We start from the raw sequence: 57,671 nt of genomic DNA on the forward strand, positions 1-57,671 counted from the left end.
GTATGCATAGGCAGATGCCGCATGAGCTGCGTGAACACAAACTGGCCTTCGTGCATGGCGACGCCCTCCCCGTGAGGTCGTCCAGGTTGAGGCCTGCATGGTTGAAATCGCTAACACCCCGGAGCTGTCATTTTTTATCGCATGATCAATCGTTTACTGAGATCGCCGAGCAATTTCCCCGGACAGTACTGGGATATCCCACAAAGCGCAGCGCTATGTCTTATCTCCCACAAATCACGGTGATAACAACCATCGTTCCGGCTTGTTCGCGGGGTTTGGCAGCCGCGTGCATTCACCCCAGCCGCAGCAACTTCCGCACAGCCGGCAGGTTGCGCCGGCTGATTTCGGGAGCGTGGTCGCTGCCGTCGAGGCGCGCCAGCACGCGACCGTCGGCGAGGGTCTTGAGGCCGAGCAGGCGGGTCGGCGGGACCAGGCAGTTGCGGTGCAGGCGGATCAGCTGGTCGGGGTAGGTTTCTTCCAGCTGGCGCAGCGAGTCCTCGATCAGCAGTTCGCCGCGGCGGTGCTGTACGACCACGTATTTCTCGTCGGCGAGCAGGCAGATCACCTCGTCCAGCGCGATGCGCACCTGCTCGCCGCGCAGGCGGCCGTACAGGTAGGCGGCCGGTTCGCGCGGGGCGTCGGCGAGGCGGCGCTGGGCGCGCTGCAGCGCTTCGCGCAGGCGGTCGAGGCGCACCGGCTTGAGCAGGTAGTCGACCGCGCCCAGCTCGAACGCTTTCAGCGCGTGCGCCTCGTAGGCGGTGCAGAAGATCACCTGCGGCTGCGCGCGGCCGGCCAGCCGCTGCGCCAGCGCCACGCCGTCGGTGCCGGGCATGTTGATGTCGAGCAGCAGCGCGTCCGGCTGCAGGTCGTCGAGCGCGGCCAGCGCGGCCTCGCCATCGCCGAGCTTGCCGACCACTTCCACGCCGGCGCATTCGCCGAGCAGCGCGGCCAGGCGCGCGCGCGCCAGCGGCTCGTCGTCGACCACCAGCACGCGCATCAAGCGGACCCTCCGGGCAGTTGCAGCCGCACCACGAAGCGCCCGTCCTGCGGACCGGCCTGCACTTTCGCCAAGGACCCGTAGCGGTAGGCCACGCGCTGGCGCACGCTGTCGAGGCCATGGCCGTTGCCGGCGGTGGGCGGGGTGGCGGGCAGCGGGTTGCCGATCTCGATATGGATGCCCTTGCCGTCGCGCCCGCCGCGCAGGATCACCTCGCCACCTTCGCGCAACGGCTGGATGCCGTGGCGCACCGCGTTCTCCACCAGCGGCTGCAGCAGCAGGCGCGGCAGTGGGAAATCGGCGGGCAGCTCATCCAGCTCCCGGCGCACGCGCAGGCGTTCGCCCAGGCGCAGCTGCTCGATCGCCAGGTAGCGCTCGACCAGCGCCAGCTCCTCGCCCAGCGTGCCGTCGGCGCTGTCGTGCTGGCCCAAGGCGGCGCGGAACAGTTCGGAGAGGTCTTCCACCGTGCGCTCGGCGGCCTCGGGGTCGACCCGGATCAGCGCCGCCACGGTGTTCATGCTGTTGAACAGGAAGTGCGGGCGGATGCGCGCCTGCAGTGCCTCGACCTGGGCGCGGGTGACCGCCGCCAGCCGCGCCTGCCACTGCGCCAGCACGTAGAAATAGCGCAGCATCGCGGCGCCGAGCAGGGCGGCGATCAGCACGTTGTCGCGCACGAACACGGGCAGGCTGCCGCGCACCAGATGCATCTGCAGCGCGCCGTCGAACCAGTGCGCCACGATGCTGGCGAGCAGCACCAGCAGCAGGATCAGCAGCCACACACCGACATACGGCAGGTGTCCTGGCAGGCGCTGCAGCCACGGCCGCAGCCCGCACAGCACCACCGCCGCCACCATCCCCAGCAGGGTCACGAACAGCATGCCGACGCTGTAGGCCGACCAGTCGCGCGGATCGTCGCGAGCCAGCCACATCACGGTCACCGTCAGCGCGCCCACCACCAGCAGCGCGAACAGCGCCGGCAGCTGGCAGAAATCCGGCAGCGGACTGTGTTCGGTGCGGCCGCGCGCGGCGCGGCGGGAGGTTGGTTCGCGCATGCGGCAAGTATGCCGCAGCGCGGTCGCGCTTACGCCAGCCGCTGGCCCAGCCAGCGGCGCAGGTCGTCGATCTCCTCGGCGCAGACCGCGTGGGCCATCGGGTAGGTGTGCCAGTCCACCGGATAGCCCAGCGCCTGCAGCGCATCGCGCGAGGCGGTGCCGCGCGGCAGCGCGACCACCGGGTCGGCGCTGCCGTGGCCCTGGAAGATCGGCGTGGCCGCGTTTGCGGCGCTGCGCTCGGCGGCGAGCGTGGCGGAGATGGGCAGGTAGGTCGACAGCGCGATGATGCCGGCCAGCTTTTCCGCATGGCGCAGCCCCGCGGACAGCGCGATCGCGCCGCCCTGCGAGAAGCCGGCGAGGAAGATCCGCTCGCTCGGCACGCCGCGCGCGTGCTCGCGTTCGATCAGCGTCCCGACGGCGGCGATCGAGGCGCGGATGCCGGCCTCGTCCTGTGGCGCGCGCGCGTCGAAGCCGATGATGTCGTACCACGCACGCATCGACATGCCGTTGTTGATCGTCACCGGCCGCACCGGCGCATGCGGAAACACGAAACGCAGCGCCGGCCACGCCGGGTCCACCAGCTCCGGCACGATCGGCGCGAAGTCGTGGCCGTCGGCACCGAGGCCGTGCAGCCAGATGATGCTGTAGCGGGGCGAGGTGCCGGTTTCGTGTTCGACGGTGGGGAGGGTCATGGTAGGAATCGACGGCGGAAGGCGGATGCCATCGTAGCAGTCTCGATCCCCTGCCTCGATGCGTAGGAGCCCGCTGGCGGGCGATGCTCTTTCCCCTGAGGCATCAGAGCAAAGGCATCGCCCGCCAGCGGGCTCCTACTGGGCGTAGAGGATTGGGAGGACAGGAGTCGATGCTGACACGCGATGTGTTTTGCTGATATCCACGGCAGTCTGCACGCATGCCTGCTTTTCCACCCATTGGTCGCCATGCCTTGCGCCAGGGCCGCGTGTCCATTCCTGGCCAGATGTATTTGCTGACGACGGTGACCCGCCATCGCGAGTGTCTCTTTGCGGATCTGGCCCGCGCACGGGTGGCCAGCCGGGTCATCCATGCGGCGTCGACCTGGGCGGATGCCCGCCTGCTCGCCTGGGTGCTGATGCCCGACCATTGGCATGGCTTGTTGCAGCTCGGCGATGAGCCGCTGGGCCGGGTCATGAATCGATTCAAGGGCTGCGCGTCGCGCGCGTTGCATGAGTCGTGCGGGCTGGATGGACCGCCGTGGGATCGCAGCTTTCATGATCACGCGTTGCGGGCCGATGAGGAAGTCAGGGCGGTTGCGCGATACATCGTCGCCAATCCGGTGCGTGCCAGCCTGGTCGACAGCGTGCTTGCCTATCCCTACTGGGATGCCGTCTGGCTCGACGGCGATGCATCGCCACTCTTGTAGGAGCCCGCTGGCGGGCGATGTTTTTGTTCTGATCTTAGCGACATCAGAGCTAAGGCATCGCCCGCCAGCGGGCTCCTACGACGGAGTGGGTGATTTATTTTTCAACGTCCAGCCCCAGCTCGTGCGCGAAGAACGTCAGTCCGATCGCGGTGTCGCCGACGCGCTGGCTGAACGGGGCGCCGATGCCGTGGCCGGCGTTCATGCGGGTCAGCAGCAGGATCGGCCGCGTCGACGCGCTGGCGTTCTGCAGCGTGGCGGCGAACTTGCGCGATTGCCACGGCGCCACCCGCGGGTCGTTTTCGCCGGTGGTGAGTAGCACCGCCGGGTAGGCGGTGTTGGCCTCGACGTGCTGCAGCGGCGAGTAGGCCAGGGTGGCCTTGAACTGCGCCGGGTCGGCGATGCTGCCGTACTCGGGGATGTTGTACGGGCCGTTGGCGAAGTGGGTCTCGTGGCGCAGCATGTCGTAGATGCCCACGCGCGCCACCACGGCGCGGTAGTCGGCCGGGTGCTGCACGATCTGCGTGCCCATCAGCAGGCCGCCGTTGCTGCCGCCGAGGATGCCAAGGTGCGCGCGGTCGGTCCAGCGCGCATGGATCAGCGCCAGCGCGGCGGCGTGGAAGTCGTCGAACACGTTCTGCTTGTCGAGCTGCTGCCCCTGCGCGTGCCAGCGCTGTCCGTTCTCGTTGCCGCCGCGGATGTTGGCGTAGGCGAGCACGCCGCCGCGCTCCAGCCAGGCCAGGTTCGGGCCGATGAAGCCGGGCTTGATCGGGATGTCGAAGCCGCCGTAGCTGTAGAGGATGGTGGGCCGCTTGCCGTTCGCCGTGGTGCCGCGCAGCGACAGCACGGTCACCGGGATCTTCGTGCCGTCCTTCGAGGTGCCGTCGATGCGCTGCGCGACCACCTTCGAATAGTCGGCGGCAGGCTTGACCTCGAACACGGTCTTCAGCGCGCCACTGCGGCCGTCGTACTCGGCCCAGCGCGTGGGCGTGCTCCAGCCGCCGTAGCTCACCAGTGCCTTGTTGCTGCCGGATTCGGAGGCGATCTCGCCGATGCCGATGCCATGTTCCGGCAGCGGCAGCCGGCGCACGAAGATCGCGCCGGCGTCGTACTGCTCGACCCACCAGTCGGGGCCCCGGCTGCGCACCACCAGGAAGCCGTCGCCGAGCGGGGCGATCTGCTGGATCGCGCCTTCGCGCTCGGCCAGCACCGGCGCTGCCTTGCCGTCGTCGCCGATGGCCACGACCTTGCCGCGCGGCGCATCGCGGAACGCGGCGACGTACAGACGTCCATTCACCCAGGCTGCGGTGCGCACGTTGGCGCCGCGATCGAGCACGCGGATGAAGCGATCGCCGTGCTGCAGGAACACTTCGGCCGGGCCGCCGTCGCCGTCGTAGGCGAGCACGGCGGCCTGCGCGCTGGCCGGCGCATTCACCAGCACGTACTCGGCGGTTTTCGAGTAGCCCTTGCCGAACACCACGGCGTCCGCCGTGGCGGCCTGGCCCAGCGTGTGATGCACCAGGGTGGCGTGGAACTGTTCCACTTCCTGCCCCGCCGCCGGCGGCGCGAAGCGCACGTAGCTGAAGCCGCGCTCGTCGGCATCCCAGGCCAGGCCTTGCGGCGTGGTGCCTCCGCCGGCCCAGGGCAGGGTGTCGGGCAGGGTCTTGCCGCTGGCCACCTCGAGCACGCGGATGGTGGTCAGCTCGCTGCCGCCCTCGGCGCTGCCGTAGGCGAGGTAGCGCCCGCGCGGCGAGGGCCAGTAGGCGGTGATCGCGGTGCCGGCGCCGCCGTGGTCGGCGTTCGGATCCACCAGCACCTTCGCCGTGCCGTCCGGCCACGCCTGCGCGATCAGCACCGGCTGCGGCTGCGGCGGGGTCTGCTGCAGATAGAACAAGGTGCCGCCGGCCAGCGTGGGGCCGGAGCGCGTGGTCGAGGTGATCGCCAGCTGCTGCACCCGCACGGTGAGCGCCTTGCCCTGCGGCATCGCCGCCAGGGTCGCCTCGGTGTACGCGTTCTGCGCGGCTATCCACCGCCGCACCGCCGGGTCGTCCGGGTTTTCCAGCCAGCGGTACGGATCGGCCACGCTGACGCCGTGGAAGGTGCCGGACGCGGCCTGCTGCGGCGTGGGCGGCGGCAGCGGCTGCGGCTCGCCGATCAGCGCCAGCTCGCGCGGCGGCTTCGTCGACGGATTCACGGGCGGCAGCTGGGCGGCGGCAGCGGCGCCGGCGGCGAGCAGCAGGGCGGCGGCGAAGGACGCAAGGCGCATGGCGAGGGTTCCATGGGAAGACGTGGCAGCAAGCAGGGTAGCAACGCGCCGCCGCCGCTGCAGCCGCCGGCCGCTGACTTTCGGCAGGGGTGGCCGCGGATCGCCGCTGCGCTCGGTTATGCTGGCTTTTTTGCCCGGGAAGAATCCATGCGCCGATTGCTGCTGGCCGCCCTTGTCGCCTTCACCGTCGCGCCGCTGGCCGCGCTCGCCACGCCGGCATCGACGCCGCTGGACCTGGACACCGTGATGGCCAACCCGGACTGGATCGGCCAGGCGGTGGAGTCGCCGTACTGGAGCGTGGACGGGCGCAGCGTGTACTACGCGCTGAAGCGCGATGGCAGCCCGCTGCGCGACCTGTACCGGGTCGACCCGGCTACCGGGCAAGGCGCGAAGCTGGACCCGGTCGCGCTGGCGCAGGCCGACGGCCCGGCGGTGTTCGATCGCGCGCACCGGCATGCCGCCTTCATCCTGCACGGCGACGTGTTCGTGGTGGACCTGGCCAGTGGCCGGCGCCAGCAGGTCACCCGCACGCCGCAGGACGAATCCGCGCCGCGCTTTTCCGCCGACGGCCGCGCGCTGCAGTTCCGCGACGGCAACGACTGGTACAGCCACGACCTGGCCAGCGGCGTCACCGCGCCCGCGGCAGTGCTGAAGTTCGCCGACGACCCGCAGGCGAAGCAGCCTGACGCGCTGGGCGAGCGGCAGCTGGAATTGTTCAAGACGCTGCGCCGGCTCAAGGCCGACAAGCAGGCGAAGCGCGACGAGGAGCAGGCGCTGGCCGCCGCCGACCCGGGCCGCGCGCCGCTGCCGTTCTTCCTCGGCGACAAGATCACCCCGGTCGACAGCGAACTGTCGCCGGACGGCCGCTGGCTGCTGCTGGTCACCGCGCCGAAAGGCTACGAAGCCGGCAAGGCGCCGACGCTCGCCCACTACGTCACCGACTCCGGCTACCTCGAACCGCAGGAGGCGCGCGTGTACGTGGGCCGCAACGACCCGGCGCCGCAGTCGCTGCTGCTGCTCGACCTGGCCAACCACCAGTCATACCCGCTGGCCACCGACCCGCTGCCCGGCATCCACGACGATCCGCTGAAGGACTTGCGCGCACGCGCCGTCGCCGCGCTGCAGAAAGCCGGCAAGGCCGAGCAGGCCAAGGCGCTGAAGGCGCCGGAACGGCGCGCCGTGCGCATCGTCGGCAGTGCCGACGACGGCGGTGGCGGCGGCATCGCATGGAGCGACGACGGCCGCCAGCTCGCCATCCAGCTGCGCGCGATCGACAACAAGGACCGCTGGATCGCCAGCGTGGATTTCGCCAGGCACGCGCTGGTGCCGCAGCAGCGGTTGACCGACCCGGCGTGGATCAACTGGAACTTCAACGATTTCGGCTGGCTGAAGGACGGCCGCACGCTGTGGTACCTGAGCGAGCAGACCGGCTGGTCGCAGCTCTACGTCAAGCCGCTCGACGGCAAGGCGAAAGCGCTCACCACCGGCCGGTTCGAGGTGAGCCACCCGCAGCTCAGCGCGGACGGCCAGTGGTTCTACCTGCGCACGAACCGGGTTGCGCCCTACAGCTACGACGTCTACCGCGTGCCGTCCGCCGGCGGCGAGCTGGCGCGCGTGACGCACTACCAGGGCATGGACGACTTCGCGCTGTCACCCGACGGCACGCAGCTCGCCGTGCTGCATTCCGCGCCCTACGTGCTGCCGCAATTGGCCGTCCAGCCGTCCGCCGGCGGCACGCCGCGCGAGCTGACCAGCACCATGAAGGCGGCGTTCAGCGCGCACGACTGGATCGCGCCGAAGATCGTCGAGGTGCCGTCCTCGCACGGCGCGGGCGGCATCTGGGCGAAGTACTACGGCCCGGCCGACGAGGGTGCGTCGCCGAAGCCGGCGGTGATCTTCGTGCACGGTGCCGGCTACCTGCAGAACGTCACGTTGTCGTGGTCGCACTATTTCCGCGAGCAGATGTTCCACAACCTGCTGGTGAGCCAAGGTTATGTGGTGCTGGACATGGACTACCGCGCCTCCGAAGGCTACGGCCGCGCCTGGCGCACCGCGATCTACCGCCAGATGGGCCACCCGGAACTGGAAGACCTGCTCGACGGCAAGGCGTGGCTGGTCAAGAACCATCACGTCGATCCGCGCCGCGTGGGCATCTACGGCGGCAGCTACGGCGGCTTCATGACCGAGATGGCGCTGCTGCGCGCGCCGGGCGAGTTCGCCGCCGGCGCCGCGCTGCGCCCGGTCAGCGACTGGACACTGTACAACCACGAGTACACCGCCAACATCCTCAACGATCCGCAGCTCGATCCCGACGCGTTCAAGGCCAGCTCGCCGATCGAATACGCCGACCAGTTGCAGGATCCGCTGCTGATCGAACACGGCCTGATCGACGACAACGTGCTGGCCGAGGACTCGATCCGCCTGTACCAGCGCTTCATCGAGCTGCACAAGAAGAACTTCTGGATCTCGCTGTACCCGCTGGAACGCCACGGCTTCGTGCACGCCGATTCGTGGTACGACGAGTACCGGCGCATCGACGAGCTGTTCGGGACGTACGTGAAGCCGGTGAAGTAGGCGGCAGCGCGTGGCGGGGCGCCACTCGGCATGGGGGCGCGCCCGCGGCGACACGCGTGGGGCTCTTGACCGGTTGAACCCTGCCAGCCGAAAGTACTTCGGCTGGCAGCACGTGGCCTGAGCGTTCGGCGGCATGCCGGGACGAGGTCTCTGCCGAGGGGGAAACATGCGCAAGTTGCTGTGGATACTCGTGGCGTGCGGCCTGCTGCTGGCCGCTTGCGCCAAGCCGTTGCCGCCGGAGAAGCTGGCGTATGCCGGGCAGTGGCGGTCGACGACGATGTCGCTGCTGATCACCACCGGCGGCAACGTGAACTACCGGCGGGTGGATGGCAACGCAAGCAAGTCCGTCAACGGCCCGTTGCAGGCGTTCGAGGGCGACAACTTCGTGGTGGGTATCGGCCCGGTCAGGACCACCTTCGTGGTCTCGATGCCGCCGCACCAAGACGGCAGCGCGTGGAAGATGACGGTGGACGGGGTGGAGTTGACCCGGGTGCCGCCGGGCGAGTAAGCCCGGAAAAACGGTCGCAACGGGATCGCGCGGATCCCGTTGCGACCGGGGGACCGGCAGCACTGCAAGATCGCGGTAGGACGGCCTTGCAAGCTCGGGGGAGCGAGTGCTGCTGCCGGGTTACTTGGCGACCAGGGTGCCGGTCATGCCGGGGTGGAACTTGCAGAAGAACGCGAACGAACCGGCCTTGGCCGTGGTGCGCACGGTGGCGCCCGGTTTCAGGTCGATGTCGAAGCTGCCGTCGCGCGCGGTGGCGCTATGTTCGAAGATGTCGTGATTGACCCATTCGATGACGTCACCGGCGCGCACGCCGGTGGGCATCGGGCCGAACATCATCTTGTCGAGCACGATCACGTGCACCGTCTTTGCCTGTGCCGTGGCCGGGGCGGCCGCGAACGCCGGCGCGGCGGCCACGCCCAGGCTCAGCAGGCCGAGGAACAGAAGCGTGCTGCGGAACATGACGTGCTCCTTACTTCAGGCTGGCAGCCAGGTGCTCGGCGTGCATCTCGTGCTCGTGGAACAGCTTCGAGCCGGTTTCCAGCAGCGACTTCAGCTCGGCGTTCTGCGTGGACGGGATCAGCGTGCCGTCGAGCGCGGCCAGCACGGCCTTGTGGAACGCCACTTCGTTCTCGGCATAGGCCTTGTCATAGGCCGCGCCGCTCAGCGCGGCCAGCTTGGTCTGCTCGGCGGCGGCGCCCTTGGCCAGTGACTGGCTGGTGCCGTTGTCGGCCGGCGTGACGCCGAGCTTCTTGGCCAGTGCCAGCGCCTGGTCGTTCACGGCGGCGTGGTCGCGCGCCATTTCCTCGGCGAACTGACGCACCGCCTGGTTGTGCGACTTGCTCAGCGCCTGCTTGGCGGCGGTGACGTCGATCGCGCCGGCGGTGTAGGCGATGTGGGCGATCTGCGCGTCGTTGATGGCCGGCGCCGGGGTGGCGGCGTGCACGCTGGCGAGCGAGCCGAGGCCGAGCGCGACGACGAGGGCGAACAGGGATTTGTTCATGAGCGGTGTCTCCTTGGGATGGATGAAGGGCGAGCGAAGCTTGCCGGTGCCCATGAGATGCAGCAGCGGCGCACAGGTTCCGGCGGGTGCGCGGAGTGCAGCGGGAACCTCGGCCGCGGCGCCTGCGTCGGATCGGCTGTCACCCCAGCGAAACCTCTCCCATGCTCGAACTCGATCAATCCATCGCTTCCACCGCCGCGCCGATGCCGGTCGCGGAAACCCCCCGCCCCACCCGTGCCGAGGCGGAAGCCGCCGTGCGCACGCTGATCCGCTGGGCCGGCGACGAGCCCGCGCGCGAGGGCCTGCTGGCCACCCCGGCGCGGGTGGTGCGCGCCTACGAGGAATGGTTCGCCGGCTACCGGCAAGATCCGGCCGGCCTGCTCAGCCGTACCTTCAGCGAGGTCGGCGGCTACGACGAACTGGTGCTGCTGCGCGACATCCCGCTGCAGTCCACCTGCGAGCACCACCTGGCGGCGATCCGCGGCGTGGTGCACATCGCCTACCTGCCGGATCGGCGCGTGGTCGGCATCTCCAAGCTGGCGCGGCTGGTCGAGGCGTTCGGCCGGCGCCTGCAGATCCAGGAGCGGCTGACCGTGGAGATCGCCGATACCCTGGCGCAGGTGCTGCATCCGCGCGGCGTGGCGGTGGTGGTCGAGGCCAGCCACGAATGCCTGTCTTCCCGCGGGGTCCGTTTGCACGGGGTGTCGATGCAGACCCGGCGCCTGGTCGGCGAATTCGCGCAGGAACCGCGGCGCGGCGAGATCCTGGCCACGCTGGCCGGCTGACCCGGGAACCTCGGGCCACCCCGCTGCATCGGATCAGGTGTAAAAGGAGAAAGCCATGTCAGCCCATGCCCATGTTGCATCCGTCGATTACGCCGCGCTGGACGACCACGCGCTGGTGGCGCAGGTTCGCGCCGGCCATCGCGAGGCGTTCCGCCACATCATGCAGCGCTGCAACCAGCGGTTGTTCCGCGTGGCGCGCGCCGTGCTTGGCGAGGATGCGGAAGCGGAAGACGTGCTGCAGGAATCGTATATGCGTGCCTACCACAAGCTGGATTCGTTCCGTGGCGACTCGACCCTGCTGACCTGGCTGACCAGCATCGTGCTGAACGAGGCGCGCGGCCGGTTGCGCAAGCGCCACACCATGGTCGGCCTGGAGCAGGTCGACGCGGCGGTGGAGGATACCCACCAGATCATCCAGTTCCCCTCGAAGTTCGGCAGCGAGGATCCGGCGGTGTCGGCTGCGCGCACGCAGATCCGCCACCTGCTCGAACACGCCATCGACAAGCTGCCGGAGGCGTTCCGCACCGTCTACATGATGCGCGAGGTGGAGGAATGCTCGGTGGAGGAAACCGCCAGCCTGCTGGCGATCAAGCCGGAGACGGTGAAGACCCGCCTGCACCGCGCGCGCCGGCTGCTGCGCACGTCGCTGCAGGGCACTTTGGCCGAGACCATGAGTGGGGCGTTCCCGTTCATGGGCCAGCGCTGCGCCCGCGTCACCGACGCGGTGATGGCGCGGCTGGAGACCGAACAATCGGCCTGACCCGTGCGGTTGGGCAGGGCGGGCAGCGCCCGCCCTGCGCCGCCGCCCATGGCGATGTGATCAGCGTGGTGCGGCGGCGGGCGGGGTGATCCGCTGCAGTCGCTCGGCCAGCGTGGCACGCGACAGTTCGCCGATGTGCATGTCGCGCAGGCGGCCGTCGGCGTCGAGGAACAAGGTGGTCGGGTAGCCGCGGGCGTTGTAGTGGTTCGACAGGTCCAGGTTGCCGTCGATCAGCACGCCGTCCAGCACGAGGCGCTGCACCCGCATGAACTGCTTCACCGCGGCCGCCGATTCGCCCTGGTCGGCGAACACGAAGCGCACCTGCGGCGTCGTCCGCTGCGCCTCGGCCAGCACCGGCATCTCGCGCCGGCACGGGCCGCACCAGGTGGCCCACAGGTTGATCACGCTGGGCTGGCCGCGCAGCGTTTGCAGTGATACCTCGCGGCCGTCCAGGTCGCGCAGCGCCAGGGCCGGCAAACCGGGATGGCTGGCCGCGGTCAGCTTGTACGCGAGCAGTCCGGCGAAGGCCCAGGCCGCGATGCCGACCGCCACGCCGGCGGCCAGCGGCCGGCGCAGCGGCGGCCGGCGCCAGCCGATCAGCATCGCTGCCGCCAGCAGCCCGAGCGCGCCGGCGATCGGGTCGAAGCCCTGGTCGCGGATGTTCAGCATGCTCAGCGGCTGCTGCACGTACTGCGGCCACCAGCCGGCGACGTAGGCGATGCGCGCGGTCAGCAGACCGACGCCGAGTGCCAGATACAACGCATTGCCGGCGTCGGCGTAACCGCGCCGGGCCAGGAAGCCGGCCACGGCGAGTGCGGCGACGACGCCGAACAGCAGTGCCAGCAGCGCCGACGAGAGTGCCAGCGGTCCGATATTCACGTGCTTCCGTCCTTACCGGTGAGGGCTCGCGCCGATGGCGACGAGTGCGTGCAAGCGGGAACCTTATCCGGTATCGCGTGGCCGGGCGGCGCAGGCCGCGTCAGTCCGCCCGGCGCAAGCCGGCTGCCTCGCGCGCCAGTCGCTCGATGCCGGCCCAGTCGCCGGCGGCGAGCCGGTCGGCGGGAGTGAGCCAGGAGCCGCCCACGCACAGCACGTTCGGCAGGGCGAGGAAATCCGGCGCGCTGCTCAGGCCGATGCCGCCGGTGGGGCAGAAGCGGATCTGCGGCAGCGGGCTGGCCCAGGCGCCGAGCAGCTTGTGGCCGCCGGCCGGCACGGCGGGGAAGAACTTCAGGTGGCGATAGCCGCGTTCGAGCAGGGCCATCGCCTCGCTGGCGGTGGCCACGCCGGGCAGCAGCGGCAGTTCGCTGTCGTCGGCGGCGTCGAGCAGGCGCGGCGAGGTGCCGGGCGAGACGGCGAAGCGGGCGCCGGCCTGCCGCGCCGCCTGCAAGTCGCGCGCGCTCAGCGCGGTGCCACAGCCGACCACGGCGCCTTCCACTTCGGCGGCGATCGCGCGGATCGCCTCCAGCGCCGCCGGCGTGCGCAGGGTGACCTCGATAGTCGGGATGCCGCCGGCGACCAGCGCACGCGCCATCGGCACCGCGGCCTTCGCGTCGTCGATGATCACCACCGGGATCACCGGCGCCAGCCGCATGAGGGTTTCGACTTGCTGCTGCTTGTGTTCGATCGAACTCACGTCTGGCTCCTGGGGTTTGGCCCCTCCCCCTGCAGCGCAGGGGGAGGTTGGGAGGGGGTTGCTCAGGCTGGCGTGGAAGTGAAGATCAAGAGCGAACCCCACCCCAACCCTCCCCTGCAAGGCAGGGGAGGGAGCAGGGCTACAGCACGCCGGCGCCGAGGTCGGCGTTGGCGGCGGCCTGGCGGAACAGGCCGAACAGTTCGCGGCCCATGCCGCTGTGCTCGCCGGACAGGTCGGCGACGTGCGGCAGGCGGGCATCCAGTTCGTGCGCTTCCATCAGGACGTCCAGACGTCCGTTCGCCGCGTCCAGCCGGATCATGTCGCCGTCGCGGATCTTGGCGAGGTTGCCGCCGGCCACCGCCTCCGGGGTCACATGGATCGCCGCCGGCACGCGGCCGGAGGCGCCGGACATGCGGCCGTCGGTGAGCAGGGCGATGCGGTGGCCGCGGTCCTGCAGCAGCGCCAGCGTGGGGGTGAGCTTGTGCAGTTCAGGCATGCCGTTCGCGCGCGGGCCCTGGAAGCGCACCACCGCCACGAAGTCGCGGTTGAGTTCGCCGCGCTTGAACGCGCCGGCGACCTCGTCCTGATCGTCGAACACGATCGCCGGCGCCTCGATCAGCAGGCGGTCGTCCGGCACCGAGGAGACCTTGATCACCGCGCGGCCGAGATTGCCGTCGAGCATGCGCAGGCCGCCGTCGGGGCGGAACGGTTCGTCGACGCCGCGCAGCACGCCGCGGTTGCCGCTCTGCTTCGCCACCGGCTGCCAGTGCAGCGCACCGCCCGCGTCGAGCGCCGGCACCTGCGCATAGCCGTCCAGGCCGGTGCCGAAGATGGTCTGCACGTCGGCGTGCAGCAGGCCGGCGCCGAGCAGCTGGTCGATCAGGAAGGCCATGCCGCCGGCCTCGTGGAACTGGTTCACGTCGGCGTAGCCGTTCGGGTACACGCGCGCCAGCAACGGGATCACGCCGGACAGCGCGTCGAAGTCGTCCCAGCGCAACTGGATGCCGGCCGCGTGCGCGATCGCCACCAGGTGCAGCAGGTGGTTGGTGGAACCGCCGGTGGCGTGCAGGCCGATCACGCCGTTGATGATCGCGCGCTCGTCGATGATGTGGCCGAGCGGCAGGGACGCGTCGCCCAGCGCGCTGCGGGCGGCGACGCGGCGCACCACCTCGGCGGTGAGCGCGTCGCGCAGCGGGGTGTCCGGCGCGGTGAAGCTGGCGCCGGGCAGGTGCAGGCCCATGATCTCCATCAGCATCTGGTTGGAGTTGGCGGTGCCGTAGAAGGTGCAGGTGCCGGGTGCGTGGTACGAGGCCGCCTCCGCTTCCAGCAGCTCGGCCTTGCTCGCCTTGCCGTCGGCGAACGCCTGGCGCACCTTCGACTTCTGCTCGTTCGGGATGCCGCTGGGCATCGGCCCCGACGGCACGAACGCGCCCGCCAGGTGGCCGAAGCTCAGCGCGCCGATCAAGAGGCCCGGCACGATCTTGTCGCAGATGCCGAGGAACAGCGCGCCGTCGAACATGTCGTGCGACAGCGCCACCGCGGTGGCCAGCGCCACCACGTCGCGCGAGAACAGCGACAGCTGCATGCCGGGGCGACCCTGGGTGATGCCGTCGCACATCGCCGGCACGCCGCCGGCGACCTGCGCAGTGAAGCCGGCGTCGCGCGCGACCTGGCGGATCAGCGCGGGATAGCGCTCGTACGGCTGGTGCGCCGACAGCATGTCGTTGTAGGCGGTGACGATGGCCAGGTTGGCGCGCCGGCCGCTGCGCAGCGCGGCCTTGTCCTCGCTGCCGCAGGCGGCGAAGCCGTGCGCCAGGTTGCCGCAGGACAGGTGCTCGCGCTGCGGCCCGCTGCGGTCGACCGCGTCGATCCGCCGGAGGTAGGCCGCGCGCGTGTCGCGGCTGCGCTCGCGCAGGCGTTCGGTGACTTCGGCGACGACGGGGTGCAGCGTGGTCATGATTTCTTACCTTGTCTGTAGGAGCGCACGCTGTCCGCAAGGGACTTCCTGCGGTCGTGCGCGATGCTCTGGTTGGCGGTTCCCCGGGCGGGCATCGCCTGCCGTTCGCGCACAGGGCGTGCTCCTGCGGGCGATGCCGTTGGTGGTGGTCACGGACACCAGTACACCGCCACCGGCACGCGCGGCTGGGCCAGTACCGCGCGCACCGGGTAGTCCCGTGCGGCGCCGAGGCCGAGCCGCGCGTCGGCGAGCAGGTCGCGCTTCTTCTCGCCGGCCACCAGCAGGTACAACGCGCGCGTTTGCAGCAGGGTCGGCAGGGTCAGCGTGATGCGCGGCTCGCCGGCGCCGGGCGCGTGCATCGGCAGCACGCGCGCCGTGCCGTCCAGGTCCAGCGCCTCGGCCAGGTGGTCGCCGCCGGGGAAGAACGAGGCGGTGTGGCCGTCCTCGCCCATGCCCAGCACCACCGCGTCGAACGGCAACGGCAACGCCTCGATGCGCGCGTTGGCGGCAGCCAGGCCAGCCTCGGGGCTGGCGTCGCCGGTGTACAGCGGCACGAAGCGCGCCGCGGCGGCGGCATGCAGCAGCAGCCGCGATTTCACCAGCCGCGCGTTCGAACGCTCGTCGGTGTCCGCGACCCAGCGCTCGTCGACCAGGGTCACCTGCACCCGGGCCCAGTCGAGCTGCTCATGCGACAGGCGCTCGAAGAAATCCTTCGGCGTGCTGCCGCCGGAAACCGCCAGCACGGCGTGGCCGCGTTCGGCCAGCCCGCGGCGCAGGCGTTCGGCGACGCGCTCGGCCAGCGCCGTGGCCTGCGCGCGGCAATCGGTGAAACTGTGCGTGGTGACGTTCAGGTGAGTAGTCATGGCGGCGGTCGCGACGGGCACGCGGGCGTGGCCGGGCGTAGCGTGGGGAAGGGACTGCCAGTCTGCCGCGGGCCGGTGCAGCGGCAGGTGAACCGGATCATTCACTGTCTTCGTTCCAGGTGCGGCCGTCGCGCTCGATCAGCGCCACCGCGGCGCTCGGGCCCCAGCTGCCGGCGGCGTACGGCCGCGGCGGCTCGCCGCTGTCGGCCCAGGCGGCGAGGATCGGGCCGGCCCAGCGCCACGCCGCCTCCACTTCGTCGCGGCGCATGAACAAGGTGGGGTTGCCGCGCACCACGTCCAGCAGCAGGCGCTCGTACGCGTCGGGCTGCTGCACGCCGAACGCCTGGGCGAAGCTCATGTCGAGCGGCACGTGGCGCAGGCGCAGGCCGCCGGGGCCGGGATGCTTGATGGTCAGCCACAGCTTCACCCCCTCGTCCGGCTGCAGCCGCAGCACCAGCCGGTTCTGCGACAAGGTGCCGGCGTCGGGGTTGAAGATCGAGTGCGGCACCGGCTTGAAGGTCACCGCGATCTCCGACACCCGGCTCGGCAGCCGCTTGCCGGTGCGCAGGTAGAACGGCACGCCGGCCCAGCGCCAGTTGGCGATCTCCGCCTTCAGGGCGACGAAGGTCTCGGTGTTCGACTTGCTGTTGCCCAGTTCCTCCGGGTAGCCCGGCACGCCAGCGCCCTCGGCCACGCCGGCGCGGTACTGGCCGCGCACGGTGAGCTGGGCGGCGTTGCTGTCGTCGATGGTCTTCAGCGAATGCAGCACCTTCAGCTTCTCGTCGCGCACCGCGTCCGGCGCCAGCGAGGATGGCGGCTCCATCGCCACCATGCACAACAGCTGCAGCATGTGGTTCTGCACCATGTCGCGCAGCGCGCCGGCGCGGTCGTAGTAGGCGCCGCGATGGCCGACGCCGAGGGTTTCGGCCACGGTGATCTGCACGTGGTCGATGTGCCCGGCGTTCCACAGCGGCTCGAACAGCGCGTTGCCGAAGCGCAGCACCAGGAGGTTCTGCACGGTCTCCTTGCCGAGGTAGTGGTCGATGCGGAAGGTCTGCGATTCGCTGAACACCTTGCCGACCGCGTCGTTGATCTGGTTCGCGCTGGCCAGGTCGCGACCGATCGGTTTTTCCAGCACCACGCGCGAGGCGCCCTGGTTGAGCCCGTGCTGGCCCAGCCGGGTGCAGATGTCGACGAACAGTTCCGGCGAGGTGGACAGGTAGAACACGCGCACGTGCTCGGGCTGGGCGCCGATGAACGCGGTGAAGTCGTTCCAGCCCTCGTCCTTGCGCGCGTCCAGCGGACGGTAGAACACCTGCTGCAGGAACACGTCGAGCTGCGCCGCCGCGCACACCCCGATCAGCGCCTCGCGCAGCTGCGCGCGGTAGCCGGCGTCGTCCAGCGCTTCGCGGGCGATGCCGACGATGCGGCTGCTGGCCGGGATCTGGCCGTCGAGGAAGCGGTGGAACAAGGCCGGCAGCAGCTTGCGTACGGCGAGGTCGCCGGTGCCGCCGAAGATCACCAGGTCGAACGGTTCGACCGATTGGGGGGAAGCAGTCACGCGGGTCACCTCGACTCGATGCCGGATGGCGGGCGGAAGGCCTGGCGGCGCGATCGCCCGGATTTCCGTCGATGGTACCAGTGAAATACCAGATCGACCACGGGTCTGCATACGAATTCATGCGATGAGGGTGGGCGTGATACGGGCTTGCAGCCAGTGGTTCGCTATTGGTATCGTTCGCGACATGGAAGCCGCCCTCGCCCATGAATACCGCCGGATCTGCCACGACCCGGCCACGCACCAGCCGCTGGCCTACCTGCGGCTGCGCCAGGCGATCCGCAACATCATCGGGCACCGCGACATCGAGCCGGGCCAGGCGCTGCCCAGCGAGCGCGACCTGTCGCAGACGTTGAAGCTGTCGCGGGTGACCGTGCGCAAGGCGATCGCCGGCCTGGTCGAGGAGGGCCTGCTGACCCAGCGCCACGGCGCCGGCACCTTCATCGCCGAGCGCATCGTCAAGCCGATGTCGCGGCTGACCAGCTTCACCGAGGATCTGCGCGAGCGCGGGCTGTCGCCGCGTTCGGAGTTCTTCGAGCGCGGCATCGGCGAGGTGACACCGGAAGAATCGATGGCGCTGAACCTGTCGCCCGGCTCGCTGGTGGTGCGCCTGCACCGCGTGCGTTACGGCCAGGACGAGCCGCTGGCGATCGAGCGCAGCGTGGTGCCGGCCAGCGTGTTGCCGGACCCGCACCTGGTGCGCGATTCGCTGTACGAGGCACTGGAAAAACTCAACGCCCGCCCGCGTCGCGCGCTGCAGCGGCTGCGTGCGGTGTCGCTGAACGCGCAGCAGGCGCGGCTGCTGCACGTCAGCGTGGGCAGTGCCGGGCTGAACATCGAGCGGCGCAGCTTCCTCGACGACGGCCGCGTGGTCGAGTTCACCTGCTCCTGGTACCGCGGCGACATCTACGACTTCGTCGCCGAACTGCAGACCGATTGAAGGAACGCCATGGACGCCCGCGACACCCTGATGTATCAGGAGGCGCACGAGTCGGCCGATGTGGTCGCGCGCCAGTTCGCCGCCAACGAGGCGGTGGTCGGCGCGCTGGCGCAGTCGCTGCGTGCGCAGCCGCCGCGTTTCATCGTTACCTGTGCACGCGGCAGCTCCGACCATGCCGCGGCGTATGCGAAGTACGTGTTCGAGACCCAGCTCGGCATCGTCACCGCGTCGGCGTCGCCGTCGGTCACCTCGGTCTACGCGGCCGAGCAGCAGTGGCAGGGCGCACTGTTCATCGCGATCTCGCAGTCGGGCAAGAGCCCCGACCTGCTGCGCAACGCGCAGGCGGCGAAGCTCGCCGGCGCGCGCGTGGTGGCGCTGGTGAACGTGGAGGATTCGCCGCTGGCGGCGCTGGCCGACACGGTGATCCCGCTGCACGCCGGGCCGGAGCGCAGCGTGGCGGCGACCAAGAGCTATCTTGCCGCGCTGGCCGCGGTGCTGCACCTGTGTGCGCGCTGGCGCGGCGACGGGGAACTGGGCGCCGCACTGCGCGCCTTGCCGGATGCGCTGCGCGCCGGCTGGGACGCCGACTGGTCGGCGCTGGTCGACGGCCTGGCCGCTGCGCACAACCTGTTCGTGGTCGGTCGCGGCTACGGCCTCGGCATCGCGCTGGAGGCGGCGCTGAAGTTCAAGGAAACCTGCGGCCTGCACGCCGAGGCGTTCAGCGCGGCCGAGGTGAGGCATGGCCCGATGGCGCTGGTCGGCCCCGACTTCCCGGTGCTGTGCTTCGCCCAGGACGACGACACGCTGGACAGCACGCTGGCGGTGGCGCGCGAGTTCCGCGGCCGCGGCGCGCAGGTGTTCGTGGCCGCGCCCGGCGTGCACGGTGCCGGCACGCTGGCGGTGGCCGGCGGCCTGCCGGCGCTGTGCACGCCGCTGCTGGTCATCCAGAGTTTCTACCGCGCCGCCAGCGCACTGGCGCTGCGCCGTGGCTTCAACCCCGATGTGCCGCCGCATCTCAACAAGGTCACCGAGACGGTCTGACCATGCAGGAGCGCACCCTGTGCGCGGTGCTCTTCGTTACGTTGCACAAAAGCAGCGCGCACAAGGTGCGCGCCTACACGCCGGCCTGTGAGTATTCGCCATGATCCAATCGCTTGCCAATGCCCGCGTACTCACCCCCGACGGCTGGCGCGACGACCTCGTCGTGCTGCTGGAGGGCGAGCGCATCGCCGACCTGCTGCCGCCATCCGATCCGCGCGTGCGTGATGCGCAACAGCACGATCTTGGCGGCGCGATGCTGGTGCCCGGCTTCATCGACGTGCAGGTCAATGGCGGCGGTGGCGTGCTGTTCAACGAGGCGCCCACGGTGGAAACATTGCGCCGGATCGGCGCCGCGCATCGGCGCTTCGGCACCACCGGCTTCCTGCCGACCCTGATCAGCGACCGCGTGGAGGTGATGCGCGCAGCGCTGGCCGCGGTGGAGCAGGCGCTGGCCGAAGGCGTGCCGGGCGTGCTCGGCATCCATCTGGAAGGCCCCTACCTGGCGCCGGCGCGCAAGGGCGTGCACGACGCAAAGTACTTCCACGCGCCGAACCGCGACGAGTTGGCGCTGCTGTGCGCACCGCACCGCGGCGTGCGTCTGCTCACGCTGGCGCCGGACCAGGTGCCGACGGCCAGCATCGGTGCGCTGGTTGACGCCGGGGTGATCGTCTGCGCCGGACATACCGCAGCCGACTACGCCACCACCCGTGCCGCACTCGCGGCCGGCGTGCGCGGCTTCACCCACCTGTTCAACGCGATGACCCCGTTCGGCAGCCGCGAGCCCGGCGTGGTCGGCGCCGCGCTGGAGGATGCCGACAGCTGGTGCGGCATCATCGTCGACGGCCACCACGTGCACCCGGCCAGCCTGCGCGTGGCGCTCGCCGCCAAGCCGCGCGGCAAGCTGCTGCTGGTCACCGACGCGATGCCGCCGGTCGGTGCGGATCGTCCCGACTACGTGCTGAATGGCGAAACGATCATCGTGAAAGACGGCATCTGCCAGACCGCGCAAGGCGTGCTGGCCGGCTCCGCGCTGGACATGGCCAGCGCCGTGCGCAACGGCGTGGAAATGCTCGGCCTGCCGCTGGACGAGGCCGTGCGCATGGCCAGCAGCTACCCGGCCGAGTTTCTCGGCCTGGCTGAGAGCCATGGCCGCATTGCGGTGGGCTGCCGCGCCGACCTGGTGGCGCTGGATGACGACTACCGCGTGCGGTGGCGCTGGGTTGGCGGCGTGGGAGAGTGAGGCCGGAGCGTTCGCGCGTGCCGGAACGATGATTGCCTCGCCATGCGCGAGCGCGCTCAACCCACGCCAACCCCCTGTTCGGCGAGGGCCAGCCGCAGCGGTTCGAGTTGTTTGGCGTAGCGGCGCCACTGGCCCAGGTTGCGGGAATGCACCGGCTCGCGCACCTGCACGCTGCTTGGCGTGGCCACCGGGGCCGGGTTGCGCTCGGGATGCAGGCAGGCTTCTTCCATCGCCAGCCCGCAATGGTGCAGCACGCGGCGCATGGTCGCCTCGGGCTCGTTCACCAGGGCGGCATAGGAAACCTCGAGCATGGCCCCGGACATGCTGGCCCGCCAGTGGTTCGTCAGGCGTACATACTGGCCGTAGTAATGGGCGAGCGCCTGCTGGTCGTAGCAGTAGGGCGAAGCCTTGCCGAACATGACCTTCAGGTTGGAATAGCACACGTCCATCGGCTCACGCGCCAGGTGCAGGATGGGCGCACGGGGCAGCGCCCGGCGTATGAACGGCACCATCCGCACGTTGATCGGCAACTTGTCGATGTAGAAGCGATGCCCGTGGGCACGCCATTGGGTCTGCTGCAGGTAGCGCGCGCCGAGTTCCGCAAAATCCATCCCCGCGCTGCGCTCGATGGCCTTCTGCATGCCTTGCGCGCTTCGTGGCGCAACATCGGCCATCCAGTGAAGCTGGTGCTGGAAGTCCGGGATCTCCCCGGCGGAAATCACCTGCGAATGACTGGACAGCATCTGGTCCAGCAGGGTCGATCCCGATCGGGGCATGCCGACGATGAAGATCGGCATGGGGCCGGCAAACTCCGCCGCGGCGTCGGTTACTGCCGCCGCGAGGGGCTCCGGAATGCCGACCAGTGCGTCGGTCAGTGCCGCTTCGGCCTGCGCATCGTAGGGGTTGATGTCGTGCATGAGGGCATTGCTGCGTGCCAGTGCCGACCACGCCTCGTCGTGGCGCCCGCAGTCGTCGTGCACCTTGAAGATCGCGGATTCGAACTCGGCGCGGGCGAACTTGTCGCGCGCATCGGTGCTTGCTGCGGAGATTCGTCCGAGCGATTCCCGGAAAAGCTCCAGATGGTTGGCTTCCGGTGTCTGCCGGCGCAGGTTCGCCAGGATCACCGCGGCATCGCCGTAGCGCGGCCAGCGTCGCAGACAGGCCAGCAGCACCGCCTCGGCTTCGGCAAGCCTGCCCAGGAACTGGTACAGCATGGCATCCAGGTAATACTCGCTGCTGGTGTCGACGCCAAGGGCCACGGCCCGATCCATCAGCGCCCGCGCCACCGGGATCTCGCCGAGTGCCCAGCGCAGGTGGGCCTGCTCGCTGAGCACTTCCGCCGGCGGGTTTGGCGCGCGTGCCAGGTGCGCGAGACAGGCGCGCGCACCCTGGATCTCGCCGTTCGTGGACAGACGCCATGCCAGTTGCGCGATCAGGCTGGCGTCGTTTGGCAGCAACGGGATGGCCTGCAGCAGATGCCGGGTTGCGGCACGCATCCTGCCCCGACGGAGAATCACGTCGGCCAGTGCCATGTGGATGGACACGTCGTGCGGCTGGTGCTGCGCGAGCGACTCGAGTGCGGCCTGCGCCGCATCCCATTGCCCGGCATCCATGGCTTGCTGGGCCTGGCGGCGAAGACGGTCAGCTGTCATCGGGATGTCCACGATGGGGATGGGGAGCGGGTATTCGCGCATGTCTTGGCTCGACCAATGCAGCAAGGCATGGCCCGTCGGGCGGCAGCCTGGACGATGCTGCCTCGCCCCATGGAAACCCGCCAGGGCCGGCGGTGCCGGGCATGCCTGCCACCTGCGTACAAGGCGGGCTCACGCAAGGCCATGGATCTGACGCGGCGCTCGCTCGAGCGCGAGTCGCAAGGGTTCCAGCGGTCCTGCATAACGCTGCCACTCGCCGAGGGTGCGCTGATGGATCGGTTCGCGCACCTGGGCGCTGCTCGGCGTAGCCACCGGGGCCATGTTGCGTTCGGGATGCAGGCAGCCCTCTTCGACCGCCAGTCCGCAGTGCTCCAGCACCCGGCGCAGGGTCGCTGCCGGCTCGCTCACCAGCGACGCGTAGGGAACGTCGAGCATCGCCCCGGGCATGCGCGTGTGCCAGTGATTGGTCAGTCGCACGTACTGTCCGTGGTAGTGGGCCAGCGTCTGCATGTCGTAGCTGTAGGCGGAGGCGGGGCCGAGCATGGCCTTGAAGTTGGAGAAGCACACGCCCATCGGTTCGCGGACCATGTGCAGGATCGGCGCATGCGGCAGCGCGCGGCTTATGAGATGCACCATGCGGACGTTGATCGGCAACTTGTCGATGTAGAACCGGCGCCCCTGCGCACGCCATTGCGTCTGCTGCAGGTAGCGGGCGCCCAGTTCCGCGAAGTCGATGCCCACGCTGCGCCGCTGTGCGGTCAGCATGCCTTGAACGCCACCCGGGGGAACGTCCGTCATCCAGCGCAGCTGTCGGCGGAAGTCGTTGATCTCGCCGGCCGAAACCACTTGCGAGTGGCTGGAGAGCATGCGGTCGAGCAGGGTCGTGCCGGATCGGGGCAGGCCGACGATGAAGATCGGCGTGGCGTCGCCGGGGGGCGGGGCCGGCCTGGCGGGCTTCGCCGCGAGGGCCTCGGATGCGTGGATGATCGCATCGGTCACGGCCGTCTCGCCTGCCGCGTCGTAGGGGTGCAGCGCGTGCATGATGGCATTGCTGCGCGCCAGCGCCTGCCATGCCTCGTCCGGGCAGTCGAGGTCGTCCAGCTCCTTGAAAAGCGCCGACTCGAATCCGGCGCGGCTGGCCAGGATTTCCGCGGCATTGCTGTCTTGCGGCATCCGCCGAAGCCGCTCGCGCAACAACCCGAGGTCGTTGGCTTCCGGCGTTTGCCTGCGCACGTTCGCCAGCGCCACCGCCGCGTCGCCGAAATCCGGCCATCGCCGCAAGCACGTTTCAAGCATGCCGCGGGCCTGGGCGATGTTCCCGGTGAACTGCGACAGCATCGCGTGCAGGTAGCAGGCATCGGGTGTTTCGACCCCCGCTGCGCTTGCGCGCTCCATCAGGGCCATCGCCGCGGGTATCTCGCCCAGCATCCAGCGCAATTGCGCCTGCTCGGCCAGCAGCGGGGCCGGCGGATCGGGTGCCCGCTCGAGGCGGTCGAGGCAGCTCCGTGCGGCGACGACTTCGCCATGGAAGTACAGCCGCCGTATCGTCTGCACGAGCAGGGGAACGTTGCCGGCGGGAAGCCGGGCGATCTGCAGGAGCTGGCGGGTCGACGCCTGCAACTGGCCGCGCCCGAGCAGTACGTTGGCCAGTTCCATGCGGGCGGGGGCATCGTCGGGCACTCGCTCGAGCAGCGCCTCCAGGGTGATCTGCGCGGCGTCCGTCAGGCCGGCGTCCAGGTACTGTCTGGCGCGGCGGCGGAGGCGGCTTTCCGCGGCGGACATGTCATCGGCGGTCATCGGGAGTGGCGGCCCTGGCGGGGTGGCGGCAGCGCTTCCGCGCCGTGGCGCCGGTCGGCGGTGCGGGCGGGCGTCGTCACGATGGCTGCGCCTGGCCGGGAAACTCGTCCAGCGCCTGGCGCAGCGGTTGCAGTTGCGCGGCGTAGTTCTTCCACTGGTCGAGGCTGCGGGTATGGATGGCCTCGCGCACCTGGCCGCTGCTCGGCGTGGCCACCGGCGAGGTATTGAGCTCCGGCTGCAGGCAGCCTTCCTCCAGTGCCAGCCCGCAATGCTCGAGCACGCCTCGCAAGGTGTTCCCGGGATCGCGCACCAGGGCGGCGTAGGGAACGTCGAGCATGGCGTGCGGAAGCCGGGCATGCCAGTGCCGGGTCAGGCGCGCATATTGCCCGTGGTAATGGGCCAGCGCCGGCAGGTCGTAGCTGTACGGCGAGACGTTGCCGAACATCGCCTTGAAGTTGGAGAAGCAGGTGTCGATCGGATCGCGCACCAGGTGCAGGATCGGCGCCTGCGGCAAGGCCCGACGGATGAACGCGACCATCCGGAAGTTGGCGGGCAGCTTGTCGATGTAGTACGTGCGCCCCTGGGCGCGCCACTGCGTCTGCCGCAGGTAGCGTGCGCCCAGCCCGGCGTAATCGATATACGCACTGCGCCGGATGGCTTCCAGCAGTTCGCGCGACCCGGCCGGAGCCACGTCGGTGACCCAGTGCAGTTGGCGCCAGAAGTCGATGATCTCGCCGGCGGAGGCGATCTGCGAATGGCGGGACAGCATCCGATCGAGCAGGGTCGTGCCCGAGCGCGGCATGCCGACGATGAAGATGGGCGTGGGGCCCTCGAACGCTGACGCGGACGTCGCCTGGGACCTGTCGTCCGGCGTGGGCATGCTCATCAGCGCGTCGGTGACGGCGGCCTCGGCGTCGGCGTCGTACGGATTGAGCTCGTGCATGATGGCGTTGCACCGCGCCAGCGCGGGCCACGCCTCTGCGTAGCGCTGGAGATCGTCCAGTATCTTGAATTGCGCGTACTCGAACTCGGCACGGACGAACCGCGCGGCGGGATCCGGGTCGTCGGCGGGAAGGCGGCGCAGCTGCGCCTGCACGTGGCCCAGCGGATGGCTTTCCGGCCGCTGCCTGCGCAGGTTCACCAGCGCCATCACCGCGTCGCCGAATTGCGGCCAGCGCTCCAGGCAGCCTTCCAGTACGGTGCTGGCGCGGTCGATGTCGCCGCTGAACTGAAGCAGCATGGCGTACAGATGCAGTTCGCCCGGCGCATCGGCGCCGGCCGCGAGGGCTTTCTCGATCAGCGTCTTCGCCGCGGCGATCTCGCCGAGGCCGAAGCGCAGATGTGCCTGCGCGACCAGCAGCTCAGGGGGCGGGGCGGGGGCCCGGGCGAGGAGATCGAGGCAGCTGCGGGCGGCAGGAACTTCGCCAAAGGCGATCAGGCGTTTCGCCACGCCGACGATCAGCGGGCCATTCCGTGGCAGCCGGGCCGCGACCCGCAGCATCTGTGCGCTCGCTTCACGCAACCGGCCGCGCCTGAACAGGACATCGGCCAGCTCGACCATTACCGCAGCGTCGTGCGGCAGCTGTCGGGCAAGCGACTCCAGGACAGCCTGCGCAGCGCCCCATTGTCGGCCGTCGATGTGCTGCCGGGCGAGCATGCGCAGGCGGTTTTCCGCCGTGCCGGTGTCCTGAGGATTCATTCGGGCATAGTAACTTCAGGGGCGGGAAAACGTGCGCTCCACCGCGGTGTTCCACGTGCCTTGCCGAGGTCGCGCCCGCGCTGGCCGGGTCCCGCCGGATCGTCGTGGACGCGCGCCGCCGTGGCCACCTCAAAGAAAAAGCCACCGGCCGGAGCCGGTGGCTTTCAAGACGCGAATCAGCTCGTACGATCAGTAGTCGTAGGTTACCGACAGGCGAACCGTGCGCGGCGGCTGGAAGAAGATGCCGTCGCCGTAGCTGTTGTTGATGTTGAGGGTATTGGTGGTCCGGTTGTACGAGCTGTTGCCGGCCGGATCGGTCTGCACGGCCCTCTGCTGGTCCAGCGCGTTGAAGATGTCCAGATTGATCCCGAGCTTGTTGTCGGCAAACGCCGGCGCGTAGTGGATGCCGAGGTTGAGCTGCTCGGTCCACGGCGTATGGCCGAGGGTACCCGCCGGGTAGCGCACGCCATTGCACCAGTGATAGTTGCCGCTGCCGTAGTTGTTGTAACCGGACGGATCGCCCGGCTTGCCCGGGCCATAGTAGGCCTTGCCCGAACCACCCACGCCGTAGTAACCGAGGCACTCCTTCGGATAGCCGGACTGCGCCAGCAGCGTCGCGGACACCAGCCACTCCGGGGTGATCTGGTAGGCGCCGCGGATGCGCAACTGGTGCTTGCGGACGTTGGCGAGCTCGCCGTTTGCGCCGTCCATGAGCTGCCAGGAATCCCAGTCTTCGGTCTTGGACACGTCGGCCTGGCCGAAGTCGGAGCGCACCTGGCCCTCGGTGTTGCCGAAGCCGCGGGTGTAGGTGTAGTCCACGCGCGCCTGCCACTTGCCGTCGAACGGATGCTCCAGGTACAGGTTCAGCGAGCCGGTCTTGCGCTTCACGCCCTGCTGGTAACCCCAATCCTTCTGGCTCATCGTGACGAGAAGGTCGGGATGGGTGCTGTCGCTCGACTTCACCAGAATGTCGTTGGTCAGGCCCGGGTTGATCAGGCGGCAGTAGCTGGCACCGTACAGTGAATCGTAGTAGGCGCCGCCCAATGCGGCCGGGTCCACGCCTTGGGCCACCATCTTGTTGCCGATCCGGCCCGGCGAGCACTCGTCGTCGATGGCGGTCTTCAGGTCGCGCCACATCGCCTTGGCGCCGTAGGTCCAGCTGTCGTTGAGCTTCTTGTCGAAACCGACGATGAACTCATCCAGGTACTCGGCCTTCAGGTTGCGCGCGGTGACCTGCTGCGGGTCCTTGGGCAGACCCTTCTCGCCATCCGGCGAAGTCGTCGCCGGGTCGTCCAGCGTCGCCAGGCCGGTCGGGATGCCGTTGGCGTCGATACCGGTGTAGCTGTAGTTGGTGGTGAGGTAGGTCGAGATGTTTGCCGCGCGTTCCGCCGCGTTATCCGGCAGCGCAAGGTAGTAGCGCCCCGCGTTGCCGTAGATCTTGAACGAGGAGTCGCCGTTCACGTCCCAGCTGGCGCCGATGCGCGGTTCCCACTGGTTCTTCTCGTCGACGAACGCCTTGCCCACATCGTTGTAGTTGGTGAAGTGGTCATTGCGCACGCCGATGTCCAGCAGCAGGTTCGGCAGCACCTGCCAGCTGTCCTGCAGGTAGTAGGCCTTCTGGGTCATCGTCATGCTGGTCTGCCAGCCGATCTCGCGCTTCTGCACGACGCCGCCTGCGAGGTAGCGCCAGTAGTAGTTGATCGACGGGTTGAACGGGTTCTGCTGGTTCGGGCCCTGGTTGCGGGCCTTGTAGGTCATGTTGTCGATGCCGACGGCAAGGTCGTGGTCACCCAGCCGGTAATCGAAGTCGACGCGCAAACCATGGGTACCGTTGGTTGCGTTGCTCGCGGACCAGCTGGTGTTGGTCTGGTTGTTGGTGATGCCGTTCGGCCCCGTGCCCGGCGGCAGGTAGGCCGGGTTCTGGTTGTAGGGGCGGGAAATGAACGGCAGCGGGCTGGTGTTGCCATAGATCGTCGGGTTCTGGAAATTCGCCTTGCCGTACAGGATGCTCAGCGTGGCCGCGTCGGTGATGTAGCTGGTGAAATGGCCAAGGTAGAACTGGGCGTTGTCCTTGGTCACGTCGTTGTTGGCGACGAAAGCACCCGACTTCAGCGTGTTGTAATCGAACGCGTAGGTGGCTCCTGCGCCGCTGCGGGAACGGTTGTTCAGCGCGGTCAGCTCGAGGATGTTGCTGTCGGTGATATTCCAGTCCAACTTGCCGTAGAACTTGGTGTCCTTGTCGTTGTTGTACTGCACCTTCTGGTTGGACGCGATTTCCACGTTGTTGGACTGCGTCTCGGAGGTCTCGGCCGCCAGGAACATGAACAGCTTGTCCTGAATCAGCGGGCCACCGACGTAAGCAGAGTAGATCGTCTGCCACTGCTTGTTGTCGTTGCGGTACTGGTGCAGCGTGCCCGCCAGGGCCGGTTTTTCCAGCGCGTAGTTGACCTGGCTGGTCGACGCCGGGACGGTCGGGTGGCCGTAATAGTTGTTGACCGGGGTCCCTTCGAGGAACCTCGGCTCCCAGGCCACCTGGGCGCCGAAATGCCACTCGTTGGTGCCGCGCCTGCCGAGCTGGTTGATCACGCCACCGTCGGAGCGGCCGTACTTGGCGTTGTAGCCGCCGGTGAGCGTTTCCTGCTGGTCGATCGCGCCGTAGGGCAGCTGGAAGCCGCCCAGGTTCTTGTACGGCTCGCCGGTGTTGTAGCCGTTCACGTAGTACGCATTTTCAGTCACGCTCGAACCGCCGAACGAGACCAGCGAGTGCCCGCCCGGGCCGTTGAAGAAGTTGCTGCCACTGGTGGTGCCTGGCGCCAGCAGGGCGATGGACTCCGCGTTGCGGCTGACCGGCAGCTTGCGCAGGTCGGCGGCGGTGATGACCGTGCTGGAACTCACGCTGGAGACGTCGATGGCCGGCAGCGCATTGGCCGAGACGGTGACCGCGCTCAGCGAGGTGGTTTCGGCGCTGAAGGTGACGGCCGTGCCGGCGCCGGGCGCCAGGGACACCTTGCGCGAGTCGACGACCGCGCCATCCTTCTTCAGCGAGACCGTATAGGTACCCACCGGCACGTTGCTGATCTGGAAACGCCCGGAGCTATCGACAGCAACCTCGCGCGTCAGGCCCGAAGCGTTGGTGGCGCTGACGGTTTCGCCCGCGGCCGCCGGAGCTTGGCCGAAGATCGAGCCCGTGGTGGACTGGGCCATGGCGACGCCGCCGAGACTCATGCTCAGGGCTACGGCCAGAGCGGTGTGGCGCCACCTCGGATTATGTATTTTGTTGTGCCTGCTCATTGGTAATGATTTCCCCAGAGTGAAAGGCCCATGAGGGCCGGGTGATGCAACGCAATTGATTCATCCCAAAACAGCAGGCCGGGCATATGTCGTCGACTGCCGCCAAGTGGCCAGCCAAACCTGCCAAGGCCCGTAGCCATGCCGTTTGGGCGACCTGCCTTCTGAACATAAGGCGATGTAAATACTGCAGTCAACAAAATCTTTATGATTAATCGCCAATTAGCAAGAAGTTACGTTTCGCTATTATTTTTCCGAAAGAATCTACGGTTATCGTTTCTCGATTTCAGCTATTTGCCGGTGCGTCGCGAAGCTGTAGATGGGCACCGGAACAATCGGGTGCGGCAGGGCGGACCAGCCGTTAACGCGGCGATCCGATTGCATGTGCTCCCCGGTCGGCGCTAGAGTCGCGCCGTTCAGGTGTCCCGACGGCGCATGGCCGGAGGGATGAAACGGGAAGCCGGTGCGTGGTGTGCGAACACACTGCAAGGCCGGCGCTGCCCCCGCAACGGTAAGCGAGATCACCGGCGGCGAACGCCACTGTGCATGGCACGGGAAGGCGCCGCTCGGGGCATGCAGGTCACCGCATGCCACTCGCCAGCCCGGAGACCGGCCCGAACGCTTCCTGGTGGCTCGCGGTGGGCGAGGCCGAACCACGTGTCGGTCGTTGCCGCCTGCCCGTCGTTCCGTCTTCCTCCCTCGCTTGCCGCCAGCTCATTGAACCCATGAGCCGTGCGCGGGTGCACGGCGTAGAGGAACGAACATGAAGAAGACCCTGCTGGCAGCGGCACTGCTCGGCGGCACGCTGGCCGCCCACGCGGCCGACCAGAACGCGGCGTCGGCGCTGGCGCCGGTGATCGTCACCGCCACGCGCACCGCGATTACCGCCGACGAGGCGCTGTCGTCGGTGACGGTGATCACCCGCGCCGACATCGAGCGGCTGCAGCCGTTGTCGGTGCCTGACCTGCTGGCCGGGCTGCCCGGGCTGAGCTTCGCCAACAGCGGCGGCTACGGCCAGCAGACCTCGCTGTTCCTGCGCGGTACCAACTCCACCCACACCCTGCTGCTGGTCGACGGCGTGCGGGTGGCCTCGGTCAGCGCCGGGCTGGCGGCGTTCGAGCAGATTCCGGTGGAGCAGATCGAGCGCATCGAGGTGGTGCGCGGCCCGCGTTCCAGCCTGTACGGCGCCGACGCGATCGGCGGGGTGATCCAGATCTTCACCCGGCGTGGTACGCCGGGCGGCGGCCTGCAACCCTCGTTCAGCGTGACCACCGGCAGCAACCGCCTGCTGCGCGGCCAGGCTGGACTGTCCGGCGGCGATGGGCACGCCTGGTACAACCTCGGCGTCGGCGCCCAGTACACCCGTGGCATCAACGCGTGCCGCATCGGCGCGGCCGAAGCGTTCGCCGGCTGCTTCACCGACGAGCCGGACCGCGACGCCTTCCGCAACAAGAACCTCAGCGCCAGTGGCGGCTATCGCTGGGACAATGGCGCCGAGCTCACCGGCACCTGGCTGCGCAGCCTCGGCGAGATCCATTTCGACGGCAGCTACCAGAACCGCAGCCGCACCCTGCAGCAGGTTGCCGGCAGCAGCTTCAGCTTCAATCCGCTCCCGGCGTGGAAGACCACGCTGAGCGTGGGCCAGAACCTGGACCGCTACGACAACTACGAGAACCGGGACTTCGTCGGCTACATCTACTCGCGGCGCAACCAGGCGGCGTGGCAGAACGACCTCAGCATGGCCGACAACCAGCTGCTGACCCTGGGTGTCGACTGGCAGGGCGAGCACATCGACAGCGACACCGGCTTCCTCGCCAGCCGCCGCAGCAACACCGGCGGCTACGTGCAGTACCAGGGCACGTTCGGCCGCCACCAGGTGCAGCTGTCGGCGCGGCGCGACCACAACGGCCAGTTCGGCGACCACAACACCGGCGCCGCGGCGTGGGGCTACCACTTCGATCATGGCCTGCGCCTGTCGGCCAGCTACGGCAGCGCGTTCCATGCGCCGACCTTCAACGACCTGTACTACCCGTACGGCAGCGGCAACCCGCAGCTGAAGCCGGAGCAATCGCGCAGCGCCGAACTGGGCCTGAGCCAGCAGCAGGATGCGTGGAACTGGGCGCTGAACGCCTACCAGACCCGCATCGACCAGCTGATCGCGCTGGACGCCAACTACTTCCCGTCCAACATCAGCAAGGCGCGCATCCGCGGCGTGGAAGGCCAGCTCGGCGCGACCCTCGCCGGCTGGCAGCTGCAGGGCTACCTGACCTGGCTGCAGCCGCGCAACGACGACGGCGGCGCCAACGACGGCAAGTGGCTGCCGCGCCGGCCCGGGCGCACCGCGCGACTGGACCTGGACCGGCGCTATGGTGCGTTCGGCGTGGGCGCCAGCGTCAACGCGGCCGGACGCAGCTACGACGACGCGGCGAACCGCCACCCGCTGGCCGGCTACACCACCGCCGACCTGCGCACCAGCTGGCACTTCGCGCCGGACTGGCAGCTCGAAGCGCGGCTGGCCAATGTGTTCGACCGCCACTACGAGACCGTGTGGTACTTCAACCAGCCCGGCCGCGGTGCGTTCCTGACCTTGCGCTACAGCCCGGCGCGCTGACCCCGCCGCGACGCCGGCAGGAGCCCGGTGGCGGGTTCCTGCCGGCGGGTGGACTTCAGGCACATGCGCCAGGAGCGCGGCAGCTGGCATAAAGCGGGCATGAATGGAACTCTCGTCATGCCGCGGGTCGTGTTGCTGGCCCTCACGCCACGCCGCTGCGCCAGGGAGGCTGTCTGAATATCTTCGCACCGCTGGTCCGCCGCCCGGTCGGCACCTCGTTGCTCGCGATCGGCCTGATGCTGGGCGGCTTGTGGGCGTACCTGCTGCTCGGCGTGGCGGCGTTCCCGTCGATCGAGTTTCCCGGCGTGGCGGTGTTCGCGCAGATGCCCGGCGCCAGCGCGCAGACCATGGCCTCCACCGTGGTCGCGCCGCTGGAACGCCATCTCGGGCGCATCCCCGGGGTGCGCATGATGGCCTCCAGCGCCAGCGAGGGCGGCGCGCAGATCCAGGTCATCTTCAACATGGACCGCGGCGCCGACAAGGCTGCGCGCGACGTGCAGGCGGCGATCAACTCGGCCGCGCCGGACCTGCCGCCCGGGCTGCCCAGCCCGCCCGGCTACGTCAAGTTCGACACCTCGCAGATTCCGGTACTGCTGGTCTCGCTGACCTCCTCCAGCCTGCCGCCGGACCAGCTGTACGATCTCGCCGACACCTTGCTGAAGCCGGCGGTGGCGCAGATCCCCGGCGTGGCCCAGGTGCAGGTGGGCGGCGGCACGCCGCATGCGGTGCGCATCGTGCTGGACACCCGTGCGCTGGTGGGCATGGGCGTCACCGCCAACGACGTGGCCAATGCGCTGCGCGCGGCCAACGTCAGCTCGCCGCAGGGCATGCTCAGCAACGGCGTCACGCGCATGACGGTGAGCGCCAGCGACGCGCTGCACACGGTGCCGGACTTCGCCGCGCTGGTGGTCGCCAGCCGCAACGGCGTGCCGGTGCGCCTGGCCGACGTGGCGACGATCAGCGGCGGCCAGGAAAACAAGTACGCCGCGGCGTGGTTCAACGGCCAGCGTGCGGTGGTGATGCAGATCAACAAGCGGCCGGAGGCGAACGCGGTGGCCACCGTGCAAGCGGTCCGCGCACGCCTGCCCGAGCTGCGCGGCCTGCTGCCGGCCGACGCCACCATCACCCCGATCTTCGACTTCACCCCGACCACGCTGTCGGCGCTGCACGAGGTGCAGGTAGCGCTGCTGATGGGCATCGTGATGGTGGCGCTGGTGATGCTGGTGTTCCTGCGCCGGCTGCGGCCCACCGTGATCGCGATGTTCAGCGTGCCGCTGTCGCTGGCCGGCGCGTTCGTGGCGATGTGGATGCTCGGCTTCACCCTGAACATCTTCTCGCTGGTGGCGCTGGTGCTGTGCGTGGGCTTCGTGGTGGACGACGCGATCGTGGTGATCGAGAACATCGTGCGTCACATGGAACGCGGCGAGCCGCCGCTGCAGGCGGCGCTCAAGGGCGTGCGCGAGATCGGTTTCACCGTGCTCTCGATCACGCTGTCGCTGATCGCCGTGTTCGGGCCGATGGTGTTCGGCAACAACATGTTCACCATGCTGATGCGCGAGTTCTCGGTGACCCTGATCGCCACCATCGTGATCTCCGCACTGGTCTCGCTCACGCTGACCCCGGCGTTGTGCGGCGCCTGGCTGGCGCACGAGCCCTCCGGCGCGCGCACAGCGGGGCGGCTGGAGCGGCTGGCCGAGCGTTTCGACAGCGGCATGCTGCGCGTCTACGAGCGCGCGCTGGACTGGGCGATGCGGCACCGTCGGATCATGCGCTGGCAGCCGATCATCCTGCTGGTGCTTACCATCGGCCTGGCGGTGGTGGTGGTGATGACCGCCGGCGGCGGCCTGATGCCGAAGGAGGACACCGGCCTGCTGCAGGCGAGCATCACCGCCGACGCCAACGTCTCGCCGCTGCTGCTGTCCCGGCGCACGCAGGAGGTGGCGGCGAAGGTCAAGGCCGACCCGGCGGTGCGCGACGTCTCTGCCTTCCTCGGCGGCAACAACGGCGGCGGCGCGGTCGGCAACCAGGCCAGCCTGTTCGTCGACCTGAAGCCGCCGGGCGACCGGCCCGGCGACCGCCACGTCAGCTCCCAGGCGGTGGTCGACCGGCTGGACAAGGTCTTCAAGAACGTGCCGGACCTGGACGTGTCGCTCTCGGTCAACCAGTTCATCGGCGGTGGCGGCGGTGCGGGCGGCGGCCGGGGGCAGTATGCGTTCCAGCTCGACAGCGTGGACGGCGTGCCGCTGCAGCAGCCCACCCTGAAGCTGGCGCGGGTGATGCGCGGCATGAAACAGTTCCGCAACGTCAGCACCAGCTTCGACAGCATCGGCAAGCAGCAGATGCTGCAGGTGGACCGCAACGCCGCCGCGCGGCTGCACGTGAGTGTGGCCCAGGTCGACACGGCGCTGGCCAACGCATTCGGGCAGACCCCGGTTTCCACCATCTATTCGGACATCAACCAGTACCGCGTGGTGATCACCGCCGAGAGTGCCGAGTCGCTGAGCCCGGCCACCCTGCTCAATACCTACGTGCGCAACACGCAGGGAGAGATGATCCCGCTGTCCGCGCTGGCGCAGATCCGGCCGCACATCGCGCCGGTCAGCATCAGCCACTTCGACCAGCTCGAATCGGCCGCGATCAACTACAACCTGGCCAAGGGCGTCACCCAGGCGGATGGCTTGAAACTGGTCGAGCAAGCGATGTTCGCCGCGCAGCTGCCGCCCGGCGTACACAAGAAGTACAGCGGCGACAACAAGAACCTGGTCGACGCGATGAACAACGCGCTGATCATGCTGCTGGCGGTGATCCTGGTGATGTACGTGGTGCTCGGCATCCTGTACGAGAGCCTGGTCCACCCGCTGACCATCCTTTCCACCCTGCCGGCCGCCGGCATGGGCGCGTTCCTGGCGATGCTGGTCACGCATACCCAGCTGACCCTGATGTCGGTGATCGCGGTGCTGATGCTGATCGGCATCGTCAAGAAGAACGCGATCCTGATGGTCGACTTCGCCCTGGTCGCCGAACGCGACCGCGGCATGTCGCCGCCGGCGGCGATCCGCGAAGCGGCGCTGGTGCGCTTCCGCCCGATCACCATGACCACCCTGGTGGCGATGGGCGCGGCGCTGCCGCTGGCGGTCGGTTTCGGCTACGGCTCGGAGATGCGCCAGCCGCTCGGCATCGCCATCCTCGGCGGCCTGTTCGTGTCGCAGCTGCTGACCTTGCTGAGCACCCCTGCGATCTACCTGTGGCAACACGACCACCGCGAGCGCAAGGCAGCGCGGCGGCAGCTGCGCGCCGAGATCAAGCGCCAGCGCCTGGTGCAGCAGCAGATGCCGGCCTTGCCGAAATAGCCGCCACTACCCCTGCCTTCCGGCAGGGTGTGGACTTCAGGCACATACGCCGCGAGGCGCCGAAAGGCATAAAGTGGGCATGCACGGACTGCCCACCCCTTCCCCGACCTCCCCACGCCTGCCTCGCGCGCGGGCGGAAGCGCCATGAACATCTTTGCCCCGTTGATCCGCCGCCCGGTCGGCACCTCGCTGCTCGCGCTCGGCCTGATGCTGGCCGGGCTGTGGGCGTACCTGCTGCTCGGCGTGGCGGCGCTGCCGTCGCTGGATTTCCCCGGCGTGTACGTGGTGGCCAGCCAGCCCGGCGCCAGCGCGCAGACCATGGCCAACACCGTGCTGGCGCCGCTGGAGCGGCACCTGGGGCGCATTCCCGGCGTCGACGAGATGTACGGCAACGCCAGCGAGGGCCAGGCCTCGGTGATGGTGCGCTTCACCTTCGACCGCACCGCAGACAGCGCCGCGCGCGACGTGCAGGCGGCGATCAACGCGGCCGCGGTCGACCTGCCCAGCGGCATGCCGTCGCCACCGCAGTACTTCAAGTTCGACACCGCGCAGATCCCGATCCTGTTCCTCACGCTGACCTCGACCGGGCTGCCGCAGGACCAGCTGTTCGACCTGGCCGACACTATGCTGAAGCCGGCGGTGGCGCAGATCGACGGCGTGGCCCAGGTGCAGGTGTTCGGCGGCACCCCGCATGCGGTGCGCATCGAGCTGGACAACGGTGCGCTGGCGGCCAAGGGCCTCACCACCAACGACGTGGCCAACGCGCTGCGCGCGGCCAACGTCACCTCGCCGCAGGGCACGCTGAGCGACGGCCGCACGCAGATGACGGTGAGCGCCAGCGACGGCCTGCAGACGCCGGCCGAGTTCGCCCGCCTGCTGATCTCGGTGAAGAACGGCACGCCGGTGCGGCTGTCCGACGTGGCGAAGGTCTACAGCGGCCAGCAGGATGAGTACCAGGCGGCCTGGTTCAACGACGCGCGCGCGGTCGGCCTGCAGATCAGCAAGCGGCCGGAGGCGAATGCGGTGGCCACGGTGGAGGCGATCCGCGCGCGATTGCCGCAGCTGCGCGCTTCGCTGCCGCAGAACGTGACGATGACGCCGGTGTTCGACCTCACCCAGACCACCAAGTCGGCGCTGCACGAGGTGCAGGTGGCGCTGCTGATCTCGATTGCGATGGTGGTGCTGGTGATGCTGGTGTTCCTGCGCCGGCTGCGGCCCACGCTGATCGCCACGCTGAGCGTGCCGCTGTCGCTGGCCGGCGCGTTCGTGGTGATGTGGGCGCTGGGCTACACGCTCAACACGCTGTCGTTGGTGGCGCTGGTGCTGTGCATCGGCTTCGTGGTGGACGACGCGATCGTGGTGATCGAGAACATCGTGCGCCACATGGAGCGCGGCGAGCCGCCGATGCAGGCCGCGCTCACCGGCGTGCGCGAGATCGGCTTCACGGTGATCTCGATCACCTTGTCGCTGGTGGCGGTGTTCGCGCCGCTCCTGTTCGGCAACAACATGCTGATCATGCTGCTGCGCGAGTTCTCGGTGACGCTGACCGCGGCGGTGGTGATCTCGGCGCTGGTCTCGCTCACGCTGACCCCGGCGCTGTGCGCGTGGATGCTGACCCACGAGCCGGAGCGCAGCAGGCCGCCCGGGCGGATCGAGCAGGCGGTGGAGAACTTCGACCGCAAGCTGCTGCACGTCTACCAGCGTGCGCTGGACTGGGCGATGCACCATCGCCGGATCATGCGCTGGCAGCCGCTCACGCTGCTGGTGCTGACCTTCGTGCTCGGTTTCGCGGTGGCCAAGACCGCCGGCGGCACCTTCATGCCCGACGAGGACACCGGCCAGCTGCAGGTGGACATCAGCGCCGACGCCAACATCTCGCCGGCCGAACTGACCGCGCGTGCGCTGGCGGTGGCCAAGATCATGCAGGCCGACCCCGCCGTGCTCGACCAGCTCACCATGCTCGGCCGCGACGGTGGCGGTGGCGGCGCGGTGGGCAACAACGCGCAGATGTTCGTCGACCTCAAGCCGCGCGGCAGCGGGCCGGGCCAGCGCCGCGAAGGCATCAAGCAGGTGGTCGAGCGGCTGTCCAAGCAGTACGACAAGCTGGCCAACGTGAAGGTCTCGGTCAGCGCCGCGCAGTTCCTCGGCGGCGGCGGCAGCGGCGACAAGGGCGGCCAATACGAATTCCAGCTGGTCAGCAGCAACGGCGGCGACCTGCAGCCGTGGACGCTGAAGATGGTGCGGCAGCTGCGCGGCATGCAGCAGTTCCGCGACGTCAGCAGCAGCTTCGACCAGGTCGGCAAGCAGCAGCTGCTGCGGATCGACCGCGAGGCGGCCGCTCGCCTGCACGTGGGCGTCGGCACCATCGACTCGGCGCTGTACAACGCGTTCGGCCAGCGCCAGGTCTCGCAGATCTATTCCGACATCAACCAGTACGCGGTGGTACTCAGCACCGGCGCGGCCGAGCGGGTGAGCCCGGAGTCGCTGCTGGACGTGCGCGTGCGCAACGAGCAGGGGCGGATGATTCCGCTATCGGCGCTGGCGACGATCGAGCCGAACATGAGTCCGCTGCGCGTGCGCCACCACAACCAGCTGGAGGCGGCCACGATCAGCTACAACCTGGCCAAGGACGTCACCCAGGACGTCGGCGTGAAGCTGGTCGAGCAGGCCGCCTACGCCGCGCGCCTGCCGGCCGGCATGCGGGTGGATTTCACCGGCGCCAACCAGCGCCTGAAGCAGGCCCAGTCCAACGGCATGGTGCTGCTGCTCGGCTCGATCCTGGCGATGTACATCGTGCTGGGCATCCTCTATGAAAGCCTTGGCCATCCGCTGACCATCCTGTCCACCCTGCCGGCGGCCGGCGCCGGTGCGTTCCTGGCGATGCTGGTGACGCAGACGCAGATCTCGATGATGGCGATCATCGCGATCCTGATGCTGATCGGCATCGTCAAGAAGAACGCGATCCTGATGGTCGACTTCGCGCTGGTCGCCGAACGCGAGCGGGGATTGCCCGCACCCGAGGCGATCCGCGAGGCGGCACTGGTGCGCTTTCGCCCGATCACCATGACCACCCTGGTGGCGATGGGTGCCGCGCTGCCGCTGGCGATCGGCTTCGGCATCGGCTCGGAAATGCGCCAGCCGCTCGGCATCGCCATCGTCGGCGGTTTGCTGGTGTCGCAGTTGCTGACCCTGCTGAGCACGCCGGCGATCTACCTGTGGAATTACGACCGCAAGATCCGCAAGGCGGCGCGCAGGGAGCGCAAGGCGGAGAAGAAACGCTTGAAGACGTTGGGCAAGGTGCAGACGGCGTCCTGACCCGGCGCCGCCACGGAACGTCAACTCGCTCCCGTCGCCCGGCGCCGCGCCGGAGATCTCATGCTGGCGCTGCCCCGGGCCGCGCCGCACCGATGCTGCGCAGCGCCGGGCTGGTCATGCAGGCGAGGGCGATCGCGCTCAGTGTCAGTCCCGCCGCGGTGAACAAGGTCGCCAGTGAGGCCACCTTCAACAGGCTGCCGGCGATCGCGGCCGCCAGCGGGCCCAGCCCCATGAAGGCGAACATCAGCACGCTCATGGTACGGCCCATCATCTCCGGGGCCACGCGGTGCTGGATCCAGCTGATGATGGCAATCTGCGCGATACCGGCGAGCACGCCGGTGCAGGCCAGCAGCATGGCGCCGGCGAAGGTCGAGTGCACCAGCGCCAGCGTGGCCAGCGCCAGCCCGGCGAGGCTGTCGATGCCCAGCACCATCAGGCCGAGCCGGCCGCGTACCAGCTTCGTCGCGACACCGGAGAGGACGCTGCCCAGCAGCATGCCGCCACCGTTCGCGGTCATCAGGATGCCCAGCGACGCAGCACCCAGGTCCAGCCGGGTATCGGCCAGCACCGGCAGGCCGACCTGGATCGGGCCACCCACGAACACCGATACCACGGCGGCATAGAGGATGAATGCGCGCAGCGGCAGGTCGGCCCAGATGTTGCGGATGCCGCTGGCGACGTTCGCCAGCACGCTGCCGACCGGGGCCTTCGGGTGGTGGTCGCTGTGGATGCGGATCAGCAGCAGCGAGCCGAGCGAGAACAGGAAGCTCACCGCATCGATGCCGAACGCGAGTCCGAGCCCGGCGGCATCGGCCACGCCGTTGCCGTGGCTACCGTGCGCGCCGACGCTGATCAGCAGGCCGGCGATCGCCGGGCCGACGATCATGCTCAGCTGGCGCGTGCCCATGAACAGCGCGTTGGCCGGCTGCAGCTGCTGCGGCGGGATCAGCTGCGGCAGGATCGCCGAACCCGCCGGATAGGCAAACGCGGTGGACAGGCCGATGCCCAGCGCGAGCGCGTAGACCGTCCACATCTGGATCGCCCCGGCCAGCACCAGCACGGCGAGCAGGCTGACCAGCAGCGCATTGACCGCGCGCGCGCCGAGCAGCACCCGCCGCGGCGACATGCGATCCACCACCGCACCACCGATCAGCATGAACAGCGCCCGCGGCAGCGCCATCGCGGCCAGCACCAGGCCGAGCGCGGCCGGGTCGCCGGTGAGTTTCAGCACCAGCCACGGCAACGCCACCAGGGTGAACTGGTCGCCGATCGCCGAGATCGTGCTGCCGCCGAACAACAGCGTGAAGTTGTGGTTGGCGAACAGCGATGATCGAGCTGCTGTGGGCATCGGAAGTCCCTTGATGATGGATTGACGCTGCGCCCTTGCAGCGCATCGGCAGGTCTGGCGTGCGTTTTCGCGGATCGTGCAGGGCAATCAATCGTGGAAGTGGTGGCGCTGGGCATGCCACCAGCACCCCCAGAACACGCCGATCACTACGGAAATGCCACCGAACACGAGTGCCGGCACGCGCGCATCGCCGAGGTCGGTGCGTACGAGCGGGCTGATGATCGAGTAGACCGTGCTTGCCGCCAGCAGCACGAAGCCCGACCGCCAGGCGAACAGCATGCGTCGATAGATGCCAAGGGCGACGCCGAGCATCGCGATGGAGCCCGCGCCGACGAGCATGCGAAACGTTTCGTTTGCATAGGGTGTGATCACGGCTCCGTCAGGGCCGCCGCGATAGGTCTGGATGCCGCTGATCGCCGAAATGATGCCCAGGAGCCCGAACAGGGTGAACAGCCCGGCCAGCGTGTAGATGAAAACGGGTGTCTTGCCAGTCGCCGCCTGGTCGGCAAGGCCTGCACCCTGGCCCGGCGTGGCGGTGTCCGGCAGTACTTGCAGAGCGGTGCGCATGACATGGGTGAGCCAGGCGGCGTCGTTCCGTGAAAACCATTGACCCAGCGCCGTCAGCCCGACGCCGAAGCCCATCATCCCGACGGCCGCCAGCGGGAACATGGCGGCTTTCGGCGATGCCACGGCAGCCGCCGAGCCGGCCACCGCGAACAATGCAAGCATGCCAAGCCAGAACGCCATGAACACCTTCACCAATAGCATCATGGTGAAACGGCCGCGCAGCACCACCTTGCCCTGCCGTTGCTCGAACCTGCCGATGAAGAACGGCTTGAACGAGTTGCCGACCATCGGAATGACCCGCTGCAACGACACGCGGTTTTCCTGCACCGTGCCAGCCGCGCATTCCTGCGTGGCGAACGGAAACGACCACCGGCGCGTCGCGGCTCGCAGTCGCTCCACGGATTCGTTCATGCCGAACGCGCTCACGAATTCGACGGGCTCGGAACCCGTCCAGACGTTCTTGATCCAGCGGAACATGCCACCCCCTCACGACAGGCTCGCGTTTGCCCATCATCGCAGATCGCCCGGTTCGCCATGAAGTCGAGCGGTATCCGGGCATGCCTGCGCGGACAGGCGGCACGTCACGAGCATGGCTCGGCACGACTTGCTAAGGTTGAGCCCTTTCCACCAAAGGGACCGCCCATGCATCTGCGTCCGGCTGCCTTGCTCGCCCCGCTCGTCCTGCTGACCGCGCTGGCTTCGCCGCCGCTGCTCGCGGCCGAACTGGCCATTCCGCCGATCCAGTACCATCAGCGCACCTTGCCGAACGGCTTGCAGGTGCTCAGCGTGGAGGATCACGCCAGCCCGAACGTGGCGGTGCAGGTGTGGTACCACGTGGGCTCGAAGGACGACCCGCAGGGGCGTTCCGGCTTCGCGCATCTGTTCGAGCACCTGATGTTCAAGAGCACCAAGCACATGCACGCCGAGCAGTTCGACCGGCTCACCGAGGACGTCGGCGGCGCCAACAACGCCTCCACCGGCGACGACGTCACCAACTATTTCGAGGTGGTGCCGAGCAACCATCTGCAGACCCTGCTGTGGGCCGAGGCCGAGCGGCTGTCCAACCTCAACGTGGACGAGGCGAACTTCAAGTCCGAGCGCGCGGTGGTGGAGGAGGAATACCGCCAGAGCGTGCTGGCCAACCCGTACGGCAAGCTGTTCAACGCGATTGACCCGCACTCGTACACCGTGCATCCGTACAAGCGCCCCACCATCGGCAGCATCGAGGACCTGGAGGCGGCCTCGCTGCCGGACGTGATCGCGTTCCACCAGACCTTCTACCGGCCGGACAATGCCACCCTGATCGTCGCCGGCGATTTCGATCCGAAGCAGCTCGATGCGTGGGTCGATCAGTATTTCGGCTGGATCCCGAAACCGGCCGCGCCGATCCCGCAGGTCACCGCGCAGGAACCGAAGCGCAAGAAGAACCTGCGCTACACCGTCACCAGCGAAACCGCGCCGCTGCCCGCGGTGGCGCTCACCTGGCTGCTGCCGCCGGCGTCCGACACGGCCGACCGCATCCCGCTGCAGGTCGCCGCCGCGCTGCTTTCGCAGGGCGATTCCTCGCGGTTGTACCAGTCGCTGGTGTATCGCCACCAGGTTGCCCAGCGGGTCGGCGCCGATGCCGACGGCCGGGTCGGCCCGGGCCTGTTCACCGCCTACGCGATCCTCGCCAGCGGCCACCAGCCGGCCGAGGCGGAGAAGCTGCTGCACGAGGAGATCATCTGGCTGGCGACCCAGCCGATTCCCGCCGCCGAGCTGGACAAGGTGAAGACCCAGCTGCTGACCAGCGAGTTGAAGCAGCGGCAGACCGCGCAGGGCCTGGCCTTCGCGCTGGGCCAGGCGACGCTGATCGACGGCAATCCGGAACACGTCAACACCGACCTGGCCGCGCTGCAGAAAGTCAGCGAGCAGGACGTGCACCGCGTGCTGCAGAAATACGTCACCGGCGCCCACAGCGTCACCATCGACTACCTGCCGCAGCCCGCCGGGGCGGCGACGACCTCGGGAGCAGCGAAATGAGCCGCCGCAAGAACGCCTGCCGTCTGGCCGTCTTTACGGCCATCGCGATCGCCGCCGGTAACGTGGCGGCCGCCGAGTTTCCCGCCACGCCGCCTGCGCCGGGCCCCGCGCCGCAGCTGACCGTGCCGACGCCGTCGACGCAAACCCTGGCGAACGGCCTGCAGGTGATCAGCGTGCGCCGCGCCGGCCTGCCGCTGGTCACCGCGCAGCTGGTGTTGCGCAGCGGCGGCGAGATGGACCCGCCGGTGCTGGCCGGCCTGGCCGACCTCACCGCGAGCCTGCTGACCAAGGGCGCCGCCGGCCAGAGCGCGCCGCAGATCGCCGCCGCCGCCGAGGCGTTGGGCGGTTCGCTGGATGCCGATGCCGGCTGGGACGAAAGTGCGGTCGGCATCACCGTGACCACGCCGAAGTTGCCGCAGGCGCTGGGCCTGCTCGCCGAAGTGGTGCGCCAGCCGGATTTCAGCGCGGCCGAGCTGAAGCGGGCGCAGGCGCAGGCGATCGACGACCTGCGCCTGCTGCTGAGCCGGCCTACCGCGCTGGCCTCGCTGGCGGCCAGCCGCGGCGTGTTCGGCGACGGCGCCTACGGCCATTCGCGCGGCGGCACGCCGGCCTCGATCGCGCGGATCGGCCGCGCCGACGTGCAGCGGCTGCATGCCGCGCTGTACCGGCCGGACAACGCGATCCTGATCCTCGCCGGCGACATCACCCCGGCCCAGGCGCAACAGCTGGCGCAGGCCAGCTTCGGCGATTGGCCGAAGCCGGCCACGCCGCTGCCTGCGCGCGCGGCAGGCAAGGCCGCCAGCCGCGTGCCGGCGATCGTGCTGATCGACCAGCGCGGCGCCGGCCAGGCCGGCGTGGTCGCGGCGCATGCAGCGCCGTCGCGCAGCGACGACGGCTACTACGTGGGCACGCTCGCCAACGCGGTGCTCGGCGGCTCGTACTCGGCGCGCCTGAACGAGGAGATCCGCATCAAGCGCGGCCTGTCCTATGGCGCCAACAGCCGGCTGCAGCCGTTGCGCGACGCCGGCCTGTGGCTGGCCTCGGCGCAGACCAAGAACCCGTCCGCGGCGCAGGTGGTCGAATTGATGCTGGGCGAGTTCAGGCGGCTGGGCGACACGCGGGTTTCCGCCGACGAGTTGGCCGCGCGCAAGGCCACCCTGATCGGCGGCTACGGCCGCAGCCTGGAAACCACCACCGGGCTGGCCGAACAGGTCGGCGAGCTGGCCGTGTATGGCGTGCCGCTGGACCAGATCGGCCGGTACGTCGCCAAGGTGCAGGCGGTGACGCCGAAGCAGATCGAGAAGTACGCGGACAAGCATCTGAATGCCGGCGCCAGCACGGTGGTGGTGGTCGGCGACGCCGCGCAGTTCGCCGCGGACGTCCGCAAGGCGCATCCGCAGGCCGCGCTGCTGGAATCGACCGCGCTGGACCTGGACAGCCCGACCCTGCAGCCGGTGGTCGGCAAGTAGTTTTTCTCCAGCGCGGGCGGCACCCGAACCCCGGCCATCGTGCCGGGGTTTTTACATCGCGCGGGCAACAATCCGTTGCCGAAATCGCACCAAAGGAAAGCTGCGCCGGGCGTCGGCCATTTGTAGACTATGCGGTACATAAAAAGAAACCTGCCGCGAGGTTGCCCCATGTCCCTTCGTCCCCTCATCCGCAGCGCGCTCGCGCTCGCCCTGGTCACCGCCGCGCTGCCTGCGACGGCCGCCCGCTTCGAGCTGCAGGCCGGCCGCAGCTATTCGAACAGCCACGGCGCGAACACCGCCTTCGTCGAGGCCGTGTTCGCGCCGCAGCCGCTGGGCCAGACCCGCTTCACTTGGGCGCCGGATGTCTCGCTCGGCTGGATCGACGGCCGCCACGTGGCGACCGACGACAGCCGCTACACCAATCGCGACTCGGTGGCGTTGCTGGCCGCCGGCGCGCGTTTCCACTTCGGCGAGGCCGGCGACTGGTACCAGCCGCTGTTTTTCAGCGAACAGCTCGCCGTCACCAACCACGCCACCCACGCACTCTCCAGCCACTACCAGTTCGTCAGCACGCTGGGCTGGCAGGCGAAGCATTTCAGCGTGGCGCTGCGGCACGTCTCCAATGGCGGGCTGCACCGCCCGAACACCGGCGAGACGATGGCGCTGGTCGGCGTCGCGTTCGATCTCTGAGATCGCGGCGGACGGCTCCGTGCGGAGCCGTTCGTCGATGCCAATGCGTGCCGGCGGCTTCAGTGGCCGCCGGAGACGCTGCGCGCCTTCGGCGTGAACGGCGGCCTGGCCAGCCAGATCACCAGCACCAGCGCGAGGAAGATCCAGCCCAGCGCGTGGAACACCTCGTTGAACGAGATCTGGTAGGCCTGCTGGGTGATGATGTCGTTGAGCACGCCGGCGGCGGCCTGCTGGTTGCCCTGGCCGAGCTGATGCATCGCGGCCTGCGTGGTCGGACTGTAGGCGGTGATGTGCTCGGTCAGCTGTTCGTGGTGGGTCACCGCGCGGCGCTCCCACAGCAAGGTGGTGAGCGAGGCGGAGAAGCTGCCGCCCAGCGTGCGCAGGAAGGTGGCCAGGCCGGAGCCGGAGGCGATCTCGTTCTGCTGCAGGTCCGACAGCAGGATGGTCAGCACCGGCATGAAGAACAGCGCCACGCCCAGGCCCTGCCACAGCTGCACCATCGCCACGTGGTAGAAGTCGATGCCGATGAAGAAATCCGAGCGCATGAAGCAGGTCAGGCCCATCACCACGAACGCGGCCGCCGCCAGCAGCCGCAGGTCCATGCGCGGCCCGTACTTGCCGACGACGAAGGTCAGCAGCACCGGGATGATGCCCAGCGGTGCGCTGGCGTAGCCGGCCCAGATCGAGGTGTAGCCGAGGTTGCGCTGCAGCCACAGCGGCACCATCAGTGCGATCGCGAAGAACGCCGCGTAACCGAGGATCAGCGCAATCGTGCCGACGGTGAAGTTGCGGTGGCGGAACAGTTTCAGGTCGACGATCGGGTCCTTGTCGGTCAGCTCCCAGATCAGGAACACCGCGATGCCGATTGCCGCGACGATGCTGGTGACGATGATGAAGGTGGAGTTGAACCAGTCCTCGTCGTTGCCCTTGTCCAACACGATCTGCAGCGCGCCCACGCCGATGATCAGGCTGATCAGGCCGACGTAGTCGATCTTCGGCCGCTCGGTCTTCTCCACCTTCCCGCGCAGCTGGTCGGCCACCACCATGCTGGCGAAGATGCCGATCGGCACGTTGATGAAGAAGATCCACGGCCATGAATAGTTGTCGGTGATCCAGCCGCCGAGGATCGGGCCGGCGATCGGCGCCACCACCGTCACCATCGCCAGCAGCGCCAGCGCCATGCCGCGCTTGGCCGGCGGATAGATGCCGATCAGCAGGCTCTGCGTGATCGGGTACATCGGCCCGGCCACCGCGCCCTGCAGCGCGCGGAACAGGATCAGCATGCCCATGCTCTGCGACACGCCGCACAGGAACGAGGCCAGCGCGAACAGCAGCGTGCAGGCGGTGAACAGCCGCACCTCGCCGAAGCGGCGGCTGAGGAAGCCGGTCAGCGGCAGCGCGATCGCCATGCTCACCGCGAACGAGGTGATCACCCAGGTGCTCTGGTTGCTGCTCACGCCGAGGTTGCCGGCGATGGTCGGCAGCGACACGTTGGCGATGGTGGTGTCCAGCACCTGCATGAAGGTGGCCAGCGACAGGCCGATCGTGCTGAGCGCCAGGCTGGGTGGGCGGAATTCGGTAGTCATCGGAATCGGCCGGAGGTGGAAGATCTGCTCCTCCCCCTGCAACGCAGGGGGAGGTCGGGAGGGGGTTGCTCCTGGCCTGAAAGATCAAGAGCACCCCACCCCAACCCTCCCCTGCGCAGCAGGGGAGGGAGCTGCTGGAATTACTTGGTGCGGGCCATGTTGGCGTGGACGATCTGCGTGATCGCCGCGTCGGCTTTGGCCAGTTGCTGCCGATAGACGTCGGTGCTGAAGGCGGGCTTGCTCGGCGAGCGCTGCGACAGCATCGGGCCGCTGCGGTCGTGCAGGCTCACGTCCACGTCCAGCGACATGCCGATGCGCAGCGGGTGCTGGTCGAGCTGGGCCGGATCGTCGAACACGATGCGCACCGGGATGCGCTGCACGATCTTGATCCAGTTGCCGGTGGCGTTCTGCGCCGGCAGCAGCGAGAACGCGCTGCCGGTGCCGACGCCCAGGCTCTGCACCTTGCCCTTGTATTCCACCGCGCTGCCGTAGACGTCGGACCTGATCGTCACCGGCTGGCCGATGCGCATGTCGGTGAGCTGGGTTTCCTTGAAGTTCGCATCCACCCACACGCCATGCAGCGGCACCACCGCCATCAGCGCGGCGCCCGGCTGCACGCGCTGGCCGACCTGCACCGAGCGTTTGGCCACATAGCCATCCACCGGCGCGATCAGGGTGGCGCGCACGTCGTCGAGGAAGGCGGCGCGCAGGCGGGCCGAGGCGGCCTGCACGTCCGGGTGCGAGGCGACCACGGTGTCGTCGACCAGCACCTTGCTAGTCTGGTACTGCTGCTGCGCCGCGGTCAGCGCGCTCTCGGCGCTGGTCAGCGCGTCGCTGGCATGCGCCAGCTCCTCGGCCGAGATCGCGCCGGACCTGGCCAGCGCCACGCGCCGGTGGTAGTCCGCGCGCGCCTTGTCCACCGCAGTCTGGCGCGCGGCCACGTCGGCGCGGGCACCGCTGACGCTGGAGTACAGCCCGCGCACCTTGCGCACGGTGTTGGCCAGGTTGGCCTTCGCCTCGGCCAGCGCCACGTCGGCATCGCTGGGGTCGAGCCGCACCAGCACGTCGCCGGCGTGCACCAGGTCGCCGTCATCGGCGCCGATGCTGACCACGGTGCCGGGCACCTGCGGGGTGATCTGCACCACGTTGCCGTTGACGTAGGCGTCGTCGGTGCCTTCGTACCAGCGCCCGTCGAGGAAATACCACAGCGCCCAGCCGATCACGGCGAGCAGCACCACGACGGCGAGCAGGCGCAGCAGCGGGCCGCGCGGGTTCTTCCGCGCGGACGGGGCGAGCTCGGGCGCGGTTGGATTCTGGCTGGACATGGGGCTGCCTCAGGAATGTGACGGGGTGGGAGACGGGGTGTCGGCCTGCGGCTGGAAACCGCCGCCGAGGGCCTGGATCAGCTGCACCGACAGATCGATCTGCTGCGCCGCGAGCGCGGCGCTGCCGCGTTCGGCGGCGAGCAGCTGCTGGCGCACGCTGAGCGCTTCCAGGTAGCTGCCGATGCCGGCCCGGTAGCGTTGTTCGGCAAGCTCCCAGGCCTGTTGCGCGGCATCCTGCGCGCGTTGCTGCGCGGCAATCTGCGTCTGCAGCGAGTCGCGCGCGGACAGCTCGTCGGCGACCTGGTTGAGCGCGCCGACCAGGGTCTGGTTGTACTGCGCCACGGCGAGGTCGTATTGCGCATCCTTGCCGGACAGGTTCGCGCGCCGGCGGCCGCCGTCGAAGATCGGCAGGCTGAGCGATGGCCCGACCTGGTAGAACCGTCCGGCCAGGCTGAACGGGTTGGCGCCGCCCATGCTGACCACGCCGGCCATCGCGCCGATGCTGATGTTCGGCAGGAAAGTGGTCTTCGCCACCTTGATGTCCTTGCCCGCCGCCTCGACGCGCCAGCGCGCGGCGACCAGGTCGGCGCGGTGGCCGAGCAGGTCCAGCGGCAGATTGGACGGCACCGCCAGCACGCCCGGCTGCAGCAATCGCGGCCGGGCGATCTGCAGCCCGCGGTCGGGGCCCTTGCCCAGCAGCACCGCCAGCGACGAGCGCGCAGCCTCGACCGCGCGGCTGGCCAGCGCCACCTGCTGCTCGGCGCTGGCCACCTCGGCGTCGCCCTGCTTCAGCGCGATCTGGTTGTCGATGCCGGCGGCGACGCGCTGGCGGGTCAGCTCGCGCGACTGCTGCGCGCGCTGCAGCTCGCCGGCGGTCAGGTCCTGCTGGGTGAACGCGTAGCCGAGCTGCGCATAGGCGCGGGCCAGGTTGCCGGAAAGTTCGATGCGTGCGGCGCGGGCGTCGACCTCGGCGGCGCGCGCCTGGCCCACGGCCGCTTCCCACGCGGCGCGCTTGCCGCCCCACAGGTCCAGGTCCCACTGAAAGCTGGCGTAGCCGTACTTGGCCAGCGCGAAGTGCGCCTTGTCGCCGAGCAGCGCGGCCGGCGGCCGGGCGCCGGCGATCGCGGCGCCGCCATTCACGCTGGGCCCGCGTGCGGCACCGGCGATGCCCGCCGCGGCCTGCGCCGCGCGGGCGCGGGCGTCGGCGACGCCGAGGCCGGGGTTGTCCTGCAGCGCCTCGGCGATCAGCGCGTCGAGCTGCGGGTCGCCCAGCCCGCGCCACCAGTCGGTGGTCGGCCACGCGGCCGCGGACAGGTGGGCCAGGCTGCGTCCGGCCTTCAGCGCAGCCGGATCGATCGGCGTGCCGTCGGGGTGCAGGCCGCCGCTGCTGGCGCAGGCGGCCAGCGCAAGGGTCAGGGCGGCCGCAGCCGCAAGTCGATGCAGACGCATGGGAAGGTCCAGGGTGGAAAGGGTCAGTGCTTGTCGCGCAGCGCGTGCAGCACGCGCTCCAGGTAATCGTGCAGCCGCACCTGCTCGGCTTCGTCCAGCGAGCGCTGGGCTGCCCTGAGCACGCGATCGTTGCAGTCGGTCAGCTCCTGCCACAGCGTGGTGCCGGCCGCGGTCAGCTCGATCCGCAGGGCGCGGCGATCCTGCTCATGCCGGCAGCGGCGCAGGTAGCCCTTGCCCTCGAGATGGTCGAGCTGGCGGGTCATCGCGCCGCCGTCCAGTTCGACCGAACGGGCCAACTCGCTGGCCGACATCGGGCCGAGCCGGGCCAGCCGCTTGAGGATCAGGAACTGGGTGAAGCTCAGGTTCAGGCCCTTCGCCGCCAGTTCGGCTTCCATCGCGCGCACGATCTCGGCGCGGACGAGCCCGAGCAGGATGCCGAGACTTTCCCGGGGGGTGGCGAAAGCTAGCGATTCGGAGTTCATGGCCGCGCATTCTATTGCCTCAAGTATATTTGTCAAGGCAAATATATGCTGAATTGCATTTGCTTCGGCAAGAGATCAGGCGGCGCGCATCCGCTGGGCCTGCAGCTCGTCGTGCACCAGCGCGCGCAGCGCCGGATCGCGGAGGGTGAACAGCTCGAACACGCCCAGCGCCTGCAGGGTCGGCAGTTGCGCCAGCAGGCGGGGTTCGGCGTCGCGGCGCACCGATTCGGGGGTGGCCGGATCCAGCATCAACTGCGCGTGCACCACGAAGTCGGTGAGCGCGTCGCTGCGTGCGGCGTGCAGCGGGGCGGGGACGGGGAGTAACGACATGTCGATCTCCTGCATGGATGGACACAAGGACGTCTGCGCGTGGCGCGCCGTGACAGGCTGTTGCCGCACGGGCTGGCGTGGCGAGCGGGGCGGCAGGCCGCAGACCGGGCGGGGCCGCACCGCCGGCGTCACGGTCACGTGCGGGCACATGACTTGGGGGACAGGCGACGGTAGGTCGCTGCCGCTAGCATGGGAAGGCAGTCCCCACTGCTGGTACTCCCACTACCACCCGGGCATGCCCATGCGCACCTCCCAGCAACGCACCGAGCTGAAGGCTTTCCTGCGCGCGCGCCGCGCCGCGCTCGTCCCCGAGGCGGTCGGCCTGCCGCGCGGGCCGCGCCGGCTGACGCCGGGGCTGCGTCGCGAGGAGGTGGCGGCGTTGGCCCAGGTCGGCGTCAGCTGGTACACGTGGCTGGAGCAGGGCCGCGCGATCAACGTGTCGGCCGCGGCGCTGACGCGGATCGCGCGTGCGCTGGCGCTGTCGCCGACCGACGAAGCCTACCTGTTCGCGCTGATGGGGCTGACACGCACCGACGTGCCGGAGCACCACTTCAGCCTGCCGCCGGTCATGCGCGAGGTGCTGGACCTGTACCAGGCGCCGGCCTTCGTGCTGGACACGGTGTTCAACCTGCTGGCGTGGAACCGCATGGCCGAATGCCTGTACGACTTCGGCGAATTCGGCGGGCCGTTCGCCGACAACCACCTGTGGAACGCGTTCATGAACCCGGCGCGGCGGCGGCTGTACCCGGATTTCGAGAACGGCGCACTGAACCTGCTCGGCATGTTCCGCATGAACCAGGCGGCGCATCCGGAAGACCCGCGCTTCCACCAGCTGATCGAGGCGCTGAATGTGGCCAGCGCGGAGTTCGTCGCGCTGTGGCAGCGCTGCCACACCGCGCCGCTGAGCGCGATCACGGTGCCGTTCTTCCATCCCGAATTCGGCGACCTCAGCATCCACTCGATGCGCCTGCCGATCCGCGACGGCGACCACGTCGACCGCGCCACCGCGTTCTTCTTCGCGCCGGCGAATGCCGAAACCGCCGCGAGTTTCGCCCGCGTCGCCCGCCGCCTTGCTGCGCAGCAGGCCGCACCGGCACAGGCCTGAGCGTCGCGCCGCCGGCGTGGCGGCGTGACGCTCAGCCCGCGTCGTGGCCGGGCAGGTGGCGGCCGCCGCCGCGGGACAACCAGGCGTAGTACAGCAGCGGAATCACCAGCAGGGTCAGCACGGTCGATACCAGCACGCCGAACACCAGCGACACCGCCAGGCCCTGGAAGATCGGGTCGCCGAGGATGAAGAACGCGCCGAGCATCGCCGCCAGCGCGGTGAGGATGATCGGCTTGGCGCGCACCGCGCCGGCCTCGACCACGGCGGCTTCCAGGCTCAGCCCCGCCGCCAGCGAATGGTTGATGAAGTCCACCAGCAGGATCGAGTTGCGCACGATGATGCCGGCCAGCGCGATCATGCCGATCATCGAGGTGGCGGTGAACTGCGCGCCGAACAGCCAGTGGCCCGGCATCACGCCGATCACGGTCAGCGGGATCGGCGCCATGATGATCAGCGGCACCAGGTAGCTGCGGAACTGCCCGACCACCAGCAGGTAGATCAGCAGCAGGCCCATCGAGTAGGCGATGCCCATGTCGCGGAACGTCTCCAGGGTGATCTCCCACTCGCCGCTCCAGCGCACCGAGAAGCCGCTGTCGCCGGTCGGCGGCCCGGTGAACTCCTGCGCCAGCTGATGGCCGCGCAGGCGCGTCTGGCCGATCTTGCCGACCAGCCGGAACATGCCGTAGACCGGGCTGTCCTCGCTGCCGGCGTCGTCGCCGGTGACGAAGGCGTAGGGCAGCAAGTCCTTGTGGTAGACCGCGTCGGCCCACGGCCGGGCAACCACCTTCACCACCTCGGAGATCGGCACCAGCTGGCCCGCGGCGGAGCGCACGCGCAGCGTGAGCACGCTGTCCAGCGAGCCCAGCGCGGCCGGCGGCAGCCGCAGCACGATCGGCACCGCGTACTTGGCGTTCTCGTCCGCCACGTAGCTGGCCGGCATGCCGCCCAGGCCGGCGCGCAGGGCGTCGACGATGTCGGCCTGGCTGATGCCCAGCGCGGCCGCGCGCGCGCGGTCGATCTCGACCAGCCGGCGCGTCGCCTGCGGGTTCTCCGTGCTCAGGTTGACGTCGACGATGCCCGGCGTGCGCTCGAACAATTGCGCCAGCGCCAGCGCGACGGCGCGCTGGTCGCGGTAGTCCGGCCCGTAGATCTCGGCCGCGATCGGCGCCATCACCGGCGGCCCCGGCGGCACCTCGGCCACCACCAGGCGGGCGTGGAAGCGCTGCGCCACCGCCGCCAGCGCCGGGCGCACCGCCAGCGCGACCTGGTGGCTCTGCCGCTGGCGCTCGCCCTTGTCGACCAGGTTGACCTGGATGTCGCCCTGGTACGGCTGGTTGCGCAGGTAGTACTGGCGCACCAGGCCGTTGAAGTTCATCGGCGCCGAAGTGCCGGCGTACAGCTGGTAGTCCTTCACCTCCGGCACGCCGTCCAGCACGCGGCCGAGCTCGACCAGCACGCGCTGGGTCTGCTCCAGGGTCGAGCCCTCGGGCATGTTCAGCACCACCTGGAACTCGGACTTGTTGTCGAACGGCAGCATCTTCAGCACCACCAGCTTGACCCCGGCCAAGCCGGCGGCCAGCAGCACCAGCACGGTCATGCCGAGGAACAGCCGGCGCCGGTTGCGCGCCGCCTTCGGGTGGCCGAGGAACGGACGCATTACGCGGGTGAACAGGTGCTGCAGGAAGCCGTCGATGCGCGAGTGCTCCGCCGCGCCGGCCGCCGGCGCGTGGCGGCGCAGCAGCTGGTAGGCCAGCCACGGCGTGACCACGAAGGCCACCGCCAGCGAGATCAGCATGCCGACCGAGGCGTTGATCGGGATCGGCCGCATGTACGGCCCCATCAGCCCGCCGACGAAGGCCATCGGCAGCAGCGCGGCGATCACCGTGAAGGTGGCCAGGATGGTCGGCCCGCCCACTTCGTCCACCGCGGCGGGAATCGCCTGCAGCAGGCTCTTGTCGCCGCGCGCCATGTGCCGGTGGATGTTCTCCACCACCACGATCGCGTCGTCGACCAGGATGCCGATCGAGAAGATCAGCGCGAACAGCGAGACGCGGTTGATGGTGAAGCCGATCGCCCACGAGGCGAACAGGGTCACCGCCAGCGTCACCACCACGGCGGTGCCGACCACCACCGCCTCGCGCCAGCCCAGCGCCAGCAGCACCAGCAGCACCACCGCCAGCGCGGCCAGGCCCAGGTGCAGCATCAGCTCGTCGGCCTTGTCGTTGGCGGTCTGCCCGTAGTCGCGGGTCACCGTGGCGTGCACGCCGGCGGGGATGTCCACCCCGCGCAAGGCGTCCAGCCGCTCGCGCACGGCGCCGGCGATGGTGTGGGCATTGCTGCCGGCCTTCTTGGCGATCGCCAGGGTCACCGCCGGCGCCAGCCCGGCCAGCGGCCCGGCCCGGCCCGGCGGCGTGCCGAACGAGGCCAGCCGCGTCACGTGGTTGCTGCCCGCTTCCACGCGGGCCACGTCGGACAGGTACAGCGGACGGCCGTCGCTCAGCCCGATCACCAGCTGCGCCACCTCGTCCGCATTCATCAGCAAGCTGCCGGCCTTGACCGGCAGGTCGCGGTTGCCGCCGATCTCGCTGCCGGCGTCGACCGCCACGTTGGCCGCCTTCAGCGTGCGCACCAGATCGGCGACGCCGAGCTGATGGGTGGCCAGTCTGGCCGGATCCAGCTCGACCATCACCGCCCGCTCCGGCGCGCCGATGGTGTAGACGTCGCGCGTGCCGGGCACGCGCTTGAGCTCGGTCTCCAGCGTGTGCGCCACCTTGGCCAGCTGCTCGGGCGTGGCCTCCGGGCGGTCGGACCACAGGGTCACCGCCATCATCGGCACATCGTCGATCCCGTACGGCTTCACCAGCGGCTGGCCGACGCCGAGCCCCGGCGGCACCCAGTCGGCGTTGGAGTACAGCTTGTTGTACAGGTCCACCAGCGCCTGCTGGCGCGGCACGCCGACGTCGAACTCCACCGTCACCACCGCCATGCCGGCGCGGCTCATCGAGTAGACGTGCTTGACGCCCTTGATCTCGCCGACCTTCTGCTCCAGCGGAAAACTCACCAGGTTCTCGACGCTCTGCACGCTGGCGCCGGGATACGGCACCAGCACGTTGGCCATGGTCACTTCGATCTGCGGGTCTTCCTCCTTCGGCGTGATGATCGTCGCGGCGATGCCCAGCAGCAGCCCGGCCAGCGCCAGCAGGGGCGTGATCTGCGAGGCCTGGAACGCGCGCGCGATGCGCCCGGAGATACCCAGTCGGGCCGGCTCAGTCATGGGCGGAGGCGCCGCTGGAAGGCTGGCCGGCCGCGTGCCGCGCGACCAGCCAGGCACGCGCCGCCTGCGGGTCGCGGGCCACGCGCTCGCCGTCGTCGAGCCCGGCCAGGATCTCGACCTGCTCGCCCTCGTGCGCGCCGAGGCGCAGCTGGCGCAGGCTCACCCCGTGCGCGTCGATCACGTAGGCGCCGACCAGCTCGCCGCGCCGCACCAGCGCCGAGGCGGGCAGCAGCAGGCGCTTCGCCGCGCCGGTGGCGAACGCCACCTTCACCGTCATGCCCGGATACAGGCCGCCGCTGTCCGCCGGCAACGGCAGGCGCACGTTGAAGGTGTGGGTCTGGGGATCGGCGTAGGGGAACACCTCGACCGCGCCGGCCGCGATGCGCCGTTCGCCGCTCAGCACCTGTGCCGAGTGGAACTGGCGGATCGCCTCGACCGCGCTCTGCGGCACCTGCACGTTGACCCGCAGCTGGTCCAGCGCCTGCAGCTGGATCAGCGGCTGCGGCGACGGCGGCCCGGCCTGTACCGCCTCGCCCACGTGCACGAAGCGACGCGTGATGATGCCGGCGAACGGCGCGCGCAGCACGGTGTAGTCCAGCTGCTGGCCGACATTCGCCAGCTGCGCGCGCGCGGCATCGCGCGCCGCCCGGGCCGCATCGCGCGCGGCGCGCTGCTGGTCCATCTGCGCGGCGGACACGTAGCCTTTCGCGTAGACCGCCGCGATGCGCTCGAACGACGCCTGCGCATCCTTGTAGGTCGCCTCGGCCGAAGCCAACTGCGCCTGCGCGGCCTGGCGCGCGGATTGCTGCTCCACGTCGCTGAAGCGCACCAGCACGTCGCCCTTGGCCACCACGTCGTTGACGTCGTGCGGCAGTTCGCGCACGCGCGCATTGGTCTGCGCGGTGATGGTCACCTGCTGCACGGCCTCGACCACCCCGTCCCAGAGCTGCTGCCGCGGCGCGTCCTCCGCGTGCACGACTAGCGCCGCCAGGGCCGGCGGTTTCGCCGCGCCGGCGCCGGCGGATGGCTTGCCGCCGCAGCCGGCGAGCAGGCCGAGCGCCAGCAGCGCGGTGGGCAGCAGGCGGTGTCGGTGCATGCTCATGCGGCCTCGTCGATCATCCGCATCGTCGCGCTTTCGACCTCCTGCGCGATCGCGGCCAGCGAGGCATCCTGCGAGAGCATGCCGAGCATCGGCACCGGCTTGATCATGCCGATGCGCGTGCGGCCGTGTTCGGTGTACACCGAGATGCGGCAGGGCAGCGCCATGTTCATGCGCAGGTCGGTAGCCAGCACGCTGGCGGCGTGGCGCGGGCTGCACACCTCGAACACCTTGCATTGCTCGGCGAACGGAAAGCCCTTGCCGCGCAAGGTGGCGCCCAGGTCGTGCACGTGCAGCACGCCGAACTGGTGGCGTTTGACCGCGGCGTCGAGATCGCTGACCGCGTCCTCGAACGATTTTGCCGATTCCACAATGTAGTACATGGTGCCTGCCTCACTCGCGCGCGGCGCGTTCACGACTTGACCGCGCAGGCCGGCTTCAGGCCGAGCTTGCGCAGGACGGTGGCCAGCGGGCAGAAGCCGCTGAAGGCGGACTGGAACAGGTTCAGTCCGACAAAGGCGGTCAGCCACAACCAGCCGGGCGACACGAAGTGGGCGAGGCCCAGGCTGATCAGGATCACCGCGCCGGCGAAGGCTCGTACCGCGTTTTCGATGGTCATGTTGTTCTCCTGCAGTGGATGGAGGGTGGCGCGGCGTGTCGGCCCTTCATGGGGGCAGCCTCGCTGCGGGCGGTCATGGAGCCGGCGTCTCGTCGGCCTTGACGTCCGGTTTCAGGCGGTCGATGCCGAACGCCTCCATGATGGTTTTCTCGTAGATCGGGTCGGCCTGGCCCTTGCGCATCTTGCGCAGGAAGTACTTCTCGTAGGCGACCTTGGCCAGGTGCACCCATTTGCCGGTCATCGCCTTGGTCACGTTGCGCGGCGGAATCTGCGGCAGGGCGATGAAGGCGAAGCCGCGGTCGCCCATGTCGGCCAGGCACATCGCGTTCCAGGTGGCGCGCGCGTGCGGCGGCCGGCCGGCGATGGCGTCGCGCAGGTTGTGCGCGATGGCGGTGACCATCGACTCGATCATCAGCCCGGTCTTGGGCGCGCCGGTGGGCACCGGGGTCACTTCCACCGGCGGAATCGCCACGCACACGCCGGCGGCGTAGACGTTGGGGTAGCTCGGGTTGCGCTGGAATTCGTCGATCAGCACGAAGCCGCCCGGATTGACCAGGCCCTCGACGTCCTTCACCGCGTCGACGCCGGCAAACGAGGGCAGCAGCATCGAGAAGGCAAACGGCAGCTCGTGCTGCTGCTGCAGCTGGCCGCGTTCGTCCAGCTGCTCGACATGCATCTTGCCGGATTCGACCGAGGTCACCCGCGCGTTGGTGATCCACTTGATGTGGCGCTGGCGCAGTTCCGATTCGAGCAACCCCTTGGAGTCGCCGATGCCGCCCAGGCCCATGTGGCCGATGTACGGTTCGGCGCTGACGTAGGTCATCGGCACCCGGTCGCGCAGCTTGCGCCGGCGCAGGTCGGTGTCCACGATCATCGCAAACTCGTAGGCGGGGCCGAAGCAGCTGGCGCCCTGCGCTGCGCCGATCACGATCGGCCCCGGGTGCTTCAGGAACTCCTGGTAGGCCAGCCAGGCGCGATGCGCGTGCGGGCCGGTGCAGATCGACTGCGTGAACCCGTCCGGCCCGCTGCCCGGCACCCGCTCGAACGCCAGGCGCGGCCCGGTGGTGATCACCAGGTAGTCGTAATCGAGCGTGCGCCCGTCGCCCAGCTCGATCCGGTTGTCCGCCGGGCGCACCTTGCTGGCGCTGGCGTCGATGAAATGGATGTCGCGCCGGGCCAGCGGCTGGGCGACGTCCACCCGGATCTCGTCCTGCCCGCGCCAGCCCACCGCCACCCAGGGGTTGGACGGCGTGAAGTTGAATTGCGGCCCCTCGCCGACCACGGTGATCGCGTGTTCGCTGCCCACGGTGTCGCGGATCTCGTAGGCCGCCGACATGCCGCCCAGGCCTGCTCCAAGGATGATGATGTTTGCCATGGCTCGACACTCCTCTGGGGTGTGTGGAAACGGGACTGCTCATCTCGGCTGAAGCCAGTTGCCACGGTAGGCGCTGGTGCGGTGCGGCGGCTTGACCAGGGTCAACATCCGCGAATAGAAAAATCTACATTAGATATAGCTTATTTAGATGGCTGTGCTAAAGTCAAGCCCTGACATCCCGCGGACCGACCTGCCCGGAGGCGCAGCCATGCCGTTACCGAACCATGCGGACCTGGGCGCCATGCGTGCCTGCGCCGACGATGCGTCGCGGCTGCTCAAGGCGCTCGGCAACGCCCAGCGCCTGCGCGTGTTGTGCCTGCTGGTCGACCACGAAATGTCGGTGGGGCAGATCAATGAGCAGTTGCCCGACCTGGCCCAGTCCGCGCTCTCGCAGCACCTGGCCAGGCTGCGCGAGGAAGGCCTGGTGACCACGCGGCGCGAGTCGCAGACCATCTGGTACGCGCTCGCGCCGGGGCCGGCCGAACGGATCATCGACGCGCTGTATGGCATCTATTGCGCGCCTGCGGAAAAATCGCGCACACGGAAGTCGCGGGCCTGAGCCGCGCGCGGCCGCGCTTCGATCACCCAACGGGGGAGCCTCCATGCCACAGCCCGACGTGACGGCGTTCTTCCACGCCGCCAGCCACAC

The 57,671-nt window shown here is 69.3% G+C and carries 44 protein-coding genes and 1 riboswitch (1 of these 45 running past the window's edge); of the genes, 17 read left to right on the forward strand and 27 right to left on the reverse strand.

Going from position 1 to position 57,671, the window contains the following annotated elements; all coding sequences use genetic code 11:
- Positions 1-292: 292 nt before the first annotated feature.
- From RHOOR87_RS0114900 to RHOOR87_RS0114910, 3 genes are read right to left on the reverse strand one after another with little or no spacing between them, the layout of a single operon-like run.
- On the reverse strand, positions 293-997 hold the full coding sequence (locus RHOOR87_RS0114900; protein ID WP_027485447.1) for a LytTR family DNA-binding domain-containing protein: 705 nt from the start codon (positions 995-997) through the stop codon (positions 293-295).
- Positions 997-2,049 (reverse strand): histidine kinase, encoded by a 1,053-nt coding sequence (locus RHOOR87_RS0114905; RefSeq protein WP_027485448.1) that lies wholly within the window; start codon positions 2,047-2,049, stop codon positions 997-999. The genes RHOOR87_RS0114900 and RHOOR87_RS0114905 overlap by 1 nt, the downstream gene beginning before the upstream one ends.
- 29 nt (positions 2,050-2,078) lie before the next feature.
- A complete protein-coding gene (locus tag RHOOR87_RS0114910) occupies positions 2,079-2,741 on the reverse strand; it encodes a dienelactone hydrolase family protein (protein WP_027485449.1) in 663 nt (220 codons plus the stop codon).
- A 218-nt stretch (positions 2,742-2,959) separates the two neighbouring features.
- On the opposite strand from RHOOR87_RS0114910, the gene RHOOR87_RS0114915 reads away from it, so the two are divergent.
- Positions 2,960-3,448: a transposase gene (locus RHOOR87_RS0114915; protein WP_043292419.1), complete on the forward strand. Its 489-nt coding sequence runs from the start codon at positions 2,960-2,962 to the stop codon at positions 3,446-3,448.
- Positions 3,449-3,542: 94 nt separating this feature from the next.
- On the opposite strand, the gene RHOOR87_RS0114920 is transcribed toward RHOOR87_RS0114915, so the two are convergent.
- The gene (locus RHOOR87_RS0114920) at positions 3,543-5,711 is read right to left on the reverse strand and encodes a prolyl oligopeptidase family serine peptidase (RefSeq protein ID WP_027485451.1); all 2,169 of its coding nucleotides are present in this window, start codon (positions 5,709-5,711) and stop codon (positions 3,543-3,545) included.
- A gap of 147 nt (positions 5,712-5,858) precedes the next feature.
- On the opposite strand from RHOOR87_RS0114920, the gene RHOOR87_RS0114925 reads away from it, so the two are divergent.
- Entirely contained in the window at positions 5,859-8,285 is a 2,427-nt protein-coding gene (locus RHOOR87_RS0114925) for a prolyl oligopeptidase family serine peptidase (protein ID WP_027485452.1), read from the forward strand.
- 166 nt (positions 8,286-8,451) lie between these two features.
- Positions 8,452-8,793: a hypothetical protein gene (locus RHOOR87_RS0114930; protein WP_027485453.1), complete on the forward strand. Its 342-nt coding sequence runs from the start codon at positions 8,452-8,454 to the stop codon at positions 8,791-8,793.
- 120 nt (positions 8,794-8,913) lie between these two features.
- On the opposite strand, the gene RHOOR87_RS0114935 is transcribed toward RHOOR87_RS0114930, so the two are convergent.
- The gene (locus RHOOR87_RS0114935; RefSeq protein ID WP_027485454.1) at positions 8,914-9,252 is read right to left on the reverse strand and encodes a cupredoxin domain-containing protein; all 339 of its coding nucleotides are present in this window, start codon (positions 9,250-9,252) and stop codon (positions 8,914-8,916) included.
- A gap of 10 nt (positions 9,253-9,262) precedes the next feature.
- On the reverse strand, positions 9,263-9,793 hold the full coding sequence (locus RHOOR87_RS0114940) for a DUF4142 domain-containing protein (protein WP_027485455.1): 531 nt from the start codon (positions 9,791-9,793) through the stop codon (positions 9,263-9,265).
- Between the two features lie 161 nt (positions 9,794-9,954).
- Between RHOOR87_RS0114940 and folE the strand changes: the two genes are divergently transcribed.
- Together folE and RHOOR87_RS0114950 are read left to right on the forward strand one after the other, a co-directional pair.
- Entirely contained in the window at positions 9,955-10,578 is a 624-nt protein-coding gene (folE, locus tag RHOOR87_RS0114945; RefSeq protein WP_027485456.1) for a GTP cyclohydrolase I, read from the forward strand.
- Positions 10,579-10,633: 55 nt separating this feature from the next.
- Positions 10,634-11,338 carry an RNA polymerase sigma factor gene (locus RHOOR87_RS0114950; protein WP_027485457.1) on the forward strand — a complete coding sequence of 235 codons (705 nt, stop codon included), beginning with the start codon at positions 10,634-10,636 and terminating at the stop codon, positions 11,336-11,338.
- Between the two features lie 60 nt (positions 11,339-11,398).
- Here the strand turns inward: RHOOR87_RS0114950 and RHOOR87_RS0114955 are convergent, their stop codons facing one another.
- The 5 genes from RHOOR87_RS0114955 to zwf all read right to left on the reverse strand — a co-directional run bounded on the left by RHOOR87_RS0114955 (position 11,399) and on the right by zwf (position 17,352).
- Complete coding sequence (locus tag RHOOR87_RS0114955) at positions 11,399-12,217, reverse strand: TlpA disulfide reductase family protein (protein ID WP_027485458.1); 819 nt, start codon at positions 12,215-12,217, stop codon at positions 11,399-11,401.
- Positions 12,218-12,317: 100 nt separating this feature from the next.
- Positions 12,318-12,971, reverse strand: a complete 654-nt coding sequence (locus tag RHOOR87_RS0114960; protein WP_007510278.1) for a bifunctional 4-hydroxy-2-oxoglutarate aldolase/2-dehydro-3-deoxy-phosphogluconate aldolase — start codon at positions 12,969-12,971, stop codon at positions 12,318-12,320.
- A gap of 139 nt (positions 12,972-13,110) precedes the next feature.
- Complete coding sequence (edd, locus tag RHOOR87_RS0114965; RefSeq protein ID WP_027485459.1) at positions 13,111-14,928, reverse strand: phosphogluconate dehydratase; 1,818 nt, start codon at positions 14,926-14,928, stop codon at positions 13,111-13,113.
- Between the two features lie 149 nt (positions 14,929-15,077).
- Entirely contained in the window at positions 15,078-15,791 is a 714-nt protein-coding gene (gene pgl / locus RHOOR87_RS0114970) for a 6-phosphogluconolactonase (RefSeq protein ID WP_007510281.1), read from the reverse strand.
- A 97-nt stretch (positions 15,792-15,888) separates the two neighbouring features.
- Positions 15,889-17,352 carry a glucose-6-phosphate dehydrogenase gene (gene zwf / locus RHOOR87_RS0114975; RefSeq protein ID WP_007510283.1) on the reverse strand — a complete coding sequence of 488 codons (1,464 nt, stop codon included), beginning with the start codon at positions 17,350-17,352 and terminating at the stop codon, positions 15,889-15,891.
- 184 nt (positions 17,353-17,536) lie between these two features.
- Between zwf and RHOOR87_RS0114980 the strand changes: the two genes are divergently transcribed.
- The 3 genes from RHOOR87_RS0114980 to nagA all read left to right on the forward strand — a co-directional run bounded on the left by RHOOR87_RS0114980 (position 17,537) and on the right by nagA (position 20,570).
- The gene (locus RHOOR87_RS0114980) at positions 17,537-18,289 is read left to right on the forward strand and encodes a GntR family transcriptional regulator (protein WP_007510286.1); all 753 of its coding nucleotides are present in this window, start codon (positions 17,537-17,539) and stop codon (positions 18,287-18,289) included.
- Between the two features lie 9 nt (positions 18,290-18,298).
- Positions 18,299-19,330, forward strand: a complete 1,032-nt coding sequence (locus RHOOR87_RS0114985) for an SIS domain-containing protein (protein ID WP_015446447.1) — start codon at positions 18,299-18,301, stop codon at positions 19,328-19,330.
- A 100-nt stretch (positions 19,331-19,430) separates the two neighbouring features.
- Positions 19,431-20,570, forward strand: a complete 1,140-nt coding sequence (gene nagA / locus RHOOR87_RS0114990) for an N-acetylglucosamine-6-phosphate deacetylase (protein ID WP_007510291.1) — start codon at positions 19,431-19,433, stop codon at positions 20,568-20,570.
- Between the two features lie 56 nt (positions 20,571-20,626).
- On the opposite strand, the gene RHOOR87_RS0114995 is transcribed toward nagA, so the two are convergent.
- From RHOOR87_RS0114995 to RHOOR87_RS0115010, 4 genes are all read right to left on the reverse strand, one after another.
- Positions 20,627-22,264 (reverse strand): sulfotransferase family protein, encoded by a 1,638-nt coding sequence (locus tag RHOOR87_RS0114995; protein ID WP_155950961.1) that lies wholly within the window; start codon positions 22,262-22,264, stop codon positions 20,627-20,629.
- Between the two features lie 129 nt (positions 22,265-22,393).
- Positions 22,394-24,019, reverse strand: coding sequence for a sulfotransferase (locus tag RHOOR87_RS0115000; RefSeq protein ID WP_027485461.1), 1,626 nt, complete (start codon positions 24,017-24,019; stop codon positions 22,394-22,396).
- Between the two features lie 76 nt (positions 24,020-24,095).
- The gene (locus RHOOR87_RS0115005; RefSeq protein WP_027485462.1) at positions 24,096-25,718 is read right to left on the reverse strand and encodes a sulfotransferase; all 1,623 of its coding nucleotides are present in this window, start codon (positions 25,716-25,718) and stop codon (positions 24,096-24,098) included.
- A gap of 189 nt (positions 25,719-25,907) precedes the next feature.
- Positions 25,908-28,922, reverse strand: coding sequence for a TonB-dependent receptor (locus RHOOR87_RS0115010; protein WP_007510299.1), 3,015 nt, complete (start codon positions 28,920-28,922; stop codon positions 25,908-25,910).
- Positions 28,923-29,407: 485 nt separating this feature from the next.
- Positions 29,408-29,639, forward strand: a riboswitch (cobalamin riboswitch).
- A 130-nt stretch (positions 29,640-29,769) separates the two neighbouring features.
- Between RHOOR87_RS0115010 and btuB the strand changes: the two genes are divergently transcribed.
- The 3 genes from btuB to RHOOR87_RS0115025 all read left to right on the forward strand — a co-directional run bounded on the left by btuB (position 29,770) and on the right by RHOOR87_RS0115025 (position 38,282).
- The gene (gene btuB / locus RHOOR87_RS0115015; RefSeq protein ID WP_007510300.1) at positions 29,770-31,617 is read left to right on the forward strand and encodes a TonB-dependent vitamin B12 receptor; all 1,848 of its coding nucleotides are present in this window, start codon (positions 29,770-29,772) and stop codon (positions 31,615-31,617) included.
- Positions 31,618-31,790: 173 nt separating this feature from the next.
- Positions 31,791-34,967: an efflux RND transporter permease subunit gene (locus RHOOR87_RS0115020; RefSeq protein ID WP_027485464.1), complete on the forward strand. Its 3,177-nt coding sequence runs from the start codon at positions 31,791-31,793 to the stop codon at positions 34,965-34,967.
- A gap of 144 nt (positions 34,968-35,111) precedes the next feature.
- Complete coding sequence (locus RHOOR87_RS0115025) at positions 35,112-38,282, forward strand: efflux RND transporter permease subunit (RefSeq protein WP_015446456.1); 3,171 nt, start codon at positions 35,112-35,114, stop codon at positions 38,280-38,282.
- 58 nt (positions 38,283-38,340) lie between these two features.
- Here RHOOR87_RS0115025 and RHOOR87_RS0115030 read toward each other — a convergent pair whose 3' ends face one another.
- Entirely contained in the window at positions 38,341-39,630 is a 1,290-nt protein-coding gene (locus RHOOR87_RS0115030) for an MFS transporter (RefSeq protein WP_027485465.1), read from the reverse strand.
- 87 nt (positions 39,631-39,717) lie between these two features.
- Positions 39,718-40,674, reverse strand: coding sequence for a hypothetical protein (locus RHOOR87_RS0115035; protein WP_027485466.1), 957 nt, complete (start codon positions 40,672-40,674; stop codon positions 39,718-39,720).
- Between the two features lie 165 nt (positions 40,675-40,839).
- Between RHOOR87_RS0115035 and RHOOR87_RS0115040 the strand changes: the two genes are divergently transcribed.
- The 3 genes from RHOOR87_RS0115040 to RHOOR87_RS0115050 all read left to right on the forward strand — a co-directional run bounded on the left by RHOOR87_RS0115040 (position 40,840) and on the right by RHOOR87_RS0115050 (position 44,378).
- Positions 40,840-42,219, forward strand: coding sequence for a pitrilysin family protein (locus tag RHOOR87_RS0115040; protein WP_027485467.1), 1,380 nt, complete (start codon positions 40,840-40,842; stop codon positions 42,217-42,219).
- A complete protein-coding gene (locus tag RHOOR87_RS0115045) occupies positions 42,216-43,688 on the forward strand; it encodes a pitrilysin family protein (RefSeq protein ID WP_027485468.1) in 1,473 nt (490 codons plus the stop codon). The genes RHOOR87_RS0115040 and RHOOR87_RS0115045 overlap by 4 nt, the downstream gene beginning before the upstream one ends.
- A gap of 168 nt (positions 43,689-43,856) precedes the next feature.
- On the forward strand, positions 43,857-44,378 hold the full coding sequence (locus RHOOR87_RS0115050) for an acyloxyacyl hydrolase (protein WP_027485469.1): 522 nt from the start codon (positions 43,857-43,859) through the stop codon (positions 44,376-44,378).
- Positions 44,379-44,437: 59 nt separating this feature from the next.
- Here RHOOR87_RS0115050 and RHOOR87_RS0115055 read toward each other — a convergent pair whose 3' ends face one another.
- From RHOOR87_RS0115055 to RHOOR87_RS0115075, 5 genes are all read right to left on the reverse strand, one after another.
- A complete protein-coding gene (locus RHOOR87_RS0115055) occupies positions 44,438-45,964 on the reverse strand; it encodes a DHA2 family efflux MFS transporter permease subunit (RefSeq protein WP_027485470.1) in 1,527 nt (508 codons plus the stop codon).
- A 140-nt stretch (positions 45,965-46,104) separates the two neighbouring features.
- Complete coding sequence (locus RHOOR87_RS0115060) at positions 46,105-47,289, reverse strand: HlyD family efflux transporter periplasmic adaptor subunit (protein ID WP_027485471.1); 1,185 nt, start codon at positions 47,287-47,289, stop codon at positions 46,105-46,107.
- 9 nt (positions 47,290-47,298) lie between these two features.
- Positions 47,299-48,738: an efflux transporter outer membrane subunit gene (locus RHOOR87_RS0115065; protein WP_027485472.1), complete on the reverse strand. Its 1,440-nt coding sequence runs from the start codon at positions 48,736-48,738 to the stop codon at positions 47,299-47,301.
- Between the two features lie 23 nt (positions 48,739-48,761).
- Complete coding sequence (locus RHOOR87_RS0115070) at positions 48,762-49,220, reverse strand: MarR family transcriptional regulator (RefSeq protein ID WP_027485473.1); 459 nt, start codon at positions 49,218-49,220, stop codon at positions 48,762-48,764.
- Between the two features lie 75 nt (positions 49,221-49,295).
- Complete coding sequence (locus RHOOR87_RS0115075; RefSeq protein ID WP_043795681.1) at positions 49,296-49,550, reverse strand: hypothetical protein; 255 nt, start codon at positions 49,548-49,550, stop codon at positions 49,296-49,298.
- A gap of 241 nt (positions 49,551-49,791) precedes the next feature.
- Here RHOOR87_RS0115075 and RHOOR87_RS0115080 point away from each other — a divergent pair, with 241 nt between their 5' ends.
- Positions 49,792-50,655, forward strand: a complete 864-nt coding sequence (locus RHOOR87_RS0115080; protein WP_043292431.1) for a helix-turn-helix transcriptional regulator — start codon at positions 49,792-49,794, stop codon at positions 50,653-50,655.
- Positions 50,656-50,686: 31 nt separating this feature from the next.
- Here the strand turns inward: RHOOR87_RS0115080 and RHOOR87_RS0115085 are convergent, their stop codons facing one another.
- The 5 genes from RHOOR87_RS0115085 to RHOOR87_RS0115105 all read right to left on the reverse strand — a co-directional run bounded on the left by RHOOR87_RS0115085 (position 50,687) and on the right by RHOOR87_RS0115105 (position 57,022).
- Entirely contained in the window at positions 50,687-53,929 is a 3,243-nt protein-coding gene (locus tag RHOOR87_RS0115085) for an efflux RND transporter permease subunit (protein WP_027485475.1), read from the reverse strand.
- A complete protein-coding gene (locus RHOOR87_RS0115090) occupies positions 53,922-55,031 on the reverse strand; it encodes an efflux RND transporter periplasmic adaptor subunit (RefSeq protein WP_027485476.1) in 1,110 nt (369 codons plus the stop codon). The genes RHOOR87_RS0115085 and RHOOR87_RS0115090 overlap by 8 nt, the downstream gene beginning before the upstream one ends.
- On the reverse strand, positions 55,028-55,411 hold the full coding sequence (locus tag RHOOR87_RS0115095; RefSeq protein ID WP_007510329.1) for a DUF302 domain-containing protein: 384 nt from the start codon (positions 55,409-55,411) through the stop codon (positions 55,028-55,030). Before RHOOR87_RS0115095 ends, RHOOR87_RS0115090 begins: the two co-directional genes overlap by 4 nt.
- Before the next feature lie 29 nt (positions 55,412-55,440).
- Positions 55,441-55,647, reverse strand: coding sequence for a DUF2892 domain-containing protein (locus RHOOR87_RS0115100; RefSeq protein ID WP_007510330.1), 207 nt, complete (start codon positions 55,645-55,647; stop codon positions 55,441-55,443).
- Positions 55,648-55,720: 73 nt separating this feature from the next.
- Positions 55,721-57,022, reverse strand: coding sequence for an FAD/NAD(P)-binding oxidoreductase (locus tag RHOOR87_RS0115105; protein ID WP_007510333.1), 1,302 nt, complete (start codon positions 57,020-57,022; stop codon positions 55,721-55,723).
- Between the two features lie 208 nt (positions 57,023-57,230).
- Between RHOOR87_RS0115105 and RHOOR87_RS0115110 the strand changes: the two genes are divergently transcribed.
- Together RHOOR87_RS0115110 and RHOOR87_RS0115115 are read left to right on the forward strand one after the other, a co-directional pair.
- On the forward strand, positions 57,231-57,581 hold the full coding sequence (locus RHOOR87_RS0115110) for a metalloregulator ArsR/SmtB family transcription factor (protein ID WP_007510335.1): 351 nt from the start codon (positions 57,231-57,233) through the stop codon (positions 57,579-57,581).
- A gap of 43 nt (positions 57,582-57,624) precedes the next feature.
- Positions 57,625-57,671, forward strand: partial view of an MBL fold metallo-hydrolase gene (locus RHOOR87_RS0115115; RefSeq protein WP_027485477.1) — the start only. Its footprint extends 820 nt past the window's final position; only the first 47 of its 867 coding nucleotides appear in the window; its start codon is at positions 57,625-57,627; the stop codon falls past the right edge of the window.

The organism is Rhodanobacter sp. OR87 (genome assembly GCF_000473345.1).
Classification (GTDB): Bacteria; Pseudomonadota; Gammaproteobacteria; order Xanthomonadales; family Rhodanobacteraceae; genus Rhodanobacter; species Rhodanobacter denitrificans.

Coding starts and splice junctions, on each gene's coding strand:
- RHOOR87_RS0114900 (WP_027485447.1), bottom strand. CDS start 997: ATGCGCGTGCTGGTGGTCGACGACGAGCCGCTGGCGCGCGCGCGCCTG.
- RHOOR87_RS0114905 (WP_027485448.1), bottom strand. CDS start 2,049: ATGCGCGAACCAACCTCCCGCCGCGCCGCGCGCGGCCGCACCGAACAC.
- RHOOR87_RS0114910 (WP_027485449.1), bottom strand. CDS start 2,741: ATGACCCTCCCCACCGTCGAACACGAAACCGGCACCTCGCCCCGCTAC.
- RHOOR87_RS0114915 (WP_043292419.1), top strand. CDS start 2,960: ATGCCTGCTTTTCCACCCATTGGTCGCCATGCCTTGCGCCAGGGCCGC.
- RHOOR87_RS0114920 (WP_027485451.1), bottom strand. CDS start 5,711: ATGCGCCTTGCGTCCTTCGCCGCCGCCCTGCTGCTCGCCGCCGGCGCC.
- RHOOR87_RS0114925 (WP_027485452.1), top strand. CDS start 5,859: ATGCGCCGATTGCTGCTGGCCGCCCTTGTCGCCTTCACCGTCGCGCCG.
- RHOOR87_RS0114930 (WP_027485453.1), top strand. CDS start 8,452: ATGCGCAAGTTGCTGTGGATACTCGTGGCGTGCGGCCTGCTGCTGGCC.
- RHOOR87_RS0114935 (WP_027485454.1), bottom strand. CDS start 9,252: ATGTTCCGCAGCACGCTTCTGTTCCTCGGCCTGCTGAGCCTGGGCGTG.
- RHOOR87_RS0114940 (WP_027485455.1), bottom strand. CDS start 9,793: ATGAACAAATCCCTGTTCGCCCTCGTCGTCGCGCTCGGCCTCGGCTCG.
- folE (WP_027485456.1), top strand. CDS start 9,955: ATGCTCGAACTCGATCAATCCATCGCTTCCACCGCCGCGCCGATGCCG.
- RHOOR87_RS0114950 (WP_027485457.1), top strand. CDS start 10,634: ATGTCAGCCCATGCCCATGTTGCATCCGTCGATTACGCCGCGCTGGAC.
- edd (WP_027485459.1), bottom strand. CDS start 14,928: ATGACCACGCTGCACCCCGTCGTCGCCGAAGTCACCGAACGCCTGCGC.
- pgl (WP_007510281.1), bottom strand. CDS start 15,791: ATGACTACTCACCTGAACGTCACCACGCACAGTTTCACCGATTGCCGC.
- RHOOR87_RS0114980 (WP_007510286.1), top strand. CDS start 17,537: ATGGAAGCCGCCCTCGCCCATGAATACCGCCGGATCTGCCACGACCCG.
- RHOOR87_RS0114985 (WP_015446447.1), top strand. CDS start 18,299: ATGGACGCCCGCGACACCCTGATGTATCAGGAGGCGCACGAGTCGGCC.
- nagA (WP_007510291.1), top strand. CDS start 19,431: ATGATCCAATCGCTTGCCAATGCCCGCGTACTCACCCCCGACGGCTGG.
- RHOOR87_RS0114995 (WP_155950961.1), bottom strand. CDS start 22,264: ATGCGCGAATACCCGCTCCCCATCCCCATCGTGGACATCCCGATGACA.
- RHOOR87_RS0115000 (WP_027485461.1), bottom strand. CDS start 24,019: ATGACCGCCGATGACATGTCCGCCGCGGAAAGCCGCCTCCGCCGCCGC.
- RHOOR87_RS0115005 (WP_027485462.1), bottom strand. CDS start 25,718: ATGAATCCTCAGGACACCGGCACGGCGGAAAACCGCCTGCGCATGCTC.
- RHOOR87_RS0115010 (WP_007510299.1), bottom strand. CDS start 28,922: ATGGCCCAGTCCACCACGGGCTCGATCTTCGGCCAAGCTCCGGCGGCC.
- btuB (WP_007510300.1), top strand. CDS start 29,770: ATGAAGAAGACCCTGCTGGCAGCGGCACTGCTCGGCGGCACGCTGGCC.
- RHOOR87_RS0115025 (WP_015446456.1), top strand. CDS start 35,112: ATGAACATCTTTGCCCCGTTGATCCGCCGCCCGGTCGGCACCTCGCTG.
- RHOOR87_RS0115030 (WP_027485465.1), bottom strand. CDS start 39,630: ATGCCCACAGCAGCTCGATCATCGCTGTTCGCCAACCACAACTTCACG.
- RHOOR87_RS0115035 (WP_027485466.1), bottom strand. CDS start 40,674: ATGTTCCGCTGGATCAAGAACGTCTGGACGGGTTCCGAGCCCGTCGAA.
- RHOOR87_RS0115040 (WP_027485467.1), top strand. CDS start 40,840: ATGCATCTGCGTCCGGCTGCCTTGCTCGCCCCGCTCGTCCTGCTGACC.
- RHOOR87_RS0115045 (WP_027485468.1), top strand. CDS start 42,216: ATGAGCCGCCGCAAGAACGCCTGCCGTCTGGCCGTCTTTACGGCCATC.
- RHOOR87_RS0115050 (WP_027485469.1), top strand. CDS start 43,857: ATGTCCCTTCGTCCCCTCATCCGCAGCGCGCTCGCGCTCGCCCTGGTC.
- RHOOR87_RS0115055 (WP_027485470.1), bottom strand. CDS start 45,964: ATGACTACCGAATTCCGCCCACCCAGCCTGGCGCTCAGCACGATCGGC.
- RHOOR87_RS0115060 (WP_027485471.1), bottom strand. CDS start 47,289: ATGTCCAGCCAGAATCCAACCGCGCCCGAGCTCGCCCCGTCCGCGCGG.
- RHOOR87_RS0115065 (WP_027485472.1), bottom strand. CDS start 48,738: ATGCGTCTGCATCGACTTGCGGCTGCGGCCGCCCTGACCCTTGCGCTG.
- RHOOR87_RS0115070 (WP_027485473.1), bottom strand. CDS start 49,220: ATGAACTCCGAATCGCTAGCTTTCGCCACCCCCCGGGAAAGTCTCGGC.
- RHOOR87_RS0115075 (WP_043795681.1), bottom strand. CDS start 49,550: ATGTCGTTACTCCCCGTCCCCGCCCCGCTGCACGCCGCACGCAGCGAC.
- RHOOR87_RS0115080 (WP_043292431.1), top strand. CDS start 49,792: ATGCGCACCTCCCAGCAACGCACCGAGCTGAAGGCTTTCCTGCGCGCG.
- RHOOR87_RS0115085 (WP_027485475.1), bottom strand. CDS start 53,929: ATGACTGAGCCGGCCCGACTGGGTATCTCCGGGCGCATCGCGCGCGCG.
- RHOOR87_RS0115090 (WP_027485476.1), bottom strand. CDS start 55,031: ATGAGCATGCACCGACACCGCCTGCTGCCCACCGCGCTGCTGGCGCTC.
- RHOOR87_RS0115095 (WP_007510329.1), bottom strand. CDS start 55,411: ATGTACTACATTGTGGAATCGGCAAAATCGTTCGAGGACGCGGTCAGC.
- RHOOR87_RS0115100 (WP_007510330.1), bottom strand. CDS start 55,647: ATGACCATCGAAAACGCGGTACGAGCCTTCGCCGGCGCGGTGATCCTG.
- RHOOR87_RS0115105 (WP_007510333.1), bottom strand. CDS start 57,022: ATGGCAAACATCATCATCCTTGGAGCAGGCCTGGGCGGCATGTCGGCG.
- RHOOR87_RS0115110 (WP_007510335.1), top strand. CDS start 57,231: ATGCCGTTACCGAACCATGCGGACCTGGGCGCCATGCGTGCCTGCGCC.